The organism is Streptococcus sp. 5905 (assembly GCF_013276505.1).
In the GTDB taxonomy this organism is placed as follows: Bacteria; Bacillota; Bacilli; order Lactobacillales; family Streptococcaceae; genus Streptococcus.
The window spans coordinates 115184-168265 of the sequence record NZ_VMLC01000002.1 but is presented as its reverse complement, the minus strand read 5'-3'; the positions used below and the strand labels follow the sequence as shown (position 1 = coordinate 168265).

The window sequence follows — 53082 nt, the reverse complement described above, 5'->3', positions numbered from 1 at the left end:
TGAAGCTGATTGGCTTGCACTTACTGATGCTGAAGTTGATTCACTTGAGCTTACTGATGCTGAAGCGCTTTGGCTAGCTGATACTGATGCTGAAGCTGATTGACTAGCACTTACTGAGGCTGCACTTTGGCTTGTTGAAACAGACTGGCTCGCACTCACCGAGCTGGAAACACTCTTGCTCGCTGAAAGAGAACGACTTGTGCTCAGCGAAACTGAAACACTCTTGCTCAATGAAACGGATTGACTGCCACTCAAGGAAGTTGATGCACTCTTACTCAACCTCAACGAAATTGATTGACTTGTACTTACAGACTGACTACCGCTTACTGAGGCCGAAACACTATTTCTCGCTGAAACCGAGCGGCTGGCGCTCATCGATGCCGATTGGCTATTGCGCAAGGAAGTAGACAAGCTCTGGCTAGCAGAAACTGAACGGCTGGCGCTCGTTGAAGCCGACGCACTCGCTGATGTACTAGCACTTACTGAGGCACTGGTTGAGGCAGACGCACTTGCTGACATTCTTGCAGAAACGGATGCTCTCGTTGAGGCAGATGCGCTCGCTGAAGTGCTGGCGCTTACCGATGCACTCGCTGAGGCACTGGTTGACTGTCTTTGACTTAGACTAGTTGAAGCACTGCTACTCTTATACTCACTATCAGAAAGTTTTACAGTGAACGTATCCGTAGTCTTATCTTTATAGATAATGGTAACTGTTCCATTGTTACTAATAGTAAAGGAATCAATACGTTTTTCCTGCTTATTGTTTAGTTTCTCAACAGCCGCCAATATACGAGTTTTTTCTTGAGGTTTTAATTGAGAAACATTCTCTACCTGGAAGGTTTCAGTCGGTGCTACCCCTTCCATAATATCTGTCAGCCTACCTTGCACAATACGGACATTGCCCGGTGAATCATTTCCTGCACTATTACTATTACCAGCCTTATCCGTTGCTACTGCATTGCGTTGCCAACTATTTCTACCATTTTTATCATACTCTAGATTATCATTCAAATGAGCTCTTACAGTAATACGGGCTGGACTAGCAGTAGTCGCTGTGATATTCCCCGTTAAATGCTCTACAGTTCCCGTCCCATATTTATTATCTTCAAAGAAATTACTTCCAAGGGCTGAGCCATTTGCATTTGCATTTGAAACGATCTTAAATTCTGATAATTGCCCGCTATTATCTGTAGCAGTGAAATTAATTTGAATATCATCTCCTGCGTACACAATATAGTTGCCATTTACAGGGGTCAGGGCTTGACCATTACGAGTCACCGTCGCACTTGGAACTGGAACAGCATCCACATTAGCTGGGATAACATCTGTAGTATTATCACGGTAGGTAATGGTAATATTCCCATTTTCAGCTACCGAAATCGTTCCGGTTACGCCATCTTTCGTAAAATCACTACCAGATAAAAGCGACTGGTTTTTTTCTTTAAATTTTTCAAGTACTTGATCGCGTTCACTTACAGTCAAAGAAGAGGGATTCTTAACAATAACAGTATCCCCACTAACTGGGTTGTGGCGTTCGTTGAAGCCTTTGATATTGAAATTCGTACGTGCTGTCGCAGTCAGACCATGAATATCTCTTACTGTATATTCCAGAACATAGGTACCAGGCTTATAGGGTTTCCAAGTTCCGTTTTCACGACCCACTGTCCCTATTATGTCAATGGTGTATGACCTTTGGGCACCTGTTTGATTCCCCCATTGATCATAGATATATAGATCTCCAAATCCCCCTTTCTTGTTAGTTGGATAGTTCGGTGCATTTAAACCTGTAATAATAGCATTGGATGGGGAGCCCGTGATTTTAGCCAGCCCTTTATCATCATTCAGCCTTATCTGAAAATTATTGACTGCTTCATCATTATAAATTGTGATAGTGGATGGCATAGAAATCGTAGGCGGATTAGAGGCTGCACGTGAGTGTGACCCTCTAGCAATTTCTGTCCCATTTCGTGGATCACGCACACCAGAATTAGCCGCCAACACAGCATTGACAATCGAATTACGCGCTGAAGTAGCTTTTTGCAATACTGTTGTTAAATCACTAGTTGGATCAGTCAGGGCTTTTTCAATTTCTGTTACTGCAGCATTGGCCTTAGCAAGAGCTGAATCCGTATTTGGTAAATCAACCGCTTTTGCTAGATAGTCACCTATTTCAGCTGAAAGATTGGTCAACTTCCTACGGTTTTCTTCTTGTTGTTTAGCAGTGACTTCTGAAGATGCTAGTGCAACCGTAGCAGCTTCAATTAGGCTAGTTGTGGCAGAAGTTGATTGAACTCCACTGACACTATTCTTACCAGTGATTTCAGTTGTTTTTAATTCAGCTGAGTCAATTTCAAGGTTCTTTGCTTCTTTTGAAGTAGAAGGTTGCTGGTCAATTACTGTTGTCGATCCACTCTGTTCAACAGACAGACTTGACACTACAGAAACATTCGGTCCACTTGTTGATTGACTGGCACTAGCAGAAGTACTGACAGACTCTTTTGGTGAAGTGGTCACGGTCTTATCTACTGTTTGACTCTTCTCAGCTTGTTTGAGCGCATCCTTGCCTTGGGCTTGATTCTTATCAGCGATCACACCAGCGGCTAGGTTATTGCTAGTTGTTGCCACTTGGCTGCTGAGTTGGGTTGCGCTTGACAAGGCGTCACCTAGCTTGCTGGTCGCAAGGCTCTCAGCAGGAGCAGTCTTGACATCAAGGGATGCTGAGGTCGAAGTTGAGACAGAGGTTTGAACTTCTGACTCGCTAACAGAGCTAGTGCTTTCAGCTAGAGATGCTGAAGTTTGGACACTTACTGAAGGAGCAGGTTGAGCGCTAGCAGATGCTGACTCAGAGACAGGAGTTGAGGCTGATGCTTGCACACTCGCTGATTGCGATGGAGTTTCACTAACAGAGGCTGACTCAGAAGCAGGACTTACAGCTGACTGGCTGGTAGTAACTGAACTGCTAGCTGACGCACTTGCTGATAGACTAGCTGATACAGAAACGCTTGTCGAAAGAGAAGCACTTACAGATTGACTGACTGACTCAGAAACAGATGCAGAGTCTTGCTCTGCTTGTTCCTTCACTTCTGCTTGTGCTTGGGCAATGATAGAGTTATTGCTGGCTTCAGTTGTCGCATCAGCTTGGGGCTCAGTTGCGATGACTGCCTTACCAGTTTCCTTGTACTCAGATGTCTCATCTGCATATACAGTTTGCTCTTGAGTTACAACAAAACCTGCGGCCCCGGCGGCTAAGATGGCCCCTATACCTGCAAGCGTGTTGGCATTCAAGTGAGCGTGGTCAAGTTCTTCAGTGTCAGATAGGCTAGTCGAGACAACTTCTCCCATCCCACCGATACGGAAGAGATCCAGTTGGGAATTCGAGGCTTTTACCCAGTTTTTACCCGATTTGTAAAGCTTATAGCGCTTTTTCTCATCTACGATCTCGAAATCTTTGTTAAATTTTTTACTTCGAAACATTCTATTCCTTTCCTTTTTTAAAAATTCCACTCTTTGTTAACCTCATGATCATTAACAAAGAGTGATACTTAAGTAAGAATTTCACGGAAATACAAGCATCAAGCCTAGTCAGTTAATGGCTTTTCAAGAGTTTTTTGATAAAATTCGATGGTTAATTGGCATAAAAGAGATGCACTTTTATATATGTTTTGCTCCAGTATATACCAGCCTCAATTCTATCAAATTTGAAGCTTCTTTTCAAGATTTTCGATTTCAATATAGCAAATTTATTTCTGCAATAGAAAAGCAGTGTAAAAGGATTACACTGTTCTTTATAAATACTGATTTTTTCTTAAACTGAGGTCTCAGAATTGATTAAAACTGGACTCATTTCCCTATCGTTAAGATTGATTTTCTTCCCAGTCGTGGTAGGCAGCATAGAGCTGACTTTTATTCCGCTGGTAGAGTTTAGCAACTTCTTTTATGGCTTGATTTCTCTTCATGCCTTGCTGGATACGGGATTGGATTTCTAAGAACAAGCCCTCCTCATCCTTTTCCTCCACATCCTGACTGGCACCTTCAACGATGAGAAGACACTCGCCCTTAAGCGGTGTCTCAGCGATACTTTCCAGCAATTCAGAGATCTTTCCTCGTTGGTACTCTTCATAGATTTTGGTTAATTCTCGAACCAAGACCACCGAGCGGTCACCGTAGACTTCTAGCATATTTTCTAGCGTATCTGCCACACGATGGGGCGATTCATAGAAAATCTGAGTTTCTGGATAATCTTTTTTCAAGTCGAAAAATTGCTTTTGCTGGCCTGATTTTCTCGGTAAGAAACCGTAAAAGATATGTGGCTGTGGTGCTAGGCCACTGGCAATTAAGGCAGAAATCCCTGCAGAAGCACCTGGAACTGTCACTACTGCAATATCTTCCTCAATAGCTGCCTTGACCAAATCATGACCAGGGTCCGAGATGCTAGGCAAACCCGCGTCAGAAACCTGAGCAATACTTTGTCCCGCTTTCAAAAACTCAATCAAATCAGGAATTTTTTCCTTGGCATTGTGCTCATGAAAACTGATTTGCTTAGTAGAAATATCAAAATGCTTGAGCAAAAGCCCGGTATTGCGCGTGTCCTCAGCCGCAATCCAATCCACTTCTTTCAAGGTTTGGATAGCACGAAAGGTCATATCATCTAGATTGCCAATTGGCGTTGCCACTAGGTAAAGCTTCCCATAGGGAGACTGCCCCTTAAAACTTTTTTGAATCTGCATGCCTACTCCCTGTACAACAACTCGTCACAGAACATACATTCTTCGTCCTGCTCTCGGCGTTGTCCATAAAAATCATTACATACGTGAAACCCGTCTTTATAGATTCGACGGACGCTTTCACGAACATGCTTAGCCTTGACGGGAGTATCTGCTTCCACCTCGCCTAAGCGTTCGCGCAACTTACTATTTTCCAAGCGAAGAGCTGTATTTTCCTCTACCAGGCTCTTGAGATTTTTCTTGATGGCTTCCACATCGGCCAAGGTCACCAATAACTGTTGGGAAAAATCATCCAGCGCGTCAAATAATTCTTTTTTGTCCATAAAACAGCCCTTTCCTTTCTTTATCGTTCATTTTTGAGTTTATATTTCTTTCAAGACCAGATATTCCATGGCATTTTGAAAACTGACATTAGCCTGCCACATTTTTCTGGCTTCTAGCAAATCTTGTAGAATCTGTCGAATCCTTGCTTGCAAGAGGTCCTGTCCACAAAGAACTTCGAGGATTCGCAAGACCTGATCTTGTTTTTCCTTGTCATCTGCCAAGCTGGCTAATTTAGCAACCTGAAGATAACTTTCTTTTTTCTTGGCTAATAACCAGGTCAGCAGGCGTTCACTTTCATCGACCAAGGTCCAAAAACTTGCCTGATTAGCCAACTTTTCTGCTTCAGCACGTGATTGACAAAACTGGGCTAAAAGAGTCGCTTTTTTCTTGACAAGCCCCATTTGTTCTAAAAGCAAGATGAGCTTTTCTTCTTGCTTTTTAAAGTGGAAAATCTGTGTCCGACTTCGGATAGTCGGCAACATCTTTTCCTCATCGCTGGTTAAGAAGAAAATGTAAACTTCACTCTGGGGTTCTTCGATGACCTTTAGCAGAGAGTTGGCTGCGTTGGGATGCATTTTCTCAGCTTGCTCGATAATAAAAACCTGTTGCTGGCTTTCAATCCCTGCTTGGGAAAACTGACCCACCAATTCTCGAATGCGCTCTGTCTTGATGACCTGATTGACTGGCTTGATTAAAGTAACATCGGGAAATTCTTCCTGTTCAATCAGCTTGCAGTTTCGACATTTTTCACATGGTAGAACGCCTACTTTATCCCTACAAAAGAGGCTCTTAGCCAAAAACTGCGCCATTTCCAAGCTTCCAAAGAAACCCGAAAAAAGATAGGCATGATTGAGCTGATCTTGTTCTAGGATACGGACAAAGCGGTCAAACTGGTCTGGTTGCCAAGCCTTTAGTTGATCTTGTTTCATCTTGTCAATCCCATTCTCTCAAACAAGACCGCCTTGGTTGTTTCCACAACTTGCTCCAAAGGAAGACTGGCATCAATCTTGGCAATACGATTTCTTTCTTTTTCCAGAAGAGAGAGGTAGCCTTGACGGACTTTTTTGTGCAAGTCTAAACCTTCCATGTCCAAACGATTGACCTCGCGGTCACTATTAGCAGCAATGCGAGCCAGTCCTTCTTCCACTTCAATGTCAAAATAGAGTGTCAAGTCAGGTTTGAGGCCATCTGTCGCAAAGTGATTGAGCCAATCAATGGCATCAATATCCAAGCCACGACCAAATCCCTGATAAGCAACGGAACTATCGATGAAGCGGTCCATAATGACCAACTTACCAGCTTCAAGAGCAGGCAGAACTTTTTCCACCAAGTGCTGTCTGCGACTAGCGATATAGAGAAGGAGCTCTGTTTTAGGATCCATCTGAGTATGACTTGGATCCAAAATCACTTGACGAATCTTCTCCCCAATCAAGACTCCGCCTGGCTCACGAGTTGTCAGCACCTCTACTCCTTTTTCCTCTAAAATTGGGAGTAAAGCCTCTAAAACACTGGTCTTTCCTGCTCCCTCTGGTCCCTCAAGAGAGACTAAAAATCCTTTTGACATGTCTAACTCATTTCTTTTTTTCTACCTTCTATTCTATCAAAAAAATAGGTTTTTGTGACAATCTTTTTGCGTCTTCTCCATTCAATCGACCATAAAAGAGGTTGGGAGTCATCCAACCTCTTATTTACCTAGTTCTTGTGTTCGTCTATAGGCTTGATGAACTGCATCCATGACTGTGCCTCTAAAGGCATGTTCTTCCAGACTTGCTACACCAGCGATAGTCGAACCTCCTGGGCTACAAACTTGGTCTTTCAAGACACCAGGATGTTGCTGACTTTCAAGAACCATTTGTCCTGCGCCAACTACTGTTTGGGCTGCCATTTTCAAAGCCGTTTCTCGGGGCAATCCTGTCTGCACACCTGCATCTGCTAAAGCCTCGATAAAAAGGTAGACAAAGGCTGGTCCACAACCTGCTAGACCTGTCGCCGCATCGATTAAGCCATCCCCCAGCTCAACCAAGAGACCAGCTTTGGCTAAAAGCTGACAAAAGAGTTCCCTGTCCTCAGCACGACAATTTGCTGACATGGCATAACTAATCACTCCTTGGCCGATAGCCACTGGAGTATTGGGCATGATGCGAATGATACGATGTTGACTAGGGATAAGACTAGCTAGTTTTTCCAAGGTCAATCCAGCTGCCATGGAAATCAAAAGAAGACTTTCTCGTTTTTCAAGGATAGCCTGATATTGAGAAAGCAGTTCAGAAAACTGAGCAGGCTTAACTCCTAGAAAGATTACATCTGCTTCTGCAAAAATTTCTTCATTGCTGGAAGCCTGACCACCAAAGTTGGCGATGAAAGCATCTACTTTAGCTTGACTACGATTGGCAAGGAGAATCTGAGCACCCGTCTTGGCCTGCAAAACAGCCTTAGCCAAGCTAGCACCCATATTCCCCAAACCGATAAATCCAATCTTCATCTCTTACTCCCTTATCTGTCCGTCACCAGTAACCACATATTTGTAGCTGGTTAATTCCTTCAAGCCCATTGGACCACGCGCATGCAGTTTCTGAGTAGAAATCCCCATCTCACATCCAAGACCAAATTGGCCACCATCAGTGAAACGCGTTGAGGCATTGACATAAACCGCTGCTGAATCTACTTGATCTGTAAAGTAGGCTGCAGCTTCAGCATTTTCCGTCACAATAGCATCCGAATGATGGGTGCTGTGAGCTTCAATATGGGCAACCGCTTCTTCTAAACTGCTCACAACCTTAACCGCTAGGATATAGTCTAAAAACTCGGTATCAAAGTCTTGGGCCTCAGCTGCTCGACCTGAAAGAAACTGACTTGCTTTCTCATCCAGGCGGAATTGAATAGGTTCCAGTCCAGCTTCTTTTCGACTTTTAACCAGAACTTGCTCCAAGCGAGGAAGAAAACGTGCTGCCTTGTCTTCATGAACCAGCAAGACCTCCATGGCATTGCAGACAGAAGGACGACTGGTTTTAGCATTGTTGATGATAGACAGAGCCTTGTCTTCATCAGCATCCTTATCCACATAGACATGGACAATGCCTGTTCCTGTCTCGATAACAGGTACGATAGCATTTTCAACCACGGCATTAATCAAGCCAGCCCCTCCACGAGGAATGAGAAGGTCTAGATAGCCCTTGGCCTTCATCATGGCATAGCTACTGTCTCGGCTGGTATCTTCCACTAGTTGAATCACATCTGGATGAATGGTAGTCGTCTCCAAGCCCTTCTTTAAGGCTGTGACAATGGCATGAGCTGTTTGATAGGCATCCTTACCACTACGAAGAACAACTGCATTTCCACTCTTGAGAGCCAAGGCAGCCGCATCCGACGTCACATTTGGACGGCTTTCATAGATAATACCGATAACACCCATAGCCACACGTTTCTTGGTGATAAGCAAGCCATTTTCAAGATGACTTGTCTCTAGGACTTCACCGATGGGATCTGGTAAAGCAACTACTTCACGAATCCCAGTTGCCATCGCTTCTATACGTCCTTCATCCAAATAAAGACGGTCTAGCATAACATCTGAGATTTTACCTTTGGCTGCTGCCATATCGAGGGCATTGGCCGCTAAAATCTCCTCAATAGCTGCCAATAAATGATCAGCCATGGCTAGTAAGGCTTGGTTTTTCACTGCTTCACTGGCAGTATTGATTGATTTCTTAACAGCCTGTACCTGTTCAAATTGTTCTTGTGTACTTACCATCGTTCACCTCTAAAATTCTGTAAAGAGCAGCTGGATTTCAGGAGTGATTGAAATCCAGTCATCACGGTGAATCAAGACTCCCTTGGCTTTTTGAGAACGGAGCATATCTTCTAGGGCTGAGACGCCAAATTGGACACGTCCCTTTCCAAGAGATTGACCTGTTTCTTTATCTGCTACTGTTACAATATCGTGGTAAGAGAAGTTTCCTTCCACTTCTACCACACCCGATAAAAGGAGACTTTTCCCGTTTTTTGAAAGTGCCTCTGCAGCTCCACCATCTACCCAAATCGTTCCCTGACTTTGAGCATAGAAGGCCAGCCATTGTTTCTGGGTACGAAGTCCCTTCTCTTGCGCAACAAAGTAGGAACCATCCCTAGTTTCTTCAGCTGCCTCAATCAAGGCATCTGATTTCAAGGAAGAGCAGATATAGACTGGCACCCCTGACTCCGTTGCGATCGTAGCTGCTTTGATTTTTGTTAGCATACCCCCAGTACCATTAGACGAACCTGCTCCACCAGCCATATCAATAATCTCACGATTGATAGTCTCGATTCTCTCAAGACGTTTGGCTGTTGGATCCAAATTAGGATTGCCAGTATAGAGACCGTCCACATCGGTCAAGAGAACCAAAAGATCCGCCTGAACCATCGCCGCTACCTGGGCACTTAGAGTGTCATTGTCCCCAACCTTGAGCTCATCAATAACGACACTGTCATTTTCATTGATGATGGGAATTGCACCACGATGAAGCAATACAGACAAGGCCTGATGGGCGTTCTTATAACGACGTTTATCTACAAAATCATCCTGTGTCAGCAAGATTTGTGCAGAAACGATCTGGCGCATGAGGAGGTTGGTTGTGTATTCCTCCAACAAAAGTCCCTGACCAACTGCAGCCGAAGCTTGTTTATCTGCAATCTTGGTCGGACGTTTTTTAAAACCCAAAGCTCCAAATCCAGCGGCAACTGCCCCAGATGACACTAAAATCAACTCATGTCCATCCTCATGCAGCATAGCTAATTGTTGGGTAATTGCCTTTACTTTACTTCTTGATAAACTCCCGTCTTCATTTGTCAAGGAGGAGGTCCCCACCTTAAAGACGATTCGTTTGTACTTCATATTCTCACTCCGATTCTTCATATTTATCCATTATAACATGAATGCTTTAAAATAGAAAAGACTTGAAATGAAAAAGGTTGAGACAAGGCATCTCAACTCTTTTATCTATTCTCATTTTTTCGCAATCTTTCCAACGTTTCTTTAAAAATTTCTGGAATATCTGCTGTGAACTCCATGGTTTCACCTGTTCTCGGATGGGTAAAACCTAGAGTTTTAGCATGGAGGAATTGTCCATGTCCTTTCAGCGTTTTTCGAGGACCGTAGACCTCATCCCCAGCGACTGGATGACCGATATAAGCCATGTGAACACGAATCTGATGAGTGCGACCTGTCTCTAGCTGCAACTCCACTAAGCTGTAATCACCAAAGCGTTCTAAGACGTGAAAACGCGTCACTGCTGGTTTCCCTTTAGCAGTCACAGCCTGTTTCTTACGGTCTTTTTCACTACGACCAATCGGCGCTTCAATCACACCGCGATCATTTGGCAGATTGCCATGAACAATCGCCCAGTATTTGCGGAGAGACTTCTTGTCCTTGAGTTCTTGAGCAAGTGCTAAGTGGGCCTCATCATTTTTCGCAATCATGAGCAGACCTGACGTATCCTTGTCAATGCGGTGAACGATACCCGGTCGGAGAATTCCATTGATACCTGATAAGTCCTTGATATGGTACATGAGGGCATTGACCAAGGTTCCACTAGTATGACCTGCGCTGGGATGAACCACCATCCCTTGAGGCTTGTTAACAACGGCTACATCCTCATCTTGGTAGATGATCTCGAGCGGCAGATTCTCAGCCACATACTCTAAAACCTCTGGTTCTGGCACATGGTAGGTGACGATATCCCCCTCTTGGACAGTGTATTTGGCTTTCTTGACTTGACCATTGACCAAGACTTGTCCAGCCTTGATTTGTTCATTAGCGAGACTGCGTGACAATTCTGTCAGATCCGACAGAGCCTTGTCTAGACGTTGCCCACCAGTTTCAATTTTTATTTCCATTTACTTCCTCTTTAAGCATTGCAATCAATAAAACAACCACACCAACTGTTAAATAGCTGTCAGCCACATTGAAAATCGCAAAGTTGATAAAGTCTAGGTGAAACATATCCACCACAAAACCTTGACTCATTCTGTCAATAAAGTTGCCCAGACCTCCCGCGATTATCAAAGTCAGTCCAAAAACCATCCAGAGAGAATCCTCCATGTGTTTATGTAGATACCAAATGGCACCTGCCATGACGACCAGTGTAATGACGGCAAATAACCACTGCTGGTCTTGTAACATCGAAAAGGCTGCCCCACGATTTTGCAGGTAGGTCAAGCTAACGAGATTGGGGATCCACGAACGTACTTCACCCATTGGAATCTGCTGGACAACATAGGCTTTAACCCACTGATCCAGCCCAATCAAAAGCAGTACAATGACTGCTACTATTCCTCTTTTTTTCATGATTTCCTCTTCTGATCAAAATATTCTTGCATGACCTCAACGAAAAGATTCCCAGCTTGACTAAGCTCCACTTCCTCACGTTTGACATAGACCATGCGGTTATCTAGATTGTCCTTGAGACGAATGACTGTGATTCCATTAACACTGTCACTATCTAAAAATCCAGATCCTGTCGCATAGGCATCCGTCCGCTCCAAAATACCATTCAAAGTAGCACGGTCCGTCACATTGAACATCTGGGAGCTCGCGCTGGTATCGACAAAGTTTTCTGAATAGTAAAGGTACTCATCCTTTTCCTGAGTAAACCGAACCGTTGGCAGATCCGCTAGGTCCTCCATGACCAATTCCTCTTTCTGTGCTAAAGGATGCCCTTCACGAAGATAAATGTGAGTCTGGAAAGGAATTAGTTCAATAACTTCTAAACCAAGCTTTTCAACCCGTTGCATGATGCCCTTTTTATTTTGGTTGTTGAGGTAGATAATCCCAATCTCACTATGCCCTTGGGCTACTTCATCTAGGATTTGAACTGTAGTAGACTCAAAAATACGGAAATTTTTGTAGTCAGGATAGCGCTCTGAAAAAGCCGTAATGGTTGGTGGCAAGAAGTCATAGTGCTGACTAGCAATGGAAAATTCATCCTTTTCTTCCTCAGGATTGGCATATTGATTTTGAAAAACATCAAAGCCTTTGACCAATTCTTGCGCTTTCTCATAAAATTCCATTCCACGACGGGTCAAAAACGTTCCCGAACTCGTCCGACGGAAAATTTTAAAACCTAACTCTTTTTCCAAATCGCGCACAGAAATAGACAGACTCGGCTGACTAACATACATCTTTTCAGCAGCTTCACGGAAAGTACCACTATTGGCAATGGCCACAACATAGCGTAATTGTTGAATGTTCATCTTTTACCCCCAACTTCTCTATCTGTTCATTATACCATATTTCAGAAGTTTTCCACAATGGAAAAAGAATATCCGTCATAAAATCTAGCTATACTAGACTTAATAAAATGATGGGTATCAAAATAAAAAATAGGCTCTCCGAAAAACTCGGAAAGCCTTATTTAATGCTACTTCTAGCACCCTCGCCTCTTTAATTCAAGGCTCGGGATAAAAAGGTTCACTGGACCTTTTTATTTTGCGATTGGGTAAACAGAAACCTGCTTTTTATCGCGACCTTTACGTTCAAAGCGTACTACGCCTTCAACTTTAGCGAACAAAGTATCGTCTCCACCACGTCCAACGTTTACACCTGGATAGATGTGTGTACCACGTTGACGGTAAAGGATTGATCCACCTGTTACAGTTTGTCCGTCAGCTGCTTTAGCTCCAAGACGTTTCGCTTGTGAATCACGTCCGTTTGATGTAGAACCTCCACCCTTTTTGTGGGCGAAAAGTTGCAAGTTGTTAAGAGTCATTTTTAACATAATGTTTTCCTCCGTGTTAGTTTTCTGTGATAACTCTGGTTTGGACGAACTCAGATGAGTCCTCCGATAAGTTTGCCATACCCAAGAAAAATGATTCGAAGAATAACTGGGTCATTTCTCTCTGGTGTGAAGGAAGATCTTTTGGTATTTCCACCATCAGATAGCCACCTTCATCTTCGTTTAATTCTAGGATTGGTTCATAGCCTGCAAATTTCTCAATGGAATTGATAAAGTTAATGGCAAGCGTAGAAACCGATGCACACACGACATCTAAGCCGTATTCGCCACTCTCGGCGTGTCCAGTAATTTCCGCACTCCTCAGCTCGCCATCTTCGGCTCTCTCAAAGACTGCTTGTATCATGTGTTCTCCTTAAAATTAAGCGTTGATTGCGTTGATGACAACTTTTGTATATGGTTGACGGTGACCTTGTTTACGGTGGCTACCTTTTTTAGGTTTGTACTTGTAAGTAACAACTTTCTTTTGTTTTCCTTGTTTTTCAACAGTTCCAACTACAGTAGCTCCAGCAACAAGTGGAGTTCCGACAACAGTGTTTTCACCACCAACAAGAACAACTTCGTTAAAAGTAACTTCTTGACCAGCTTCAACGTTCAATTTTTCAACGTAAACTGCTTGACCAACTTCAACTTTAACTTGTTTTCCGCCAGTTTTGATAATTGCGTATGTGCTCATTATGCACCTCCTATGATTTTTTGGGTTTCCCCGTATTTTTGTGAAGACTCGCCTAGCATCGTGGGACGAACCACTTAGTATATGAGCTCTATGTATAACAAAGTTTAAATTTGTTATACATAGAGCAACGATGTTCGTGCGGTTGCACAGGACTGTGCATAGTCAACTCTTCAAGTATAGCATATCTTCTTTTTTCTTACAAGCGAAATCATTCAAAATTAAGCTTTTTCTTTCCCTTTTTTTCTCCAAGAAGCAAAAAGCATACTGAGGTAAAAGATGCTCATCATTACAGGAACACCTAGAATCGTCTTTTCATGATAAAAAACCGTCAAATAGGCTGAAAAGACAACTCCAAGAACAAAGCTGGTAAGTAGGCTAACGAAAATCAAGGCTTCACGCAAGAAGGGCGTATGCTTGGTCCGGAAATAATCCCCAAAAGCCAACATGGTTCGTTTAATATTTCCTGTCATAAAGGCATTATTATAGGCAATCCCCGAAACTTCTCCAAAGGCTGTTGTCACCAATCCCATACAAAAAGCTAAAGGTGGGACTAGGTAGATATTGTCTACAGATAAGGGAACAAAGCCAATGATTATGGATAAGACCGCGAGTGGTATCAAGGACAAAATCGGCTTTTTTACTATTCGTAATTTTTCTTTATACAATGTCAGTAAAAAAACCCCCATCATAAAGGAAAGTAAGGTCATTACTTTGGCACTGGCATCTGACACATTGTGTTGAATGAGTCCTACAGAAAGAAAGACGACATTCCCAGTTTGGCCTGCTACTAGGGTATTCCCTCGCACGATAAAGGTATAGGCATCGACATATCCTGCACAAAAAGTCAAAAAAAGCGCTAGTCTTTTAGACTGACGTGATATTTTTCTTATTGGTAATAATCTCATTTTCTCCCCCTTCTCATTTCATCTACTTATCTAAATATTGTACCACTTTCTCCAAGAAATGCGTAGTCCATTTGAAAATTTTTACCATCTGTTGGATAGTCCTTCTTTTCTATGTTATAATGAAGGAAGGATTTAAAGTCGGAAAAGGAGTATCTATGCTTAAACTAGGTGTCATCGGAACAGGCGCTATCAGCCATCACTTCATAGAGGCAGCCCATGCCAGTGGTGAATACCAGCTGGTCGCTGTCTACTCTAGAAAACTAGAAACTGCGACAACCTTTGCTTCTCGCTATCAGAATATCCAGCTCTTTGATCAATTAGAAGACTTCTTCAAGAGTTTCTTTGATGTAGTCTATATCGCTAGTCCAAACTCCTTGCATTTTGTTCAAGCCAAGGCTGCCTTGTCTTTTGGGAAACACGTCATTCTTGAAAAGCCAGCTGTCACTCAGCCACAAGAATGGCTGAATCTGATTCAAACGGCTGAGGAAAATCACTGTTTTATCTTTGAAGCAGCTCGTAATTACCACGAAGAAGCTTTTACCACTATCAAAAACTTTTTAGCAGACAAACAAGTGCTAGGAGCAGATTTCAACTATGCCAAGTATTCTTCCAAGATGCCTGACTTGTTGGCTGGACAGACTCCCAATGTCTTTTCAGACCGTTTTGCTGGTGGAGCACTTATGGACTTGGGGATTTATCCTCTCTACGCTGCCGTTCGTCTCTTTGGAAAGGCTCAAGACGCGACCTATCAGGCTCAACAGCTTGACAATAGTATTGACCTAAATGGAGACGGTACCCTCTTCTACCCTGACTTTCAAGTTCATATCAAGGCTGGAAAAAACATCACTTCTAATCTTCCTTGCGAGATTTATACGACAGATGGAACCCTGACGCTCAACACAATTGAGCATGTTCGCTCAGCTATTTTTAGCGACCACCAAGGAAATCAAGTCCAGCTCCCTATCCAACAAGCTCCTCATACGATGGCTGAGGAAGCAGCTGCATTTGCACACATGATCCAGCAACCAGACCAGACACTTTACCAGAACTGGCTGGATGATGCAGGTTCTGTTCATGACCTATTGTATACCATGCGCCAGACTGCTGGCATTAGATTTGAGGCAGAAAAATGAAAACCAAACTACCTACTGAATGGCAAGAACTAAGTGATCAACTCGGTTTCCAAGAATTCACCCCCATTCAAACTCAACTATTTGAGCCCATTCTTGCTAGAGAAAACCTCCTAGGAGTGAGCCCAACAGGAACTGGTAAGACCCTCGCTTATCTCTTACCTAGTCTTCTCAGACTACAAAAGAAAAAAGCCCAGCAGCTCTTGATTCTAGCACCAAATACAGAACTTGCTGGACAGATTTTTGATGTATGTAAAACGTGGGCTGAAGCTATTGGCTTGACTGCTCAGCTCTTCTTATCAGGTTCGAGTCAGAAACGCCAGATTGAACGCCTAAAAAAAGGACCAGAAATTCTGATTGGAACCCCTGGCCGTATCTTTGAACTAATTAAATTGAAAAAAATCAAGATGATGAATGTGGAAACCATCATTCTAGATGAATTTGATCAATTACTTGATGATTCTCAGATACACTTTGTCGAGAAAATTACTCACTACGCACCTCGTGACCACCAACTCATCTATATGAGTGCGACGACCAAGTTTGACCAAGAAAAGATTGCTCCAAACACGCGCACCATCGACCTCTCTGACCAAAAACTGGACAATATCCAGCATTTCTACATGCAGGTAGACCAACGTCACCGAGTGGATATGCTACGAAAATTGGCTCATGTAGAGGATTTCCGCGGACTAGTTTTCTTTAATAGCCTATCAGATCTTGGAAGTGCGGAGGAAAAACTACAGTATCGCGATGTCTTGGCTGTTTCACTCGCTAGCGATGTCAATGTTAAATTTCGAAAAGTCATCTTAGAAAAGTTTAAAGACAAGCAACTAACCCTGCTCCTTGCAACAGACCTTTTGGCACGTGGAATTGATATCGATAGCCTAGAATGTGTCATAAACTTTGACGTTCCTAGAGATATCGAAACCTACACTCACCGTGCTGGGCGTACAGGTCGCATGGGTAAAGAAGGTTATGTTATCACTCTAGTTACCCATCCTGAAGAACTTAAAAAACTTAAGAGATTCGCAAGTGTACGTGAAATTGTCCTAAAAAATCAAGAACTCTATATCAAATAAGGTTGGCATTTGCCAACCTTTTTCTTATCCCCAAGTAATTTCTAGTTGATAGCTGGCAAAAGGATGTCCCTCTTGATTTTGTAGTTGATAGGCTAGCTCAATCTTTTGCCCATCCAGTTTGTAGTGACTCGTTTGAATGATAAACTCCTGCATCCCCATTGGAGTAGGAATATAGGCCAAACTATCACTATCCTTTAGAAAACGCAGGATAGTCTTGGGAGTCGAGAAACGGGTCATCACCAGTTCTTCTTGATGAAACTTGAGAACCACTTTTTCCTTTTCCTCATTGTAGAAAAGCAGATAGCTATAATCTCCCTTTTCACGCACTTCCACGTCATAGAGCTGGTCAATGACTTCCAATTGTTCATCAAACTGAATCCTATTTCGCATCCGAATCTTCACATCAGGTCCTCTTTCTTCTCTCTTGTCCTACTATTTTACCAAAAAGAGCAGGATTTTGCTATAATGGTCATATGAACGAAAAAGTATTCCGTGACCCAGTTCACAACTACATCCATGTAAACAATCAGGTCATCTATGACTTGATAAATACAAAAGAATTTCAACGTCTGCGCCGTATCAAGCAGCTAGGGACTTCCAGCTATACCTTCCATGGTGGAGAACACAGTCGCTTTTCCCACTGTTTGGGGGTCTATGAGATTGCTCGTCGTATCACGGAGATTTTTGAAGAAAAATATCCTGAAGAATGGGATCCTGCTGAGTCTCTCTTGACCATGACCGCTGCCCTCCTTCATGACCTTGGGCATGGTGCCTACTCCCATACTTTTGAACATCTCTTTGATACAGATCATGAGGCCATTACTCAGGAAATCATCCAAAGCCCTGAAACAGAGATTCACCAAGTCCTGCTTCAAGTAGCGCCAGATTTTCCAGAAAAGGTGGCCAGTGTCATTGACCACACCTATCCTAACAAGCAGGTCGTGCAACTCATTTCTAGCCAGATTGATGCGGATCGCATGGACTATCTCTTGCGTGACTCTTATTTTACAGGAGCATCTTACGGAGAATTTGACCTGACTCGAATTCTCCGAGTGATTCGTCCTATCGAAAATGGTATCGCCTTTCAACGCAATGGCATGCATGCCATTGAAGACTATGTTCTCAGTCGCTACCAGATGTATATGCAGGTTTATTTTCACCCAGCAACACGCGCCATGGAAGTTCTCCTACAGAATCTCCTCAAACGCGCCAAGGAACTCTTTCCTGAAGACAAGGACTTCTTTGCACGAACTTCCCCACATTTGTTACCTTTTTTTGAAAAGAGAGTTACCCTATCTGACTATCTGGCTCTTGATGATGGCGTGATGAATACCTACTTCCAACTCTGGATGACCAGTCCTGACAAGATTCTCGCAGACTTGTCGCAGCGCTTTGTCAACCGTAAGGTCTTCAAATCCATTACTTTTTCTCAAGAAGATCAAGACCGACTCGCAACCATGAGACAACTGGTTGAAGACATCGGATTTGATCCCGACTACTACACAGCCATTCATAAGAACTTTGACCTTCCTTATGATATCTATCGTCCCGAATCTGAAAATCCACGGACACAGATTGAGATTCTACAGAAAAATGGAGATCTGGCAGAACTCTCTAGCCTGTCTCCTATCGTTCAATCCCTTGCTGGCAGTCGCCACGGAGATAATCGTTTCTATTTCCCAAAAGAAATGTTGGACCAAAACAGTATCTTCGCAAGCATTACCCAGCAATTTTTACACTTGATTGAGAACGATCATTTTACCCCAAATAAGAACGAATAGAGGAAATATATGAGTATTAAACTAATCGCCGTCGATATCGATGGTACCCTAGTAAACAGTAAAAAGGAGATCACTCCGGAAGTCTTTTCTGCCATTCAAGACGCCAAACAAGCTGGTGTCAAAGTCGTCATTGCAACTGGTCGCCCTATCGCAGGTGTTGCCAAACTTCTGGATGACTTGCAATTGAGAGACGATGGTGACTATGTGGTAACCTTCAACGGTGCCCTTGTCCAAGAGACTGCTACTGGTCATGAGATTATCAGCGAATCCTTGACCTATGAGGATTATCTGGATATGGAATTTCTCAGTCGCAAGCTCGGTGTCCACATGCACGCTATTACCAAGGACGGTATCTATACTGCCAATCGCAATATCGGAAAATACACGGTGCATGAATCAACCCTCGTCAACATGCCCATTTTCTACCGTACTCCTGAAGAAATGGCTGGCAAGGAAATTGTCAAATGTATGTTTATCGATGAACCAGAAATTCTCGATGCTGCGATTGAAAAAATCCCAGCAGAATTTTACGAACGCTACTCTATCAATAAATCTGCTCCTTTCTACCTTGAACTCCTTAAAAAGAATGTAGACAAGGGTTCAGCCATCACTCACTTAGCTGAAAAACTCGGATTGACCAAAGATGAAACCATGGCTATCGGGGACGAAGAAAATGACCGTGCCATGCTGGAAGTCGTTGGTAACCCCGTTGTTATGGAAAATGGAAATCCAGAACTCAAAAAAATCGCCAAATACATCACCAAGTCTAATGACGAATCCGGCGTTGCCCATGCTATCCGTACGTGGGTACTGTAAAAAGGTAAGAATAGACGAAAACCGCTCAGCAGAGCGGTTTTTAGTATGAACATATCACAATGAGGGTAAATCAATAAATTAAATTGCAGTTTTACAGTTACTTAAATCTTGAGAGTGCAAAAATAGGTATTGCTTCCTTAATTGTGGTACTGAATTATAATAAATCACCCTCTTTATTTCCATATTTTATCTCTTTATAATCTCTTTTAATTTTACGATAATTTCATATACAAAGTATAAATAGGAAAGTCTTTATATCTTTCTTTTGTCTCGTTATCCAGTTTATTCCAAAACAAATCAGCTTGCGGTTTCGATTTTAATAACACTGATGAACCGAAACAAAGTTCATAGTTATCATTACTATTTACTAAAATATTGCTTAGAATCTCCATTTCTTTGCTGTTTAATTTACGAACTCTAGATTTTATTTGAAGGTCATTTATTATAGCTATCTCACTATTTTGGGAGTATTTTAAGTTCCAATTAGAAAGACATTGTGCCCAATTAAGCAATAACTCTCTTCTAGAAACATCTTCTGCCATGTCAGCAGCAATAACTATTTTTATAATAGTGTTATTAGCATCTTCAAATTTCAAGTCATTATCAACTAATCTTTGATATGAGGCAATAACCGAATCAAAATTACAATTATCTATTTTTAGCCAATCGTTAGGTTCAAAAACTTCAAAAATTGAAATATCTGAAGAATCTTTACCCTCACCTCTCCTACACCAGGGAATTTCAGTAAAGATATCAATCATAGTTCCGTTCTTATCTATTGTAAAATTATATAAGGCAATAATATGGATATTAGCAATTCTTAGATGAAGTAATTTAGATTCATTATAATCTAAGGCAACCTTCTTCTTTAGAACAAGACCTGAATTAAGGATATTTAGATTTTTTTGAGATTGTTTATCAAAGTAGTTTAGATCAAGATCCTTTTGTACACCCATATTTTCCAAGAAGTTAGAAATCTGTCTCAAATCCTTTATATCGCTATCTAAATTCCGTGAAGTAATATCCGATATTGACTGATTATCTAGTTCTATTTTATTTCCATTGAGATTGAAATATCCTACTCTTCCTAGCTCTTGAAGTACCTCCGTACACTCCATGGCTTTTGAGAGCATATTAGACCTTGTATAATTAAATTTAAATATTTTTTTATTTACATCAAAGGACATTTTAAAGCATTCACCAAAATGTAGTTGTACACTCCCATCAGGGAATCGATGTCTTTTTACATCTTGAAAAGTAAAATCTCCAATTGTAATAATTAAATCAGTTTCCTCGTAAGTTTCGACAACCTTTATTGTATTTTCAAGTGGTATTTCAATACCAGTTAAAGGATCTTTATAATAAATGAAGAGATCGTGTTCTTTCTGATAGTTAAATATCTCTCCTTTTCCTTGTCCATAAAAATAGAATTTAAGATTATTATCGTCAGAGATATCTTCAACTGAGATACCATCAGTATTTATGAAGCTATACTGTCTCTGACTATTATTTATAAAATCCACTAACATTGGATACATCTTTTTTTCATCTAGTTTAAATATCTGTATGGACAGTTTCTTACTATTTGTAGATTTATTTTTTAATTTACTTTTTTTGAGCAAATCTTTTATAGAAAAAGGAGGCAATGATTTATAATAGATTTCTCGTAAGTCATTATTCTCACTCAACCAAACTACAAATAAAACTACGCCGCCATTTGATTTATATAATTCTAAATCTCTAGCATCTAATGGAAAGGATTTTAACACATCTTTTTTCTGTCTAGTGGTTTTAATCTGAACAGGTACTTTACCTAATATTTCGTCTTTCTTCTCACTCGATGATTTAAGAACATGAATTTCTCCATCCCACACTGGAGTTTTATCATTTCTATCAAAATAAGATTGAAGTAACTCATGCTTATCTATAAATGTCGACAGATATGAAACACCTAATGTCTCAATTTTTTTATTATTTGCCAAATCCGCACCTCGAAAAATAGCTCTATATACTTTATATTATAACATTAACAAAGAAAAACTTATATACTATAATTACAACTATTTAACTTAAACTGAATATTATAAACTTAAAAAATACTGTTCATTAATAATTACAAAATAAATAGACCAGTTTCCTGATCTACTTTATTCTATATTCATTGACTTTTGGTCACACTTTGGTCAAAAATTCCAAAAATACTAACTTATTTAAAAAAACTAACTTGTGATGATTGCCTATAAACAAACACTTTGAATTTTCTTTTTTTTCTTTACATTTCTAAAAATGCCCCCTATGGATATTATGGAGCCTATTTTGTTGTAGAAAAAAGTCCCATATCATCTATAATGAAAAGCGACTAAACAACTCATTAGAAACTAAATGGAGGCTAAACAGAACTTATTTTAGAACACTCCATCTTTTCCACTAGGATTTTCAAGAATTAAACAATACTAGAAACTCTGTCTCCTAACAAATTTAGGAGAAACTTCAACAGATGTGACACTTTCCCCTTTAATAATTGCTAAAACACCTTCTATCATTTTTTGGGCTAACATAGCATAATTAGGAGAAATAGTAGACAGAGCTGGAGTATAATATTGCGAAATAGGAATATTATCGAATCCAATTATTGAAATATCATCAGGAATGGTAATCCCCTTCTCATAGCACGCACGAATCAGCCCTTGAACCTTCTCATCCCCTGAAACAAATATCATATCCGGATGATTTTGATTAGATAAATTATTTATAGCATATGAATAAACTGAATCAATTGTAGTTAAACCATAAATAACTTGCAAATCCATTAAATAATTTTTATCAGTCAGAAAAGTACGAATACCTTTTTCACGATCCTTATTAACAAGAGATTCCCCTCCCATAAGTAACAACATACTTTTAATATTCTCTTTTGTTACTAATTCCATCATATCATAAGTTGCTTGAAAATTGTTATTAGATACATAAACAACATCAGGTGTTCGAGATTCTCCAAAAACTATAAAAGGCATATTATTCTTCTGTAAATAATTAATCCGAATATCGTCTTTACTTTCATAAAATACTATTACTCCATCTATTAAGCTTCCTGTACTTGAAATTATTGAATTCCTAATCGTATCTTCTTCACCAAAGTATTCAACAATAGCGTTTACACCAAACTCTTTACAAGTTTGTAGAACTCTATCTAGTAAAGTTTGAAACCAAATCAAGGGAAAAGAATCAATCTTTTTAACGGAAATCAAAATGTTTGTAGTTTCTTTCTTAGTCAAATTTTTTGCATATGCATTTGGAACATACGACAACTCATCAATGACTTTTTGAATAGCTCGATAAGTTTCTTCTTTTACCTTTTCACCACCGTTAATAACACGTGAAACAGTTTTTGGAGAAAAACCTGATAAATGCGCAATATCATAAATAGTTACCTTTTTATCGTTTAAATTTTTCACTTTAGTCCTCCATTTATGATTTATCTAATTTTATTATACAATATTTACTTTTTTTAACAAGAGAATTTAGTAAAATATTTTAATGTATCTTAACAAAAACTTTAATTTCAAAATTTTCTATTTTATACTCTATTCTTCCGATTCAAAAAAATAACATTGACAATTAAAATCTTTATTCTTTACAATTTTTTCTACTTCACAACTGATAAACTTGTATGAAAATAACTTACCACGAAAATATAAAAAATCATTTTCGGTAAAATCCATTGAAACTATAAAAGTATCTAATAACATTTGGACATAGCAGTCTAAGATCGGAATAATCTTTTCCTTAACAATAACTTTTGCTAATATATCATCAGCTGGTAAAGAAGACGAAAATACAATTTCACAAATATCATAAAAAGAATGAAATCTATATACTTGCACTAAAGAATTATATTCAAAATACGTTATTCTTCCACAGTCAAAATTAATATTATATACCTTCATTTATGTTTATCCTTATACTTTGCAAATAATTTCGAGTCAATTATCACCTAAAAAACAAAGGGACAAGAATAACTGCCCCTTTGTTTATTCTATATCAACTAACTTCTTCGACATAAATAACACCAACAATATTTGCTATTTCTTCCATTAGTTTAAGATGTTCAAACTTACCTGAAAGTTCTAGAGTCATAAATGATGCTATTCTTTTGTCTGGAACATCAAAATATTCAATTCTTTCAGAATTAACATCTCCAAAAGCAGTTCTTGAATCATTCAATCGAATTCCATTTTCTGCACAATAAACTAATACTCGATTATATGCCTCAGTAGATTTAACTACAATATATAATTCAATAACTTTTGAACGACTTTGAAGATATTTTTTTAAAGGCTGAAACATAGAAATCACACTCCACACAGAAATAGCTACTAACAGAGCACCTTCATAAAAACCTACTCCAATAGCTAAACCTATTCCTGCAGAAGCCCAGATTCCTGCTGCAGTTGTCAGACCAGTAACCTTCTTTTTATCTGTGATAAGAATTGTTCCAGCTCCAAGAAAACCAACACCAGAAATAACTTGAGCACCTAAACGTGTCGGATCTCCTGTTCCAAACTTATAAGATACAAATTCATTAGTCATCATAATCAAACAAGCAGCCATACAAACGATACTATGTGTACGAATACCTGCTGGTTGAGATTTACTTCCTCTTTCTAAGCCAATAATACTTCCAATGACCAAAGATAACACGACTCTAATAATAATTTCAATGTATGATAGTCCAATGCTGGATGATTGCATTACTATTTCCTTTTCTTACCACGCGGTCTCTGTGTGAAGTACAATACAGTTCCTGAAATAATCATTAGAACAATTGTATAAACAAATACAAGAGCTTGTGCATTAGATGTTGCTGTTTCATCACCTGCAGAACGAATCGTAATACCTAATGGTTGAGCCAATGGATGATAAAGGAATACAGATAAATCGAAATCGGTCAATAAAGAGTTAAAGTTGAGTGCGATAACAGAAAGAACTACCGGCAAGATGAAAGGAATAATAACCTTCATCATTGTGTAAAATGGTGAAGCCCCCATACTTCTAGCAGCATCCTCCATCTCATCATCAACACTAAATAAGATTGCACGTACCATTCTATAAGAGAATGGAATTTTTACAACAATATAAGCGATTAGCAAAATTACTAAACTACCAACTAGAATCTGGTTAAAGACTAAAAGTTGAGGTTGGTTGAAAGTGAACAATAAACTAACTGCTAGAAGTGTACTTGGTAATAGCCAAGGAAGAAGAGCTCCGTATTCGAACAAGAAATCAAATCGAGTTTTATGTTTACGAACTACTCGCGCAAACACAACAGCAAGAACTGTTGCAGTAGTTGCTGCAATGATAGAATATATAAAGCTGACTAGGAATGGAGAAAACGCAACACTATTACTAAAGAACAATCTGTAATTATCAAGAGTAAAGTTTGATAATGATAAGTTTCCTGACTGTATTGCAACTGGGTCAGTAAATGAATACAATACAATGAAAATCAATGGTAACATGAAAACAGTGAACAAAGCATAAGCAACAATATGTGCAATGATATTCCATGGTTTAGATGTGATTTTTTGTTTTTTCAAAGGTGCTTTCGTTTTAGAAATAGAAATATAATTTCCGCCTTTTTCGATCTTGTTCATAATAGTAAGCAAAATCGTAGTGGCAATACCCAAAATAATTGCTAGAAAGGCGGCTAAGTCACGAGAATTTCCCATTCCAGCAAATGTTATGATCATTGGGTTAATAGTTTGGAATTCTTTCCCACCAACAATCATAGGTGCTGCTACTGCTGATAACCCACTTAGAAAAACCATAATTGTAAGAGCGAATAAAGTAGGAATTAGAGTTGGCAATACTACTTTTCTAAACACTGTAAATGGTTTGGCACCCATATTACGTGCAGCTTCAATAGTATGATAGTCTACACTTCGAATTGTATTAGTTAGGAATAAGGTGTGATTAGCAGTACCAGAAAATGTCATAATAAATAGAACTGCACCATAACCAATAAACCAGTTAGGATCTAAAGATGGAATAATACTTTGTAAAAATTTGGTAATCATTCCATATGGTCCATAAACGAATTTATAACCAGTAGCCAAAACTACTCCACCGTAGATTAGTGACGTCATGTATCCTAGTTTTAATATTTTAGCTCCTTTAATATCAAAATATTCTGTAAACAATACACAAAGTACACCAACAACATTAACAGTTATAATTAGTGAGAATGCTAACTTGAAACTGTTAAAAATACTCTGAATCGCACGTTGAGATTTAAAAGCTCGTTGTACGACATCAAGTGAAAACTCCCCACCTTTCACAAATACATTAACTACTAAATCAAAGTTTGGATAAATGATGAAAGTTACCAAGAACCAGATTAAGCCTAAACGAATGAGCCAATCTTTCCAATTTAATTTATGACGCATACTGCCCCTCCTTAAAATTGCAGAACGTCTGATGGTGTGATAAATAATTCCACACTTTCTCCGACAGATCTAATAGCTGACTGACTATCGATACTTGTTACATTAAGAATTTGGTTTTCAGATACCTGAACAGTATAGTGAATTGTAACTCCTGAAAATTCAACATCAATAATTGAACCTTTTAAGACAAAATCCTGATCCGTTTCACGTTTGAAGCGAACTTTTTCTAAACGAATGTAACCTTTTTTATCTTCCAAAAAAACATGAGCATTATTTAGAAGAATTCCGTGAACAGTTTCATCTGTAAGTACGTTAATGTCTCCAATGAAATCACATACAAATTCTGTTTGAGAATTATGATAAATTTCTACTGGTGTCCCCACTTGTTCAATAAAACCATTATTAAAAACAGCAATCCTATCAGATAGCGTTAACGCTTCCTCTTGGTCATGTGTAACATATAGAGTTGTAATTCCCAATTCTTTTTGAAGACGTTTCAACTCTTTTCTCAAATCCACACGTAATTTTGCATCTAGGTTTGACAAGGGTTCATCCAAACATAGGATTTTAGGTTCCAAAACAAGAGCACGAGCTAAAGCTACACGCTGCTGTTGTCCTCCAGATAATTCTGAAACGTTACGTTGCAATTGTTGATCTGAAATCTTAATTTTAGCAGCCACTGCAGAAACCTTGGCTTTAATAACATCTGGAGCAACTTTTTTAACTTTTAAACCAAATGCAATATTATCAAAAACTGTCATTGTTGGAAATAGTGCGTAAGATTGGAATACGATCCCGATTCCACGTTTTTCAGGCTCCAAGTGCGTAACATCTGTGCCATTAACCTCAATACTTCCAGATGAAGGGTCTAGAAAACCTACCAAAGCTCTCAAAGTTGTTGATTTACCACATCCAGAAGGTCCTAGAAAGGTAAAGAATTCTCCTTCCTGAATATCTAAATTAAGATTATCAATCGCGATAAAATCACCATATTTAATTTGAATATTATCAAATTTAATCATATTATTAACTTCCTTTACTAATATATAAAAAGTCCCTCTTAATTTCTTTTGTATGTGCAGAAACATTAGAGAGACTTGGAATTTTAAAAATTACACTTATGTCCTATTTTACATATTCAAGTTCAGCTTTTTCGACCCATTCGTCCAAATGTTTTCCAACAGCTTCCCAATCAATACTTTGTGGTTTCACTTGATCAACAAATTTCTTAGTTGCTTCTGGTAACTCTTTCACTGCCTCAGTATTTGCAGGAATAGAACCAAAGTTTTTGCTATACTCTACTTGAATTTCTGTTTGACCAAACCAATCAATAAATTCTTTAGCTAAAGCTTGTTTCTTACTAGTATTCAAAATCATTGTTTGTTCAGTTACAAACGGGACACCAATTTCAGGAGACATTACTTTAAATACAACATTTTGTTCTTTCTGTCCAACTAATGCACCAGAACCCCACATCATTCCATACTGGATTGGGTCATCCTTATCCAACATTTTAACAATTGAACTTTCACCCTTTTGAAGAGTGTACGCATTTTCCAAATATTCTTTAGCTGCTTGCCAACCTTTTTCAGAAACACCCAATTCTCCTTTATCATCTAGATAACGAACAAGGATACTTGCCAAGATAGCACGCCCTGTTCCACCTGAGAGCCCAGAAATTGAATATTTACCTTTATACTTGCTACCTAACTCAGTCCAATCTTTAGGCATTTCTTTTACATCAGGCGCCCCAATTAAAACTAATGGTTGAACAATCACAGGATTATAATAATTATCTTTATCTGATAAAGATTGATCAATTTTATCTAACCATTTAGGCTTGTACTGTACTAGTAATTTTTGATCTCTAATTTTATTTGAATCAACAGCACCAATTCCAAATACCATATCTGCAACTGAATTATTCTTCTCAGCAATAACACGGTCTGCTAATTGAGCGCCAGGGATATCAACCATTTTAATATTGAAACCAGCTTCTTTTGCTTTAGCAGTTAGCCAATCTCCACGTCCGTTTGAAACAGAGTTAGAATAAATTACTAATTCTTGGCTCTTATCAGCTTTTTCTTCTGATTGAGGTGTATCGCTCGAAGAATTTGATGAATTATTTGAACCACCTGAACATGCTGCCAATGTTGTAACCGCAACCCCTGCAGCTAAAAGCGATAACAATTTAGATTTTTTCATATGAAAACTCCTTTATATTTTTAATAATAATTTTTTTTAAAATTTTTCACAATATGGAACAAATCGTCTCATATCTTCAAATACTGTATAATCAATACGATTTACAGTAATTACAGGAATCTTTTCAAGTAGAACTTTTGTTAATTCCTTTTTCACCTTTGTAAACTCTTCATTTTCATCTTCCGTTAATGGAACTCGAAGATATCCAATTGAGATATGGAATTGATAGCGATCATGATTAGGGAATCGAACACCTGCTTTTTCTGAAACATACGTTCTAATTTCTTCTAATCGTTTAGCTGATTTTTCATCTGCTGGTTCAACTAAAATGTTTTGATTGCCCATTTCAGTAACTCGCATATGAATATCTTCGTTGAGTAATGGGAAGATTTCTAGTTGCTTAGCAAAGTAATCATGAATTTCTTGTAATGGTGTATCTAGTGGTAGATGACTACTCCAAAATTCAGACTCACGATTTTCGTGACAAAGTAACTCTATTACTGTCATATGAATAGAATCTCTTGGAGTTAATGTAAATTTATCTATAAATGGCAACTCTCTATAACGTGATTGAATGATATCAACAACTTCCATCAAATCTGAATTAGTATAAAGATTTGCAACAACTGTATTCCCTGGGAAATGATTAAATTCCCCGTTCTCTTTGAACTTAATTTTTGTTAAGTTTTTCATAAAAAGACCTTCTTTTTTATTTTTGACATCGGTGTCATTAATGTTTACATTATACAATGTAAACGATTACTTTGTCAAGCGCTTTCATAATTTTTTTTTGATTTTTTTTATATATACATATCACAAGACTATTGTGCTTTATTATTTATTGTATCCATTAGGATTTTTGGATTGCCAATTCCATGTATCTCTACACATATCTTCAACCGTTTTCGTAGTCTTCCAATTTAACTCCTTATACGCTTTGTCTGCATTTGCATAACAAGTCGCAACGTCTCCTGATCGTCTTGGAACAATTTTATAAGGAATTGGAACCTTATTGACACTTTCAAATGTATTTACAAGTTGTAATACACTAGTTCCCTCTCCTGAGCCCAGGTTATAAATATAAACATCTGTTTTTTCGGATACTTTTTCTAAAGCTTTTATATGCCCTATCGCTAAATCCACTACATGGATATAATCGCGAACACCAGTACCATCTACCGTATCATAATCATCTCCAAAAACACTTAGCTCTGATCGCTTGCCTACAGCTACTTGTGCAATAAAAGGCATCAAGTTGTTGGGAATTCCAGAGGGGTCTTCACCAATAAGCCCAGACTCATGAGCCCCGATCGGATTAAAATAACGAAGCAATGCAATACTCCACTCTGAATCTGCTACATGAACATCTTTTAAAATTTGTTCAAGCATCACTTTGGTGTACCCATAAGGGTTTGTTGCACTTGTCGGCATTGTCTCAATGAGGGGTGATTGATTGTGAATGCCGTATACAGTCGCACTCGATGAAAATACAATCTTCTTAACTTTAAACTCTGACATCACTTCAACAAGAGCTAATGTGCTCATAATATTATTTTCGTAGTACATCACAGGCTTTTGCACGGATTCTCCGACAGCTTTGTATCCTGCAAAATGAATTGCAGCCTCAATAGATTCTTGTTCAAAAACTTTTCTCAATCCTTGTTTATCACAAACATCTAATTCGTAAAACGCAGGACGTTTCCCAGTAATTGCTTCAATCCGATCTAATACCAAGATGCTAGAGTTCGAAAGGTTATCGACAATTACGACTTCCTTCCCTAAATTTAATAATTCTACTACGGTATGGCTACCAATATAACCAGCTCCGCCTGTCACCAATATTGCCATTTGGGGTTCCTCCTAACTAATTCCAACCGACTTAACAAATCTCATAAACGCTTCATGTCCAAACGGAGTATTCTTATAAACGCCAGCATCTTCGAGAACTCTCGCAAATACTTGTCCTACTTCGTGTTGAACTACGCGATTAACCTCTTCTTTTTTAATATTAGGATATTTTTCTTTCAATTGGTCAGCCCATTCTAAATGATAGTTTGCAATTGAATTTTTTTCTCCTAAAAGATATTTTTCAACTTCTTCTAACTCTGTTTTCAAACGAGGTGGTAAAATCGCAAGTCCCATCACTTCGATTAACCCGATATTTTCCTTTTTAATATGTTGTACATCTTGATGAGGGTGGTAAACACCATCTGGGTATTGTTTAGTAGTATGGTTATCTCTCAGAACAATATCCAATTCATATCTTCCATCCACTTTACGAGCAATAGGAGTCACCGTATGGTGTGGAATATCTTCAGTCTTAGCAATGATGTCTACTTCTAAATCTGAATATTCTCTCCAGATATTTAGGATTTTAGTAGCTAATTCTACCAAACGATTTTTATTTTCACCTTGTAGCCTAATCACTGACATCGGCCATTTTACAATACCTGCTTTAACATCCTCAAAGTCTTTAAAAAGAAATTCTCTCTCAATTTTTGCTTTTTCCATTGGGAAAATATGTTTTCCTCCCTGGTAGTGATTATGACTAAGAATAGAACCTCCTGAGATAGGAAGATCAGAATTTGAACCAGCAAAATATCCTGGTAAAATATCAACAATCTCCAATAATTGTTCAAATGTTTTGGACGTAATAGCCATTGGTACATGTTGACTATTCAAGAATATCGCATGCTCATTAAAATATGAGTATGGGGAATACTGGAAACCCCATACTTCGTCTCCCAGTTCCAACCGAATAATTCTATGATTAGCACGTGCTGGATAATTTATTCTCCCCTGATAACCTTCATTTTCCATACAAAGTAAACATTTTGGATAATTAGATGACTTTACCAATTTCTCTGCTGCGATTGTTTTCGGATCTTTTTCCGGTTTTGATAAATTGATTGTAATTTCAAGTGAACCATAATTAGTTTCAGTATGAAAAGCTATATTTTTAGCGATAGCTGACAATTTAATATAGTCGCTATCTTTACTTAACTGATAGAACTCTTCAACTGCTTCCTGTGGCGAAACATCATATGAACTCCAAAAAATATCATTAAGGCGACTTGGTAATGGAACGATAAAATTCATCAGCTCTGCACCTAAACATTCCTTTGCCTCAGCTAAATCAGCAATTTTACCGTTCTTTAAAGCTATTTCTACTAAATTGTCTTTTAATTTTTTAAGATCACTATCATTTGAAATCTTATCAGTTCCTTCTTCACCGATTAAAGCCAATATTCTATTTTTTATATATATTTGGTCCATCGATTTATAAATTCCATATTCAATAACTTTATTAGCAAAATTATCTACTATTGTCTGCATATATACTCCTCTTTAACTATAATACTCCAATTTCCTGATAATCTAACCATTTATAAATAGATTTTGTTGTATGGGACATCTTATCAAGAATATTAATAACTTCTAAAAATACAATAGCTTCATCAACATTTGAGGATTCAATAAGAAAGTTCTCTACTACTTTGTCTCCTAGTTTTTGACATAGACCAGATATCAACTTACATTTTTTATTATAGTCATATACGTCAGGTTCATAGTTTCTATTCTTATACCATGTTAGAGTTTTCTTTAAGTGATCCCCTAGAATAAAATGTATTTTTAGCATTTCATAAAATAATGGTCCCCATTCATGCATTGTATGAATATTTTTTAAATTCTTAACTATTTCAATGATTCGATCACCAATACGTTCAATATCTGTGGATAATTTTACTATAGTTATAATTTTTCTCAAATCAACAGAAACAGGATGTTGTAAACAGATGAGTTCAATACCTTTCATATCTATTGTAACAACTGCTTCATTAATAACTAAATCATTATCTATAATACTTTGTTTTTGAACTTCAGTTAAATCATCAAATATCATTTCATATTTTTTTATTATAGAAATCCATATATCTTCTAGATTATTAGACAACTCAATAATTTCATTGTCAAAATGCTTTCTCAACATTATCTAACCTCAATAATCAATTGCACTATAAAGAACTCGTATAGATAACTGTCTTTATAGTTCATCATATGATGAAATTATTTTAAACATCAATTATCAAAATACTTGCATCATCTTTTTTACCATAAATAGGATCAATATTTGTAGATTCTTTTCTCATTTCAATTAACTCTCCAAAATTGTAGCCTGAATTTTGAGTATAAAAATCGTAAAAACCATCAGTCATTAAAACAATATGATCACTAGTTACTTCCAAACTACCATTGATAACATGATTTATACTACTTTTGTCTAGTGAACCTATCCAATATCCATCTGGTTTATTAGCTAGCTTCCTAATATTTTGTAATATAGTCTTTTTATCAACTTCATCATTAGATTTGATTGAAAATTTTCCTTGTTCAAAAAGGCAATCTACTCTATGGTCTGTAATAGTTTGATTGTTGACTATCATAACACAATCGCCAATCATTATGTATTCTAATTTTAAACCAGATAATTTCGCAAAAATAAAGGCAAAAGTTGGTAACTGGTAATAATCATCAAACTCACACTGATCTATCTCTATTATTTTTCTAACATCATCCAAAACAAGCTCGAAAATTTTCTTCAATGATAACGAATCGTCACAATACTGCTTGAGACATTCAGAAATAAGGTGAGATACTTCTGAAACTGAATAACCTATAGAGTCTTTTGAATTAAATAAATCTGTTGCTCCATCTATAATCCAGAAATATTGATTTTTGTAACCTACGCTATCTTCGTTCTCTATAGTGCTACCTTGTATTGAGCATATTCTATCTATCTTCATAATGACGTTTAAAACTCCGTTGTCCAAATAGAAGGCAAATTCCAATAATAGTTAAAAGCAACTCAACCATTTTATTTAATCCAGTTTTTGGTAATGCATGTTGATTATTTTTTGTCTTAACTACTTCACTAACATTAGTTACGTCATATTGTTTTTGTGAAATTTCTCCTGTTACTACATTACCTGAATCATGATTTGATTTTTCAATTTTATCATCTACACTATTTACTGAGTAATTATTAGCTAAACTATTTTTGTTTTCAGCTACAGGTTTTATTTCCTCTGCATGCTTATCTGAGTGGTTATCTGAATGATTACCTGAATTTTGCGAAAAGATTTTATAACTTTCATTCTCAGTTATAATATTAAAATCACCGACACTATTATTTGTGTCTGAACTGGTCCCATTAAAATCAGTTTTAAGTAAAGAAACATGATTTCCTGTTAAATTGGAAAGTTGGTTATTTAAGACAGTGATACTTCCAGCGGATTCTTCAATTACGATTCCGTCTTTACCTCCTGAAATGATATTATCAGACACTACCAAATTGTCGCTGACTCTTAACATTTCAATATTTGGCTGTTCAGTATTTTTCGAATTATTACGAATGATATTCTTTGTTACAGTAATATCAGTTACTTTTCCAAGATAATCTGCACTATCTTTTGCAATTCGTATTGCTTTAGTGTTAGAATCAGCAATATTAAATACATTTCCAGTAATAGTCACATGTTTATTCAAATCTAATATATCTTTAACATTTTTATAACTATAAGCATTAACTAAAGCAGCACCATTTTCACGATAGTGTACACTTTCCTCTTTAGTTTTCTTATCAAACCTATTTCCTTTTATTAAAATATCAGTAAATCCTGTAAAGCGAATACCCGCATACATCATATTATCAAAATGATTATTTAGAATTTTAATATTTGAAGGATTTTCAGTTGTTGCAGTTTGATAATGTGTCCCAATTGCAGTTACTAATTCACCTGATTTTTCACTTTTACCAAAATAAGAATTTTGAATTGTTACATTTTCAGATTTTTGACCATTATCATTTAATGCATATGGAAAGCCTTTTCTGGTTAATGGCTCTATTTGAATAGACTCCTTACTGATGATCTGACCATCCTTCATAGTCTTAGGGAGAGCTTGTCCCAAAAACCGAGAGTTGTCTACTAGTACATTTTTTGAACCTGCAATTTGAATGGCATGTCCCTGATAGCTATCTTTAAAGGTTACATTACTTATTGTTACGTTTTTTGAATTTCCTATAGCAAAGGCTCCTGAAGAATTGATCAAAGGAAGATTCTTAGCTTTTGTCCTCTCTTCATTCAAAGCTCCGTTCATATCAATTGTTCCACCAGAGTAACTGATATCTTCGGTTGGTTCCCACTCAACTTGATCTCCATCATCAGTGAATAAACCTGTCATGAATACAATAGAAGGATGATTTTTGATATTGATACCATTTAATATTGTAGCTTTTTCATGTACTTCTATGTGTGTATGACTTCTCAAAAAGACAATTTCTTTAACTAAATAAGTTCCCTCAGGAAAATATACTTTTCCTCCACCTAATCCTTTAGCAGCTGCATCTATTGTATCTTGAATTGCTTGTCTGTCATCATTAACCCCATCGCCTACTGCACCATAATCTTTTACATTTAAAGCCGAAACTTCAATTCCTTTTTCTAAGGCAGTGTTACTCTCTCGCACTTCATTACTATTAGAGGTATCTGCAACTTCGTTCTCAGAACTAACTGACTTTGAATAAGTACTAATAAAATCAGTCAAACTGTCATGTTTACTAGTTAAGGAACCTTCTAAAGTTTTGATAGTTGAAGTAGAAAGGTCACTATTAGAAACAAGAGGAGAATCTTTCATTTCATCTTCAAAAGTTCCAGTATTTACCCCATCTTCTTTATATTCTTTATTAGGTGTCAAAGGAGAATCAACATTACTATCGGTTAATTGTGAAGTAGAAGAGTCAATCCCAGTAGGTTTATCATAATTATTAGTTGATGAGCTTTCTAAACTATTGGTGGTTGAAGTAGAAAGCTTATTTATAGATATCTGTGAAGTACTTGTAATAACTTCATCAGCAAAAACACTTTGTACCCCCAAGAATGAAACCGCTACCAAAACAGAGCACAATCCAACCTTAAGTTTCCGAATACTAAAAACCTCATTGTGAACAAAATGCTTCATAAAACACCTCCAAATTTTTTATTGTTTTTTTACTATGTATCACTAAATTTTTTTACATCAGACAAAATGACACCGCTGTCATTATCCTTATCATATATTTTCTAAATAAAATTGTCAAGGGATAACACAATAAAATACAACATTTTTTTAAAGCGTAATCATATTTAAAACTTTATATCTGTTCTATAAACCAAAAATATTATTTAGTCTCTTCCAACATTTTTAAATGGACAGAACAATTTCATAGTGAAAATGATAAAATATTTTTTAATAACTCTTAATACTGTTTCACAAAAAATAGACCAATTTCTTGATCTACTTTACTTTATATTAATTTCTAAAAATTTAATTTTGGTCAAAATTTGGTCATGATTTGGTCAAAAAAACAAAAAATACTAAATTATTTTTAAAAATTAACTTGTGATGATTGCCTTAAAATAAACACTTTGCATATTCTTTGCTTTTCTTTGCATTACTTAAAATGCCCCCTGCAGGAATCGAACCTGCAACTACTCCTTAGGAGGGAGTTGTTATATCCATTGAACTAAGGGAGCTAGAGAAAAACTCTGCTAGGTAAGCAGAGTTTTTTAGTCGAATTAACGACGGATTTCTTTGATACGAGCTGCCTTACCTTGAAGTGCACGCAAGTAGTACAATTTCGCACGACGTACTTTACCGTAACGAACAACTTCGATCTTTTCAACACGTGGAGTGTGGATTGGGAAGATACGCTCAACACCTACACCGTTAGAGATTTTACGAACTGTGTAGTTTTCTGAGATGCCAGCACCTTTACGTGCGATAACAACACCTTCAAAAATCTGGATACGTTCACGGTTACCTTCGACAACTTTCGCATGTACACGAACAGTGTCACCAGGACGGAATGATGGGATATCTGTACGAAGTTGACCTTCAGTCAAGCTTTGGATTAATGGATTCATTTTATTCTCCTATCTTTGTCAATCTTGAGGAACCTTCCTCAGCGGATAAACTGTATTTTTGTGCGTCCATTACACACAAGATACAGTTTACCAAATTTCCACATAAAAGTAAAGAAATTTATAGCAGAATTCCTAAAAAAATCGCTAGAAAACCACCTATGTAGGTTAAGACTAAATAGCTATAAAATACCTTCTTGTCACTAAGTAGTCTTTGCAGCTCATCATTCAAGGTTGAAAAGGTCGTCAACCCACCACAGAAACCTGTCGCTAGGATAGCATAGACTTCCTTGGACTCCACATGGTTGTAGAGCAAGCCAATCAAAAAACAACCGAGAAGATTGGCTATGAGAGTTCCTAGGGGCAATTTAGAAGCTTGATTGTATCGAGAAAAGAAATACCGAACTAGGGCTCCAAAGCCACAAGCGATTGCAAGATAGACGATTACCATTTCTTCCTCCCTAGATAATAAGCCAAGAGCAGGCCTCCACCAATGCTCAAAAGCAAATACAGAACCAAACTAAGATAACGCCCGGTATCCAGTAGTTTCACAACATCAAGCATTAGACTAGAAAAGGTTGTCAGGCCACCACAAAATCCTGTCCCAAGCGCCAAAACCAAGCCCTTGCTGGTTCCCTTATAGGCCAGATAGCCTTTTACCAGATAGACCAGGTAGAAAATACCCAGATAGTTGACAAGGAGGGTACCCCAAGGAAAGTCTGGACTAGCTGGTAACCAAGTGGAAACCAGATAGCGGACAAGACCTCCCAACATAGCAGCCAGAAAAATCCCTAGCGGATAAAATTGTTCTTTTTTCATTTGATGTTTTGATCCTGATAATCACGCGAACGTTTGAGAATGTCTGAAAAAGTCTCAACAATGGTCTCCTGATAGCGCTTATCTTCTACTCGATTTTTGACTTTTTCAAAAATAACTTCTTCTCTCTTAGAATCTAAGATTGGTTTACTAGATGCTTTTTTATAAGCGACAACCCCTTCAACTAAATGCATTCTTTCTTCCAGGAGCTTGACGATTTGATCGTCAATTTGATCAATTTCTTGCCGAATACTATCTAAATCCATAGTGTCTCCTCCTTTATTTGAATTATTGTATCAAAAAGCCACCAAATAGGCTAGTAAAATCCCAAAATAGCTAATAAAAAACGCACCGACTCCTTTCAGTCAGCGCAGTTTGATTCTTATCCTACTTTTGCAGCCAATTCTTCTGCGAATTGTTCCAAGCGTTCGATGTCTTCTTCTTCGGCAGAAAGATCAACTTTAACACACTCTGAACCTTTTTCTGCTCCTGTCGCTACAAAAACGCGATCAAAGTCATCAACAGCCTTACAAAATTCGTCGTAGAAGGTGTCACCTGAACCGACCACTCCGTAGATTTTACCATTCAAGTTGAGGTCTGCTAGGTCTTCATAGAAGTCCATCATCTCATCTGGCAATTCTCCATCTCCGTAAGTGTAAGTCGCAACGATAGCGATGTCCGCTTCCAAGAAGTCTGAAGCGTCAACAGTCGTACATTCATCAACATCGACATCCAAGCCCAAATCACGCAATTTATCTGCTACAATATCTGCAATTTCTTCGGTATTACCGGTCATACTGGCAAATACAATTTTTGCTAATGCCATATCGTCCTCCTCAATTTATCTCTCTCCATTATATCATATCTTTTTCATTTTAAAAATAAAAATTCTTGTGCTACAATGAAATGAGAAAGAATTGAGGTTATTTATGGAGATTTGTCAGCAAATTTTAGAGAAAATCAAAGAATACGATACCATCATCATTCATCGTCATATGAAACCGGACCCTGATGCCTTGGGAAGTCAGGTAGGTTTGAAAGCCTTGCTCAATCACCATTTTCCAGAAAAGACCATCAAAGCTGTTGGTTATAATGAACCGACTTTGACTTGGATGGCAGAAATGGATACTGTTCAAGATAGTGACTACCATGGTGCTCTTGCTATTATTTGTGATACAGCGAATCGGCCTCGTATCGATGATAAACGCTATGAACAAGCTGCTTTCACCATCAAAATCGATCACCATCCAAATGATGATATCTATGGCGACCTATCTTGGGTGGATACAAGTTCAAGCAGTGCCAGTGAGATGATTGCTCTATTTGCTCAAGAAAACCAACTAACTTTGTCTAGCGAAGCGGCACGACTTCTCTATGCAGGAATTGTCGGAGACACAGGGCGTTTTCTCTACCCGTCAACTAGTGCCCGTACCTTTAGAATAGCTGGCCAGCTCCGAGAAGTTGATTTTGACTTTGCTGGATTGTCTCGTCAAATGGATACCATGAGCTTCAAGATTGCAAAATTGCAAGGATATGTTTATGATCATTTAGAAGTTGATGAGAATGGAGCTGCACGCGTTCTTCTCAGCCAAGAAATCTTGAAACAGTACAATGTTACCGACGCTGAAACCGCAGCGATTGTCGGAGCACCTGGTCGAATCGATACCGTTAAGGCTTGGGCTATCTTTGTTGAACAAGCTGATGGTCACTTCCGTGTGCGTATGCGCAGTAAAATTATCCCTATCAATGAAATTGCCAAAGAACACGACGGAGGAGGACATCCATTAGCCAGTGGCGCCAATTCCTATAGTCTAGAAGAAAATGAAATCATCTACCAAAAATTAAAAAACTTGCTTAAAAACTGATAAAATACTTGCCAAACTTTTCAGAATCTGATAGACTAGTATGGTAACAATCTATGGCTCGCAAAGAGACCATGGCAGAAAGGAAATATTGCAAAATGAAAAAAGATATCCATCCAGAATATCGCCCAGTTGTCTTCATGGACACAACTACTGGTTACAAATTCCTTAGCGGTTCAACTAAACGCTCTAACGAAACTGTTGAGTTCGAAGGCGAAACTTACCCATTGATCCGTGTGGAAATTTCATCAGACTCACACCCATTCTACACTGGACGTCAAAAGTTCACCCAAGCAGATGGACGTGTGGATCGTTTCAACAAAAAATACGGTCTCAAATAATCATAAAAAGAACAGTTACTACTGTTCTTTTTTTACTTCTTTTTATGAACCAACCACTACTATTATCTCAATATCAAGCTTCAAGCTAGTGCCGAAAACTAATTTGAACAAGTTTAAAAAATATCAAAAAGAAGTTTGATATTGAGAATGGTCAAGATGATTGAAACTGCGTAACCTAGGATTGTGTTCCACTTGGCATTGGTGAATTCTCCCATCAGTGACTTCTTAGAGGTCAGATAAATTAAGGGGAAGATTGAAAACGGAAGAGCGATTGACAGAAAAACCTGTGAATAGACCAATAACTGATCCAAGGTTTTTTCTTGATGTCCAAACAAGACGGCTACAATAATCACAGGGAGCAAGGCAAAAATACGGGTACCGATACGGATAATCCACTGAGGCAATTTCAGATGTAAGAAACCTTCCATGACAATCTGTCCCGTTAAGGTACCTGTAATGGTCGAATTTTGACCACTTGCTAGGAGGGCTAGGGCAAATAAAGTTGATAGAGTTGAACTGGCTATTGCTCCTGCTATCGTCGAATCCTGTAGAGCATTATACATTTGAGAAAAAGCTGAAATTTCAGATGCATGACCAAAAAAGAGGGAGGCACCTAAAATGAGAAGTAAGGAATTGACAATAAAGGCTAGGGACAACTGAAGATTTGAATCCCAGGTCATAAAGCGAACTGCTTTTTGAACATCCTTCTTATCTTTGTGATTGATTTTTCTTGTTTGGGATAGAGAGGAATGGAGATAGAGATTATGGGGCATGACTGTCGCTCCTACAATCCCCAGAGCCAAGGTCAATTGACTTTCATGACCCGGTAATGGTGTTTCAAATAAAGTTGAAGTTGGCAAATAACCACCAATGATCCCCTGGATACTTGGATTGGATAAGGCCACAAGATAGGTAAAGATGGCTAATATGGTTAAAATAAGGGTCGTAACAATAGCTTCAATTTTTTTGAAACCAAATTTCATCAACAACAACAAAAGAAACACATCTAAAACGGTTAAGAGGATAGCAATCATAATCGGTATTTTAAACAAAAGATTTAAGGCAATCGCTGAACCTAAAACTTCAGCCAAATCTGTCGCCATTAAAGCTAATTCTAAAATCACCCATAAACTATAGCGAAGCCACTTGGGAGCATGATGAGCTGTGGCCTGCGCTAGGTCCATCCTAGTCACGATACCGAGCTTTCCAGCCATCTGTTGTAGCTGCATGGCAATGATGGATGAAATTAAAATAACAAATAAAAGGCTGTACTTGTAGGAGGCGCCACCAACCACACTGGTGATCCAGTTTCCTGGATCCATGTAGCCAACTGCCACAAGTGCACCAGGTCCTAAGAATGCTTTTAGATTTTGCCAAAAATGATTGTTATTTGGAGTCTCAATAGATTGATTGATCTCAGAAAGAGAGACTTTTTCATAAGAGGACATAGGGATTTCCCACTTTCTAATCTGTCTTTACATATTTCTTAATAGAATATTTTTTTGAAAGAATGGTGAAAATAGTTTACCTATTTCCAATTCACCCTTATTATATCACATTTTAGAATGATTCCTAAGAAAACAAATGATAGTTGAAATAGGCAATATCAGTATTGTAAAAGCCAGCGTTTTTTGACGCTGGCTTTAAAACTGTGAAAAATATTTCTCAACTAGATCGCTTCTGTGACAAAACTGCGACTTTCTAATACCTTGAGCATGGCATCTGCTGTGTCTAGGGCTGTAAAGAGTGGCACACCGTGTTCAATGGCTGAACGGCGAATTTGCTCACCATCTTCGTCAGCAGTTCGTTTGGTTCCGACAGTATTGATGATCGCTTGAATTTTCCCTTTGCGGACAAAGCTTGGGATATCCTTCTCATCATCACCAATCTTACCAACAGGTTGAGCATGCAGTCCATGACTGGCAAAGAAAGATGCTGTCCCTTCTGTCGCGAGAATACCATAACCGATATTTTGGAAACGGCGAGCCAAGTCCAAGGCTTCTTCTTTGGCATCATCTGCTATGGTAAAGACTACATTTCCAAAGGTTGGCAAATGGAGGTAAGAAGCTTCAAAGGCTTTATAGAGGGCTTTTTCTAGAGTTGCATCAGATCCCATGACTTCACCTGTTGACTTCATTTCAGGACCGAGTAAGCTATCTACCTTAGCTAACTTGGTGAAGGAGAAGACTGGTGCCTTGATATGAACGCGTGTACTTTCAGGGTAAAGTCCATCTTGGTAGCCAAGTTCTTCAAGACTTTGCCCAAGAATGAGCCTAGTCGCTACCTGAGCCATAGGAATATTAGTTACCTTAGAAAGGAATGGAACCGTACGGCTGGCACGTGGATTGACCTCAATAACATAGACTTTTTCATCCTTGATGACAAACTGGATGTTCATCATACCAAGACAGTTAAGACCGATTGCTAGGCGTTTAGTATAGTCAGCGATTGTTTCTTGCACCTTTTGCGACAAGGTTTGTGGAGGATAGACAGCCATTGAGTCACCTGAGTGGACACCGGCACGTTCGATATGCTCCATGATACCAGGGATGAGGACATTTTTTCCATCTGAGATGGCATCAACTTCACACTCTTGCCCAACGATGTAAGAATCAACAAGAACTGGATGATCTGGACTTGCCTTAACAGCGGTACGCATGTAAGAACGGAGGTCTTCTTCGTTTTCAACGATTTCCATGGCACGTCCACCCAAGACATAAGATGGGCGAACGAGAACTGGGAAACCAATCTTGCGAGCTGCAAGCACTGCTTCTTCTTCATTGGTAGCCGTTTGTCCTGGTGGCTGTGGAATATCCAAATCTTTGAGGGCTTGCTCAAAGAGGTCGCGGTCCTCCGCGCGATCCAAGTCAGCAACTTGTGTACCAAGAATAGTCACACCTGCTTTTGCCAAGGGCTCAGCAAGGTTGATGGCTGTTTGACCACCGAACTGAACAATAACACCTTTTGGTTGCTCCAAGTCAATGACATTCATGACATCTTCGAATGTCAATGGCTCAAAGTAAAGTTTGTCTGATACCGAGAAGTCGGTTGAAACGGTCTCTGGGTTTGAGTTCATGATGATGGCTTCGTAACCAGCTGCTTGGATAGCTTTAACAGAGTGAACGGTTGCGTAGTCAAACTCAACTCCTTGCCCGATACGAATTGGACCTGAACCTAGGACAAGTACAGATTCCTTATCAGACTTGATAGACTCATTTTCCCAGCCATAGGTTGAATAGAAGTATGGTGTTTCAGAGTCGAACTCTGCCGCACAAGTATCTACCATCTTGTAGACAGGAACAATCTTGTTTTCCAAGCGAAGGTGGCGAACCTGGCCAGCTGTCGTTTCCCAGAGTTCAGCAATCTTACGGTCTGAGAAACCATTAAGTTTAGCAGTTTTCAAGACTTCTAGATCTTGTGGATGGGCACCCAATTCTTGCTCAATTTCAAAGATATGCAAGAGTTTATCCAGATAGAAGATATCAATCTTGGTCAATTCAGCAATTTCTTCTGGTGTGTAACCACGGCGAATGGCCTCTGATACGTAGAAGAGACGATCATCTTGGGCCTTGACAACCTTTTCAATCAAGGCATCATCCGAAACAGATGCAAGTTCAGGCATTTCATTGTGGTGAACCCCAATTTCAAGAGAGCGACATGCCTTGAGAAGTGACTCCTCGATGTTACGACCGATGGCCATAACTTCTCCAGTTGCCTTCATCTGGGTACCAAGACGACGTTCACCCTTTTCAAACTTGTCAAATGGGAAACGTGGAATCTTAGCAACGACGTAGTCAAGGGCTGGCTCAAACATGGCATAGGTTGAACCTGTAACTGGGTTGATGACCTCATCCAAGGTCAAACCAACGGCAATCTTGGCAGCCAATTTGGCGATTGGGTAACCTGTTGCTTTAGAAGCAAGGGCTGAAGAACGAGATACACGAGGATTTACTTCGATAACATAGTACTTGAAGCTATGCGGATCAAGTGCTAGCTGAACATTACATCCCCCTTCAATCTTGAGGGCACGAATGATGCTCAAGCTGGCATCACGAAGCATTTGGTTTTCATAGTCTGACATGGTTTGCGCAGGGGCGAATACGATGGAATCCCCTGTGTGAATCCCAACTGGGTCAAAGTTTTCCATGTTACAAACAACGAGGGCATTATCAGCCGAGTCGCGCATGACTTCGTATTCGATTTCCTTGAAACCTGCAATGGAACGCTCAATCAAACATTGGGTAACAGGTGACAATTTCAACCCATTTTCAGCGATTTCACGTAGTTCTTCCTCGTTGGCACACATACCACCACCAGTACCACCAAGGGTGAAGGCTGGACGGACAATGACTGGGTAGCCAATTGTCGCTGCAAAGGCAACAGCTTCTTCCACTGTGTTGACAATTTCAGATTCTGGGATTGGTTGCTCAAGCTCTTCCATCAATTGTTTAAAGAGGTCACGGTCCTCCGCTTGGTCGATGGCAGACAATTTAGTTCCCAGAAGTTCGACACCAAGCTCATCTAGAATACCATTTTTAGACAATTCCATGGCCATGTTGAGACCCGTCTGACCACCGAGAGTAGGCAGCAAGGCATCTGGACGTTCCTTACGGAGAATACGAGTTACAAACTCAAGTGTGATTGGCTCAATATAAACCTTGTCCGCAATCTCCTTATCCGTCATGATGGTGGCAGGATTTGAGTTAACCAAAACAACCTCATAGCCTTCCTCTTTCAAAGACAAGCAGGCCTGGGTCCCAGCGTAGTCAAACTCAGCAGCCTGACCAATAATAATCGGACCAGAACCAATCACCATAATTTTTTGAATATCAGTACGTTTAGGCATAGTTTATGATACAAAGCCCGTCAAGAACAAAGTGAAAATAGGAAACTCGGTGCAGACGCCTTCAGCGTCAAAACGATGTTTATCTTTTTCACACAGTTCTTAGGGCGTGTTCACTTCCGCGAACAATGTACCTTCTCCTTTCTATTCGGCAACTCTCGGGTTGCCATTAAATAAATTCTCCGACGAGCTTTTATAAATAAACTTAGTTAGAAATTTTAACAGCTACATAATTTAAGGATAAACTTTTCAAAATCTTCGGGCGTCGTGGGATTAATGACTTTGTTACCTGTTCTTAAAGTAACAGCAAATAAATGAGAATCTGTCACTTTTTGATTTAAAAACTTCTCCGTCAAATCCCAATAATGAACAGAAGTCTTGTTCTTTGGTACTACCTCACTGAATGTAACATAACCAAAAGCGACATCCTTGTTTAATCTTCTAACCTCATTAATAGCTTTTGCTATACTGTCAGTATTTTTTTCAGGATCATATAAACCATTAACTTTACATTCTATTATAGCTTTAACATCTTCATATTTATAAGCAAAATTATCAGGGTTAGCATCATCTTTTAAAATTAACAAATCATACTCAAATTTACTACCTATCACAAAAGCATTAATCTCAGAAACTTTTAAAGGTAGAGAATTTTTCTTCAAAACATTACTTACTTCATCTTTTAATAATTCATTAGCAACTTTTCCTTTATATTTTGAGTATCCTTTAAATTGTTCAGATTTCCCTTCGAAAATATTTTGAAATTTAGCAAATAAATTACTCATTACTTGCTCCCCCTTTTCTTCCCTTTAAAAGCTTCCATCATTTCGATAAATTCATCAAAGAGATAGCTTGCATCGTGCGGTCCTGGAGCTGCATCTGGGTGGAATTGCACAGAGAAACCTGGTTGGTATCTGTGACGCACACCTTCAACTGACTTGTCATTGATTTCTTCGTGGGTAATAATCAAATGCTCTGGCAAATCCTCACGGCTAACCGCATAACCATGGTTCTGGCTAGTAAAGTCTACTCGGCCTGTTGCAATTTCACGCACCGCGTGGTTAAATCCACGATGACCAAACTTCATCTTGTAGGTCTTGGCTCCATTTGCCATAGCAAAAAGTTGGTGACCCATACAGATACCAAAGATAGGAATTTCCCCTTGCACACCACGAATCATATCGAGTGCCTGGGGAACATCTTCTGGGTTACCTGGACCGTTTGACAACATGACCCCGTCAGGATGGAGATGGAGAATTTCTTCTGCTGTTGTTGTGTATGGAACAACGGTCACGTTACAATTACGTTTAGAAAGTTCGCGTAAGATGGAGTGTTTGAGACCAAAGTCGACCAATACGACACTCAATCCAACTCCAGGAGCAGGATAAGCTGTCTTTGTAGATACTTGCTTGATATTATCTGTCGGCAAGACTGTTGCTTGGAGCTGGTCTGCAATATGATCCATAGTATCACCAACATGCGTAAGGGTTGCACGCATGGTACCATGCTTACGGATAATTTTTGTCAGAGCACGGGTATCAATTCCTGAGATACCTGGAATTTTCTTAGCTTTCAAAAATTCATCCAAGGTCATTTGATTGCGCCAGTTGCTGGCTCTACGCGCTTCTTCAAAAACTACTACCCCCTTACAGGTAGGAGTGATTGACTCGTAGTCGTCACGGTTAATTCCATAATTTCCCACCAAAGGATAGGTAAAGGTTAAGATTTGTCCATTGTAAGACTGGTCTGTTATGGATTCTTGGTAACCGGTCATCCCTGTATTAAAGACGATTTCCCCTGTTACATCGATATCTGCTCCGAAGGCCTGGCCTTCAAATACTGTCCCATCTTCTAATACTAGAAGTCGTTTTTTCATCTACTCACCTCTCGTTGATGCTCTCAGACATCTTTTAACGCTTTGTGCCTTATTTTGCTTTTCTATAGGCCAACACAGATTCTAAAATTGCCATTCTGACAAAGACACCGTTGGTCATTTGCTGAACAATACGTGATTTCGGTGCTTCTACCAAGTGATCAGCGATTTCCACATCACGATTGACTGGAGCTGGGTGCATGAGGATTGCTTTTTCTTTCAAGCGGTCATAGCGTTCTTGTGTCAAACCATGCTGAATATGATAGTCTTCTTTTGAAAATCCTGTCACAATTTCATGACGTTCATGCTGCACACGAAGAAACATCATAACATCTACTTGATCAATCACCTCATCAATTGATACAAAGCGACCGTAATGTTCAAACTCCTCACTTCTCCATTCCTCAGGACCTGCAAAGTAAAGCTCCGCTCCCAAGCGTTTAAGGATTTGCATATTAGACTTAGCTACCCGTGAGTGGTTTAGGTCGCCAGCGATAGCCACCTTAAGACCTTCAAAATGTCCAAATTCTTCATAAATTGTCATCAAATCAAGCAAACTTTGGCTAGGGTGTTGCCCTGAACCGTCCCCACCATTGATAATCGAAGTTGTGATGGTCGGGCTAGCAATCAATTCTCTGTAGTAGTCCACCTCTGGGTGACGAATGACACAGGCATCCACTCCTAGCGCAGACAGCGTCAAGATCGTGTCATAGAGTGTTTCACCCTTATTCACTGAACTGGTCTTCACATCGAAATCCAAAAGATCAAGTCCAAGTTTCAGTTCTGCTACCTCAAAGGATTTGTGGGTACGAGTTGAACTTTCAAAGAAAAGGTTGGAAACGATATGTTGTTCCTCATAAGAAGCACTCGCTCCGTTTTTAAATTCGATTCCTCGTTTAATCAATTTCATTACTTGTTCTACAGTAAGGTCTTCCATAGAAACGACATGTTGTAAAGCTTGTTGATTTTCTGACATTTTTTTACTCCTTTTAGTGTTTTAGGCTTGTTCTGTGATTAGTACTCTGTCTTGTCCATCTAGTTCTGTCATCTCTACGATAATTTCTTCAGAACGACTGGTTGGGATGTTTTTTCCAACATAGTCCGGACGGATTGGAAGTTCTCTGTGGCCACGATCAACCAAGACTGCCAAACTCACACGAGCAGGGCGACCATGGCTAACAATATTGTCAATAGCTGCACGAATAGTACGACCTGTATAGAGCACATCGTCGACCAAGATGACTTCCCGATCTGTCACATCAACAGAGATTACAGAGGTATCTTCTCCACTTTTGACATCGTCACGGAAAGGCTTGGTATCCAGTTCTACCACTGGAACTGAAAGAGATTCTAACTGTTCCAAACGTTCTTGGATACGGCGAGCGATAAAGACACCTCGCGTTTTAATACCAGCCAAAACGATTTTATTCAAATCTTTGTTTCGCTCAATAATCTCGTAGGTAATCCGAGTAATCGCTCGTTTGACGGTCAATTCGTCTACAACTTCTTTTGTCCTCATGACAAACCTCCAAAAAGAAAAGTCTCCTTAACAAGGAGACTTCAGAATGTATAGCCAAGCCAGCTCTACTGTAAAGAGTATAGACTTCTGCTATCTATTGATCCGACTCCTTGCCTGCCTCACGGGACAGGTTTAAAGGAATATTTTATTGTTATTACTATATCACAAAGAAAGGATCAATGCAAGAAAAAAACATAAAATTTTCATCTTATAACGAACTAAAATCATATAATTGTGGATAGTGATCGCATTCTGGGTTCTTTGGGTGACAGATAGCCCGTCCAAAGTAAATCATAGCCTGATGGGCTGCCAACCATTTCTCTGGAGGCAGAATGTCCATGACACGTTTTTCTACTTCGAGGGGCGTGGCCGATTTTTTAACAATATCATGATGCTTGCAGATACGCTCAACATGAGTATCAACTGCAAAGGCTGGAATTCCAAAGCCCACACTCATGACTACATTGGCTGTTTTGCGTCCAACACCTGCTAGGCTTTCTAATTCCTCTCGAGTCTGAGGCACTTGACCATTAAAATCGTCTAGTAACTGCTGCGCACATTTTTTAAGAAATTTAGCTTTATTGCGATAAAGTCCTAGACGGGAAATGTGTGAGGCAATTTCACTTTCAGTCGCGACAGACATGGCTTGTGGCGTTGGAAAGGCTGCAAAGAGACCTGGTGTGGCCTTATTGACCGCTGCATCTGTCGTCTGGGCTGACAGCATCACTGCAACCAAGAGTTCAAAATGATTGGTAAAATCAAGGCTGGGTTTAGCATCTGGGAAGAGAGCTATGATTTCTTCTAGCACTTTTCGTGCTCGTTTTTTTGACAAGACCATTATTCGTCTCCGTCAAATAGTCCTTGTAAACCTGCAAAAGGACTATTTTCTTCTTTCTTGACTGCTTGTTGGGCCTGGTATTCTTCTTCAGTCATGATTTGCCAGTCATTTCCAGACACAAAACCTTGACCAGCTTCTTCTTCTGCCGTCAAGACCTTGATTGGGATATTGAGCAAGATATTATCTGAAACGCTATCAGCAAGGTCGATTTCCCCATTTTCGATAGGCAAGACCAAGTCATCATCTAAAACTTCTTGGTCTAGTTGATTGGTTGCTCCTTCCATGAAGACCTCTGTAACTGGATAAGATTCAGACAACTCAACTGGTTCCATACTGCGGCTGGAAGCAAGAACAATGGTATATGACAACTGATAGTCTAAGAAATACAGACGATCTTCGTACTGCACCTTCCCCACAGCAAGGATATCTTTGACATCTAAAATCTCTTGATTTCGTTTACGCAAGTCTGCTGCCAGGTCTAAAGCTTGTTCAAAGTGTAGACCTTCAGGCTGCTTACGAATTTCTTGAATATTTAACTTCATATTTCCTCCATAAAGATGTACTCACTTGATTATACCATGAAAAGGCTATAAGTCAGCCTCCCAAACCTTGATATTAAAATCTCGTTTTTAACATATTTACTATGACATATTTTCTGTTTAGTGCTATACTATAGGCAAGAATACATCAGAGCAAGGAGGATGCTCATATGGAAGACAAAATACTAATCAACGAAGCTTACCAACTCCTATCCGAGTTAAATAAAAGCTACCAAAACTGCAAACAAAGTACAGCCGATGATTTCCGTCTACAAGAACTGCTGAACAGCACTCTCAAGGAACTTAAAAAAGCGGAAAAGCTTGACAATAGTATCTTAATCGACCTTGAGAAATTTTACCAACGTACCAGTCTTCTGATTGGACTGGGGAGCCTAAAACTAAACGACCAAGCACGCACCGCTTGGCGCAACTATGATAAGTTCCATTACGAGCATGTCAAACACGTACTGACTCTCTATGGACCTGTTTTTGGATTTTAGATCTTGAAATTACTTGTTTTCTATTGACAAAATTTCCTGAAAGGTATAGGATAGAGGTACTAATACTCGGAGGTAAGGGAGACATGAACAACTAAGTCTATCAAATAAAGAAACTTTATTTAGTAGATCGTGTTTTTGTCTCTTTTTGCATGCTCTTTTTGTACTAGATCATCTAGTGCTTTATCCACTTTGAAAATCAAAAAACTAGAAAGCTATGCTCCTCTTGGGTTGGATAGGGTTAGACTGAACTAGTTTGATGGGATTTTCAGTGAGGAGAATAGAGTTTTTTGACATAAAATACTAGCTCTACTAGGTAAAGTAGAGCTTTTTGTTATGCACAATGGACATTCTAGAAAGGGCAACAATATGATAAAAATCAATCATCTGACCATCACACAAAACAAAGATCTACGAGAGCTTGTTTCTAACCTAACCATGACTATCCAAGACGGGGAAAAGGTTGCTATTATTGGTGAAGAAGGAAATGGCAAATCAACCTTGCTACGAGCTTTAATGGGGGAAGCATTACCTGATTTCACTATCAAGGGAGACATCCAGTCTGACCTTCAGTCACTGGCCTACATTCCTCAAAAGTTACCTGAGGAGCTAAAAAATAGAACTCTACACGATTACTTCTTTTTAGAGTCTACTGATTTAGACTACAGTATCCTCTATCGTTTGGCTGAGGAGTTGCATTTTAATAGTGATCGCTTCGCTAGTGAGCAAAAGATTGGCAGTCTATCGGGGGGCGAAGCTTTAAAAATTCAGCTCATCCACGAGTTAGCAAAACCTTTTGAAATTCTATTTTTAGATGAACCTTCAAATGACCTAGACCTTGAGACGGTTGATTGGCTAAAAGGTCAGATTCAAAAGATTAGGCAAACTGTTATTTTCATTTCCCATGATGAAGACTTTCTCTCTCAAACGGCAGATACTATTGTCCACTTGCGACTGGTCAAGCATCGGAAAGAAGCGGAAACGCTTGTAGAGCATTTAGACTACGATAGCTATAGTGACCAGAGGAAGGCTAGTTTTGCCAGACAAAGCCAGCAAGCTGCTAACGACCAACGAGCCTATGACAAAACCATGGAAAAGCATCGCCGCGTCAAGCAAAATGTAGAAAATGCCTTACGTAACACTAAAAATGATGTTGCCGGTCGCCTATTGGCTAAAAAGATGAAAAATGTTCTCTCTCAAGAAAAACGCTACGAAAAGGCAGCTCAGTCCATGACACAAAAGCCACTTGAAGAGGAACAAATCCAACTCTTCTTCTCAGATATCCAACCATTAGCGGCTTCTAAAGTCTTAATCCAACTAGAAAAGGAAAAGTTGTCCATTGGCGAGCGCATTTTAGCTCAGGAGTTGCAACTCACTGTCCGTGGCCAAGAAAAAATCGGTATCATCGGGCCTAATGGTATTGGGAAATCGACCCTGTTAGACAAGTTACAGCAACTGCTAAGCGACAAAAGAGAAATTTCCCTTGGTTTTATGCCACAAGATTACCATAAAAAACTGCAATTGGATTTATCTCCAGTAGCCTACCTCAGCCAAACTGGAGAAAAAGAGGAACTACAGAAAATCCAATCCCACTTAGCCAGTCTCAATTTCAGTTATTCAGAGATGCAACACCAGATTCGTTCCTTATCTGGTGGTCAACAGGGAAAACTGCTTCTTTTGGATTTAGTTCTACGCAAACCAAACTTTCTCCTTCTCGATGAACCCACACGAAACTTTTCTCCTACTTCTCAACCCGAAATCAGAAAACTCTTTGCCTCTTATCCCGGCGGTCTGATCACTGTTTCGCATGACAGACGCTTCTTAAAGGAGGTCTGTACGAGTATCTATCGTTTGACAGAAAATGGTTTGGAAGTCGTCGATTTACAAGATTTATAACTTTTGAACATGGCAAAAATCCAGAGAAACTTCTCTGGATTTTGTTTACATTTGTTTCAAGCGTTCGATTCGTTCTGAGATAGGTGGGTGGGTATAAAAGAGTTTTTGAAGTCCGCCACCTTTCTTGGGATCATTGATGTAAAGAGCGCTGCTGGCATCATCAACGTTGTGATGCATGGGCTCGCTATTATCCAACTTGCGCAAGGCATTGATCATCCCTTGAGGATTGCGAGTCAACTCCACACTGGATGCATCCGCTAAAAATTCTCGCTGACGGGAAATGGCTAATTGCACCAAGGTTGCTGCGAGAGGCGCCAGAACAATGGCTAAGAGAGAGATGACAAGCATGATAATCTCCAAACCATTTCCATCGCGATCATTATCACTCCGTCTGCGACCTGCGCCACCCCACCACATCATCCGTCCTGCCATACTAGACAGAAGGGTAATGGCACTAGCAAGGGCGACAGCAATAGTCGAAATGCGGATATCATAGTTTCGGATATGACTGACTTCATGACCCATAACAGCTTCTAGCTCCTCACGATTCATAATTGCTAGGAGACCCGAAGTGGCCGCAACTGCCGCATTCTGAGGGTTGGAACCTGTTGCAAAAGCATTTAAAGAAGAATCTTCAATGATGAAAACACGCGGCATAGGAATCTGAGCGACCATGGCCATATCTTCCACTACATGGTAGAGGTCTGGTGCCGTTTGCTCATCAACCTCACGCGCCCCATTCATAGACATGACAATCTCTGTCGATTGAAAGATCATGGTTAAAGCGTAGATAAGGCCGATGATCAAGGCAATAATCATGCCGCCAAGACCTGAACGCATAAAGAGATAGCCAACCGCATAGCCAACCAAGGCCAAGAGTAGGAAGAAAACCAGTAATAAAATCCATGTTCTTCGCTTATTGCTTGCAATTTGATCAAACAACATCTTAGTCACCTAAACCGCTAAAGTCAACTTTAGGAACTGCCTTTTCCTCTTCAGGTGTTTGAAGGAAGGCTGCAGCTTTAAAGCCAAATAGTCCCGCGATGATGTTACTTGGGAAGCTTTCTAGTTTTACATTGTAGTTGCTGACAACACTGTTGTAGAGTTGGCGGGAGTAAGAAATTTTATTTTCTGTATTGGTCAACTCTTCTTGCAATTTGATAAAGTTAGCACTAGCTTTCAAGTCTGGGTAATTCTCTGCTACTGCAAAGATACCAGAAATTTGGCGAGTAAGGGCATCGCTGGCCTTCATAGCTTCAGCTGGCGAGGTTGCTGCGGCTACCTGTCTACGAAGTTCTGTCACTTTTTCCAAGGTAGAACCTTCATATTTGGCATAGCCTTTGACTGTTTCAATCAAGTTTGGGAGGAGATCATTACGACGCTTCAACTGAACATCGATCTGGCTCCAAGCCTCCTTGGTTTGCATACGATTTTTAACCAAACCGTTATAGCTAACAATCACAAAAATAACAATAAGAGCCAAAACTCCAAGAATAATCCAAATCATAATCTTATTCCTTTCTGCTTTTAGATTAATACCAGTATATCAAAATTTTAATGAATATGGTAAAATAAGATGATACTAGAGAAGGAAACTACTATGAAACCAGAAACATTTTACAGCTTGCTCGTCGAGCAAAATCTTCCACTTTCTGACCAGCAAAAGAAACAATTTGAACGCTATTTTGAACTCTTGGTGGAGTGGAATGAAAAGATTAACCTGACCGCTATTACAGATAAAGAAGAAGTTTATCTCAAACATTTTTATGATTCGATTGCACCCATTCTGCAAGGTTTAATTTCAAATGAAACTATCAAACTTCTTGATATCGGGGCTGGGGCAGGATTTCCTAGTCTCCCAATGAAAATTCTCTATCCTCAGTTAGATGTGACCATCATCGATTCGCTCAATAAGCGCATCAACTTCCTTCAACTTTTAGCTCAAGAGCTGGATTTGGATGGTGTTCACTTCTACCATGGGCGTGCAGAAGATTTTGCCCAAGACAAGAACTTCCGCGCCCAGTTTGATATAGTAACAGCTCGTGCGGTTGCTCGCATGCAGGTTTTGTCTGAACTGACCATTCCCTATCTTAAAGTCGGTGGAAAACTATTGGCACTCAAGGCCAGCAATGCGCCCGAGGAATTGCTAGAAGCCAAGAACGCTCTCAACCTCCTCTTTAGCAAGGTAGAGGACAACCTCAGCTATGCTCTGCCAAATGGAGATCCGCGCTACATCACTGTCGTC

At 39.1% G+C, this 53082-nt stretch carries 53 protein-coding genes, 1 tRNA gene, 1 pseudogene and 1 other annotated feature (1 of these 56 running past the window's edge); of the genes and pseudogenes, 10 read left to right on the top strand and 45 right to left on the bottom strand.

Annotated elements, in window-relative coordinates:
• The 11 genes from HT680_RS05565 to HT680_RS05515 form a co-directional block, all read right to left on the bottom strand.
• A partial coding sequence (locus tag HT680_RS05565; protein ID WP_173258867.1) for a KxYKxGKxW signal peptide domain-containing protein occupies positions 1–3474 on the bottom strand: 3474 nt, incomplete at its 3' end.
• A 380-nt stretch (positions 3475–3854) separates the two neighbouring features.
• Positions 3855–4727, bottom strand: a complete 873-nt coding sequence (gene rsmI, locus HT680_RS05560) for a 16S rRNA (cytidine(1402)-2'-O)-methyltransferase (protein ID WP_173258865.1) — start codon at positions 4725–4727, stop codon at positions 3855–3857.
• 2 nt (positions 4728–4729) lie between these two features.
• Positions 4730–5047: a DNA replication initiation control protein YabA gene (gene yabA, locus HT680_RS05555; protein WP_000358229.1), complete on the bottom strand. Its 318-nt coding sequence runs from the start codon at positions 5045–5047 to the stop codon at positions 4730–4732.
• 39 nt (positions 5048–5086) lie between these two features.
• Positions 5087–5977 carry a DNA polymerase III subunit delta' gene (locus HT680_RS05550; RefSeq protein ID WP_173258863.1) on the bottom strand — a complete coding sequence of 297 codons (891 nt, stop codon included), beginning with the start codon at positions 5975–5977 and terminating at the stop codon, positions 5087–5089.
• A complete protein-coding gene (gene tmk, locus HT680_RS05545; protein ID WP_173258861.1) occupies positions 5974–6612 on the bottom strand; it encodes a dTMP kinase in 639 nt (212 codons plus the stop codon). The genes HT680_RS05550 and tmk overlap by 4 nt, the downstream gene beginning before the upstream one ends.
• Before the next feature lie 120 nt (positions 6613–6732).
• On the bottom strand, positions 6733–7530 hold the full coding sequence (proC, locus tag HT680_RS05540) for a pyrroline-5-carboxylate reductase (protein WP_173258859.1): 798 nt from the start codon (positions 7528–7530) through the stop codon (positions 6733–6735).
• 3 nt (positions 7531–7533) lie between these two features.
• Positions 7534–8796 (bottom strand): glutamate-5-semialdehyde dehydrogenase, encoded by a 1263-nt coding sequence (locus tag HT680_RS05535; protein ID WP_173258857.1) that lies wholly within the window; start codon positions 8794–8796, stop codon positions 7534–7536.
• Positions 8797–8805: 9 nt separating this feature from the next.
• Positions 8806–9915: a glutamate 5-kinase gene (proB, locus tag HT680_RS05530; RefSeq protein ID WP_240146461.1), complete on the bottom strand. Its 1110-nt coding sequence runs from the start codon at positions 9913–9915 to the stop codon at positions 8806–8808.
• A 101-nt stretch (positions 9916–10016) separates the two neighbouring features.
• On the bottom strand, positions 10017–10916 hold the full coding sequence (locus tag HT680_RS05525) for an RluA family pseudouridine synthase (protein WP_173258853.1): 900 nt from the start codon (positions 10914–10916) through the stop codon (positions 10017–10019).
• Entirely contained in the window at positions 10900–11367 is a 468-nt protein-coding gene (gene lspA / locus HT680_RS05520; RefSeq protein ID WP_061416604.1) for a signal peptidase II, read from the bottom strand. Before lspA ends, HT680_RS05525 begins: the two co-directional genes overlap by 17 nt.
• Positions 11364–12272 carry a LysR family transcriptional regulator gene (locus HT680_RS05515; protein ID WP_061416603.1) on the bottom strand — a complete coding sequence of 303 codons (909 nt, stop codon included), beginning with the start codon at positions 12270–12272 and terminating at the stop codon, positions 11364–11366. The genes lspA and HT680_RS05515 overlap by 4 nt, the downstream gene beginning before the upstream one ends.
• On the opposite strand from HT680_RS05515, the pseudogene HT680_RS09155 reads away from it, so the two are divergent.
• Positions 12265–12339: pseudogene (locus HT680_RS09155) on the top strand (AraC family transcriptional regulator); the annotation flags it as partial. The gene HT680_RS05515 and the pseudogene HT680_RS09155 overlap by 8 nt on opposite strands.
• Positions 12340–12502: 163 nt before the next feature.
• Here HT680_RS09155 and rpmA read toward each other — a convergent pair.
• From rpmA to HT680_RS05495, 4 genes are all read right to left on the bottom strand, one after another.
• Positions 12503–12796 carry a 50S ribosomal protein L27 gene (gene rpmA / locus HT680_RS05510; RefSeq protein ID WP_000916509.1) on the bottom strand — a complete coding sequence of 98 codons (294 nt, stop codon included), beginning with the start codon at positions 12794–12796 and terminating at the stop codon, positions 12503–12505.
• A gap of 16 nt (positions 12797–12812) precedes the next feature.
• Positions 12813–13157, bottom strand: a complete 345-nt coding sequence (locus tag HT680_RS05505) for a ribosomal-processing cysteine protease Prp (RefSeq protein WP_000613698.1) — start codon at positions 13155–13157, stop codon at positions 12813–12815.
• Positions 13158–13172: 15 nt separating this feature from the next.
• Positions 13173–13487, bottom strand: coding sequence for a 50S ribosomal protein L21 (gene rplU, locus HT680_RS05500; protein WP_000109141.1), 315 nt, complete (start codon positions 13485–13487; stop codon positions 13173–13175).
• A gap of 34 nt (positions 13488–13521) precedes the next feature.
• Positions 13522–13641 (bottom strand) — a sequence feature (ribosomal protein L21 leader region).
• A 64-nt stretch (positions 13642–13705) separates the two neighbouring features.
• Positions 13706–14392, bottom strand: coding sequence for a YoaK family protein (locus HT680_RS05495; protein WP_173258851.1), 687 nt, complete (start codon positions 14390–14392; stop codon positions 13706–13708).
• Between the two features lie 155 nt (positions 14393–14547).
• Here HT680_RS05495 and HT680_RS05490 point away from each other — a divergent pair, with 155 nt between their 5' ends.
• Together HT680_RS05490 and HT680_RS05485 are read left to right on the top strand one after the other, a co-directional pair.
• Positions 14548–15525, top strand: coding sequence for a Gfo/Idh/MocA family oxidoreductase (locus HT680_RS05490; RefSeq protein ID WP_173258849.1), 978 nt, complete (start codon positions 14548–14550; stop codon positions 15523–15525).
• Positions 15522–16604, top strand: coding sequence for a DEAD/DEAH box helicase (locus HT680_RS05485; protein ID WP_173258847.1), 1083 nt, complete (start codon positions 15522–15524; stop codon positions 16602–16604). Before HT680_RS05490 ends, HT680_RS05485 begins: the two co-directional genes overlap by 4 nt.
• A 24-nt stretch (positions 16605–16628) precedes the next feature.
• Here HT680_RS05485 and HT680_RS05480 read toward each other — a convergent pair whose 3' ends face one another.
• Positions 16629–17006 (bottom strand): DUF1934 family protein, encoded by a 378-nt coding sequence (locus HT680_RS05480; RefSeq protein ID WP_173258845.1) that lies wholly within the window; start codon positions 17004–17006, stop codon positions 16629–16631.
• Positions 17007–17077: 71 nt separating this feature from the next.
• Between HT680_RS05480 and HT680_RS05475 the strand changes: the two genes are divergently transcribed.
• The gene (locus HT680_RS05475; RefSeq protein ID WP_125448225.1) at positions 17078–18385 is read left to right on the top strand and encodes an HD domain-containing protein; all 1308 of its coding nucleotides are present in this window, start codon (positions 17078–17080) and stop codon (positions 18383–18385) included.
• Positions 18386–18394: 9 nt separating this feature from the next.
• Positions 18395–19201: a sugar-phosphatase gene (gene yidA / locus HT680_RS05470; RefSeq protein ID WP_125448224.1), complete on the top strand. Its 807-nt coding sequence runs from the start codon at positions 18395–18397 to the stop codon at positions 19199–19201.
• Positions 19202–19413: 212 nt separating this feature from the next.
• On the opposite strand, the gene HT680_RS05465 is transcribed toward yidA, so the two are convergent.
• From HT680_RS05465 to HT680_RS05375, 19 genes are all read right to left on the bottom strand, one after another.
• A complete protein-coding gene (locus HT680_RS05465; protein WP_125448223.1) occupies positions 19414–21183 on the bottom strand; it encodes a DUF4365 domain-containing protein in 1770 nt (589 codons plus the stop codon).
• 471 nt (positions 21184–21654) lie between these two features.
• Positions 21655–22656, bottom strand: a complete 1002-nt coding sequence (locus HT680_RS05460; protein WP_125448222.1) for a LacI family DNA-binding transcriptional regulator — start codon at positions 22654–22656, stop codon at positions 21655–21657.
• A 129-nt stretch (positions 22657–22785) separates the two neighbouring features.
• Positions 22786–23148 (bottom strand): hypothetical protein, encoded by a 363-nt coding sequence (locus tag HT680_RS05455; RefSeq protein WP_125450186.1) that lies wholly within the window; start codon positions 23146–23148, stop codon positions 22786–22788.
• A 94-nt stretch (positions 23149–23242) separates the two neighbouring features.
• On the bottom strand, positions 23243–23953 hold the full coding sequence (locus HT680_RS05450; protein WP_084973841.1) for an MgtC/SapB family protein: 711 nt from the start codon (positions 23951–23953) through the stop codon (positions 23243–23245).
• A gap of 2 nt (positions 23954–23955) precedes the next feature.
• On the bottom strand, positions 23956–25647 hold the full coding sequence (locus HT680_RS05445; protein ID WP_084973843.1) for an iron ABC transporter permease: 1692 nt from the start codon (positions 25645–25647) through the stop codon (positions 23956–23958).
• A gap of 11 nt (positions 25648–25658) precedes the next feature.
• Complete coding sequence (locus tag HT680_RS05440) at positions 25659–26669, bottom strand: ABC transporter ATP-binding protein (RefSeq protein ID WP_084973845.1); 1011 nt, start codon at positions 26667–26669, stop codon at positions 25659–25661.
• A gap of 103 nt (positions 26670–26772) precedes the next feature.
• Positions 26773–27852 carry an extracellular solute-binding protein gene (locus HT680_RS05435; RefSeq protein ID WP_173258843.1) on the bottom strand — a complete coding sequence of 360 codons (1080 nt, stop codon included), beginning with the start codon at positions 27850–27852 and terminating at the stop codon, positions 26773–26775.
• Between the two features lie 36 nt (positions 27853–27888).
• Positions 27889–28545: a DUF1868 domain-containing protein gene (locus HT680_RS05430; RefSeq protein WP_084973849.1), complete on the bottom strand. Its 657-nt coding sequence runs from the start codon at positions 28543–28545 to the stop codon at positions 27889–27891.
• A gap of 141 nt (positions 28546–28686) precedes the next feature.
• A complete protein-coding gene (gene galE, locus HT680_RS05425) occupies positions 28687–29700 on the bottom strand; it encodes a UDP-glucose 4-epimerase GalE (RefSeq protein WP_125450192.1) in 1014 nt (337 codons plus the stop codon).
• A 12-nt stretch (positions 29701–29712) separates the two neighbouring features.
• The gene (galT, locus tag HT680_RS05420; RefSeq protein ID WP_125450193.1) at positions 29713–31188 is read right to left on the bottom strand and encodes a UDP-glucose--hexose-1-phosphate uridylyltransferase; all 1476 of its coding nucleotides are present in this window, start codon (positions 31186–31188) and stop codon (positions 29713–29715) included.
• Between the two features lie 16 nt (positions 31189–31204).
• Positions 31205–31843, bottom strand: coding sequence for a phosphate uptake regulator PhoU (locus HT680_RS05415; protein ID WP_169446694.1), 639 nt, complete (start codon positions 31841–31843; stop codon positions 31205–31207).
• 82 nt (positions 31844–31925) lie between these two features.
• Entirely contained in the window at positions 31926–32657 is a 732-nt protein-coding gene (locus tag HT680_RS05410) for a protein phosphatase 2C domain-containing protein (protein WP_125449783.1), read from the bottom strand.
• Positions 32644–34872 (bottom strand): glycosyl hydrolase family 28-related protein, encoded by a 2229-nt coding sequence (locus tag HT680_RS05405; protein WP_125839106.1) that lies wholly within the window; start codon positions 34870–34872, stop codon positions 32644–32646. The genes HT680_RS05410 and HT680_RS05405 overlap by 14 nt, the downstream gene beginning before the upstream one ends.
• 482 nt (positions 34873–35354) lie before the next feature.
• Positions 35355–35426, bottom strand: a tRNA-Arg gene (locus HT680_RS05400).
• Positions 35427–35468: 42 nt separating this feature from the next.
• Positions 35469–35816, bottom strand: a complete 348-nt coding sequence (rplS, locus tag HT680_RS05395; protein ID WP_001068669.1) for a 50S ribosomal protein L19 — start codon at positions 35814–35816, stop codon at positions 35469–35471.
• Between the two features lie 118 nt (positions 35817–35934).
• Entirely contained in the window at positions 35935–36264 is a 330-nt protein-coding gene (gene crcB / locus HT680_RS05390) for a fluoride efflux transporter CrcB (protein WP_173258840.1), read from the bottom strand.
• A complete protein-coding gene (gene crcB, locus HT680_RS05385; RefSeq protein ID WP_173258838.1) occupies positions 36258–36632 on the bottom strand; it encodes a fluoride efflux transporter CrcB in 375 nt (124 codons plus the stop codon). Before crcB (HT680_RS05385) ends, crcB (HT680_RS05390) begins: the two co-directional genes overlap by 7 nt.
• The gene (locus HT680_RS05380) at positions 36629–36895 is read right to left on the bottom strand and encodes a chorismate mutase (RefSeq protein ID WP_173258836.1); all 267 of its coding nucleotides are present in this window, start codon (positions 36893–36895) and stop codon (positions 36629–36631) included. Before HT680_RS05380 ends, crcB (HT680_RS05385) begins: the two co-directional genes overlap by 4 nt.
• A gap of 116 nt (positions 36896–37011) precedes the next feature.
• The gene (locus HT680_RS05375) at positions 37012–37455 is read right to left on the bottom strand and encodes a flavodoxin (protein WP_001162125.1); all 444 of its coding nucleotides are present in this window, start codon (positions 37453–37455) and stop codon (positions 37012–37014) included.
• A gap of 103 nt (positions 37456–37558) precedes the next feature.
• On the opposite strand from HT680_RS05375, the gene HT680_RS05370 reads away from it, so the two are divergent.
• Complete coding sequence (locus HT680_RS05370; RefSeq protein WP_173258869.1) at positions 37559–38494, top strand: bifunctional oligoribonuclease/PAP phosphatase NrnA; 936 nt, start codon at positions 37559–37561, stop codon at positions 38492–38494.
• 95 nt (positions 38495–38589) lie between these two features.
• Positions 38590–38832, top strand: a complete 243-nt coding sequence (locus HT680_RS05365) for a type B 50S ribosomal protein L31 (protein ID WP_000710762.1) — start codon at positions 38590–38592, stop codon at positions 38830–38832.
• 113 nt (positions 38833–38945) lie between these two features.
• On the opposite strand, the gene HT680_RS05360 is transcribed toward HT680_RS05365, so the two are convergent.
• The 8 genes from HT680_RS05360 to HT680_RS05325 form a co-directional block, all read right to left on the bottom strand.
• The gene (locus HT680_RS05360) at positions 38946–40280 is read right to left on the bottom strand and encodes an Nramp family divalent metal transporter (protein WP_173258833.1); all 1335 of its coding nucleotides are present in this window, start codon (positions 40278–40280) and stop codon (positions 38946–38948) included.
• Positions 40281–40501: 221 nt separating this feature from the next.
• On the bottom strand, positions 40502–43678 hold the full coding sequence (gene carB, locus HT680_RS05355) for a carbamoyl-phosphate synthase large subunit (RefSeq protein ID WP_173258831.1): 3177 nt from the start codon (positions 43676–43678) through the stop codon (positions 40502–40504).
• Positions 43679–43893: 215 nt separating this feature from the next.
• Entirely contained in the window at positions 43894–44460 is a 567-nt protein-coding gene (locus HT680_RS05350; RefSeq protein ID WP_173258828.1) for a hypothetical protein, read from the bottom strand.
• Complete coding sequence (locus tag HT680_RS05345) at positions 44460–45551, bottom strand: carbamoyl phosphate synthase small subunit (protein WP_173258826.1); 1092 nt, start codon at positions 45549–45551, stop codon at positions 44460–44462. The genes HT680_RS05350 and HT680_RS05345 overlap by 1 nt, the downstream gene beginning before the upstream one ends.
• A 49-nt stretch (positions 45552–45600) precedes the next feature.
• A complete protein-coding gene (locus HT680_RS05340) occupies positions 45601–46524 on the bottom strand; it encodes an aspartate carbamoyltransferase catalytic subunit (protein ID WP_001293858.1) in 924 nt (307 codons plus the stop codon).
• Between the two features lie 21 nt (positions 46525–46545).
• On the bottom strand, positions 46546–47067 hold the full coding sequence (gene pyrR, locus HT680_RS05335; protein ID WP_001259298.1) for a bifunctional pyr operon transcriptional regulator/uracil phosphoribosyltransferase PyrR: 522 nt from the start codon (positions 47065–47067) through the stop codon (positions 46546–46548).
• A gap of 208 nt (positions 47068–47275) precedes the next feature.
• Entirely contained in the window at positions 47276–47905 is a 630-nt protein-coding gene (gene nth, locus HT680_RS05330; RefSeq protein WP_173258824.1) for an endonuclease III, read from the bottom strand.
• On the bottom strand, positions 47905–48447 hold the full coding sequence (locus HT680_RS05325; protein ID WP_173258821.1) for a DUF177 domain-containing protein: 543 nt from the start codon (positions 48445–48447) through the stop codon (positions 47905–47907). The genes nth and HT680_RS05325 overlap by 1 nt, the downstream gene beginning before the upstream one ends.
• Before the next feature lie 167 nt (positions 48448–48614).
• Here HT680_RS05325 and HT680_RS05320 point away from each other — a divergent pair, with 167 nt between their 5' ends.
• Complete coding sequence (locus HT680_RS05320) at positions 48615–48944, top strand: helicase BlpT (RefSeq protein WP_093584792.1); 330 nt, start codon at positions 48615–48617, stop codon at positions 48942–48944.
• Positions 48945–49277: 333 nt separating this feature from the next.
• Entirely contained in the window at positions 49278–50837 is a 1560-nt protein-coding gene (locus HT680_RS05315) for an ATP-binding cassette domain-containing protein (RefSeq protein WP_169446687.1), read from the top strand.
• A 45-nt stretch (positions 50838–50882) separates the two neighbouring features.
• Here the strand turns inward: HT680_RS05315 and htpX are convergent, their stop codons facing one another.
• Positions 50883–51782, bottom strand: coding sequence for a zinc metalloprotease HtpX (gene htpX, locus HT680_RS05310; protein ID WP_173258819.1), 900 nt, complete (start codon positions 51780–51782; stop codon positions 50883–50885).
• 1 nt (position 51783) lies between these two features.
• The gene (locus HT680_RS05305; protein WP_173258817.1) at positions 51784–52344 is read right to left on the bottom strand and encodes a LemA family protein; all 561 of its coding nucleotides are present in this window, start codon (positions 52342–52344) and stop codon (positions 51784–51786) included.
• 93 nt (positions 52345–52437) lie between these two features.
• Between HT680_RS05305 and rsmG the strand changes: the two genes are divergently transcribed.
• Positions 52438–53082: the 5' portion of a 16S rRNA (guanine(527)-N(7))-methyltransferase RsmG gene (gene rsmG / locus HT680_RS05300; protein WP_173258815.1), read on the top strand. It continues 69 nt past the right edge of the window; the window shows 645 of its 714 coding nt (coding positions 1–645); it begins with the start codon at positions 52438–52440; its stop codon lies off the right edge, out of view.

Coding starts and splice junctions, on each gene's coding strand:
- htpX (WP_173258819.1), bottom strand. CDS start 51,782: ATGTTGTTTGATCAAATTGCAAGCAATAAGCGAAGAACATGGATTTTA.
- yidA (WP_125448224.1), top strand. CDS start 18,395: ATGAGTATTAAACTAATCGCCGTCGATATCGATGGTACCCTAGTAAAC.
- galT (WP_125450193.1), bottom strand. CDS start 31,188: ATGCAGACAATAGTAGATAATTTTGCTAATAAAGTTATTGAATATGGA.
- rsmI (WP_173258865.1), bottom strand. CDS start 4,727: ATGCAGATTCAAAAAAGTTTTAAGGGGCAGTCTCCCTATGGGAAGCTT.
- proB (WP_240146461.1), bottom strand. CDS start 9,915: ATGAAGTACAAACGAATCGTCTTTAAGGTGGGGACCTCCTCCTTGACA.
- HT680_RS05375 (WP_001162125.1), bottom strand. CDS start 37,455: ATGGCATTAGCAAAAATTGTATTTGCCAGTATGACCGGTAATACCGAA.
- HT680_RS05515 (WP_061416603.1), bottom strand. CDS start 12,272: ATGAACATTCAACAATTACGCTATGTTGTGGCCATTGCCAATAGTGGT.
- proC (WP_173258859.1), bottom strand. CDS start 7,530: ATGAAGATTGGATTTATCGGTTTGGGGAATATGGGTGCTAGCTTGGCT.
- pyrR (WP_001259298.1), bottom strand. CDS start 47,067: ATGAGGACAAAAGAAGTTGTAGACGAATTGACCGTCAAACGAGCGATT.
- nth (WP_173258824.1), bottom strand. CDS start 47,905: ATGGTCTTGTCAAAAAAACGAGCACGAAAAGTGCTAGAAGAAATCATA.
- tmk (WP_173258861.1), bottom strand. CDS start 6,612: ATGTCAAAAGGATTTTTAGTCTCTCTTGAGGGACCAGAGGGAGCAGGA.
- HT680_RS05345 (WP_173258826.1), bottom strand. CDS start 45,551: ATGAAAAAACGACTTCTAGTATTAGAAGATGGGACAGTATTTGAAGGC.
- HT680_RS05505 (WP_000613698.1), bottom strand. CDS start 13,157: ATGATACAAGCAGTCTTTGAGAGAGCCGAAGATGGCGAGCTGAGGAGT.
- HT680_RS05320 (WP_093584792.1), top strand. CDS start 48,615: ATGGAAGACAAAATACTAATCAACGAAGCTTACCAACTCCTATCCGAG.
- HT680_RS05350 (WP_173258828.1), bottom strand. CDS start 44,460: ATGAGTAATTTATTTGCTAAATTTCAAAATATTTTCGAAGGGAAATCT.
- rplU (WP_000109141.1), bottom strand. CDS start 13,487: ATGAGCACATACGCAATTATCAAAACTGGCGGAAAACAAGTTAAAGTT.
- HT680_RS05315 (WP_169446687.1), top strand. CDS start 49,278: ATGCACAATGGACATTCTAGAAAGGGCAACAATATGATAAAAATCAAT.
- rpmA (WP_000916509.1), bottom strand. CDS start 12,796: ATGTTAAAAATGACTCTTAACAACTTGCAACTTTTCGCCCACAAAAAG.
- HT680_RS05490 (WP_173258849.1), top strand. CDS start 14,548: ATGCTTAAACTAGGTGTCATCGGAACAGGCGCTATCAGCCATCACTTC.
- HT680_RS05445 (WP_084973843.1), bottom strand. CDS start 25,647: ATGCGTCATAAATTAAATTGGAAAGATTGGCTCATTCGTTTAGGCTTA.
- HT680_RS05455 (WP_125450186.1), bottom strand. CDS start 23,148: ATGAAGGTATATAATATTAATTTTGACTGTGGAAGAATAACGTATTTT.
- HT680_RS05370 (WP_173258869.1), top strand. CDS start 37,559: ATGGAGATTTGTCAGCAAATTTTAGAGAAAATCAAAGAATACGATACC.
- HT680_RS05430 (WP_084973849.1), bottom strand. CDS start 28,545: ATGAAAAACTTAACAAAAATTAAGTTCAAAGAGAACGGGGAATTTAAT.
- HT680_RS05405 (WP_125839106.1), bottom strand. CDS start 34,872: ATGAAGCATTTTGTTCACAATGAGGTTTTTAGTATTCGGAAACTTAAG.
- HT680_RS05415 (WP_169446694.1), bottom strand. CDS start 31,843: ATGTTGAGAAAGCATTTTGACAATGAAATTATTGAGTTGTCTAATAAT.
- HT680_RS05550 (WP_173258863.1), bottom strand. CDS start 5,977: ATGAAACAAGATCAACTAAAGGCTTGGCAACCAGACCAGTTTGACCGC.
- HT680_RS05440 (WP_084973845.1), bottom strand. CDS start 26,669: ATGATTAAATTTGATAATATTCAAATTAAATATGGTGATTTTATCGCG.
- HT680_RS05340 (WP_001293858.1), bottom strand. CDS start 46,524: ATGTCAGAAAATCAACAAGCTTTACAACATGTCGTTTCTATGGAAGAC.
- HT680_RS05475 (WP_125448225.1), top strand. CDS start 17,078: ATGAACGAAAAAGTATTCCGTGACCCAGTTCACAACTACATCCATGTA.
- HT680_RS05305 (WP_173258817.1), bottom strand. CDS start 52,344: ATGATTTGGATTATTCTTGGAGTTTTGGCTCTTATTGTTATTTTTGTG.
- HT680_RS05325 (WP_173258821.1), bottom strand. CDS start 48,447: ATGAAGTTAAATATTCAAGAAATTCGTAAGCAGCCTGAAGGTCTACAC.
- HT680_RS05485 (WP_173258847.1), top strand. CDS start 15,522: ATGAAAACCAAACTACCTACTGAATGGCAAGAACTAAGTGATCAACTC.
- HT680_RS05410 (WP_125449783.1), bottom strand. CDS start 32,657: ATGAAGATAGATAGAATATGCTCAATACAAGGTAGCACTATAGAGAAC.
- galE (WP_125450192.1), bottom strand. CDS start 29,700: ATGGCAATATTGGTGACAGGCGGAGCTGGTTATATTGGTAGCCATACC.
- HT680_RS05380 (WP_173258836.1), bottom strand. CDS start 36,895: ATGGATTTAGATAGTATTCGGCAAGAAATTGATCAAATTGACGATCAA.
- HT680_RS05450 (WP_084973841.1), bottom strand. CDS start 23,953: ATGCAATCATCCAGCATTGGACTATCATACATTGAAATTATTATTAGA.
- yabA (WP_000358229.1), bottom strand. CDS start 5,047: ATGGACAAAAAAGAATTATTTGACGCGCTGGATGATTTTTCCCAACAG.
- rplS (WP_001068669.1), bottom strand. CDS start 35,816: ATGAATCCATTAATCCAAAGCTTGACTGAAGGTCAACTTCGTACAGAT.
- HT680_RS05525 (WP_173258853.1), bottom strand. CDS start 10,916: ATGGAAATAAAAATTGAAACTGGTGGGCAACGTCTAGACAAGGCTCTG.
- carB (WP_173258831.1), bottom strand. CDS start 43,678: ATGCCTAAACGTACTGATATTCAAAAAATTATGGTGATTGGTTCTGGT.
- crcB (WP_173258840.1), bottom strand. CDS start 36,264: ATGGTAATCGTCTATCTTGCAATCGCTTGTGGCTTTGGAGCCCTAGTT.
- lspA (WP_061416604.1), bottom strand. CDS start 11,367: ATGAAAAAAAGAGGAATAGTAGCAGTCATTGTACTGCTTTTGATTGGG.
- HT680_RS05360 (WP_173258833.1), bottom strand. CDS start 40,280: ATGTCCTCTTATGAAAAAGTCTCTCTTTCTGAGATCAATCAATCTATT.
- HT680_RS05535 (WP_173258857.1), bottom strand. CDS start 8,796: ATGGTAAGTACACAAGAACAATTTGAACAGGTACAGGCTGTTAAGAAA.
- crcB (WP_173258838.1), bottom strand. CDS start 36,632: ATGAAAAAAGAACAATTTTATCCGCTAGGGATTTTTCTGGCTGCTATG.
- HT680_RS05365 (WP_000710762.1), top strand. CDS start 38,590: ATGAAAAAAGATATCCATCCAGAATATCGCCCAGTTGTCTTCATGGAC.
- HT680_RS05495 (WP_173258851.1), bottom strand. CDS start 14,392: ATGAGATTATTACCAATAAGAAAAATATCACGTCAGTCTAAAAGACTA.
- HT680_RS05435 (WP_173258843.1), bottom strand. CDS start 27,852: ATGAAAAAATCTAAATTGTTATCGCTTTTAGCTGCAGGGGTTGCGGTT.